The organism is Clostridium sp. ZS2-4, assembly GCF_026719745.1.
In the GTDB taxonomy this organism is placed as follows: domain Bacteria; phylum Bacillota; class Clostridia; order Clostridiales; family Clostridiaceae; genus Clostridium_H.
In genome coordinates this window covers 1-53,812 of record NZ_JAPPRQ010000033.1, presented here as the reverse complement: position 1 = coordinate 53,812, position 53,812 = coordinate 1, and the positions used below count along the sequence as shown (strand labels likewise).

48 protein-coding genes, 1 pseudogene and 1 CRISPR repeat array are annotated in these 53,812 nt (G+C 28.9%); of the genes and pseudogenes, 36 read left to right on the top strand and 13 right to left on the bottom strand.

Annotated elements, in window-relative coordinates; genetic code table 11:
* Positions 1–281: 281 nt before the first annotated feature.
* Positions 282–1,199 carry a S66 peptidase family protein gene (locus tag OIO11_RS06120; protein ID WP_268070570.1) on the bottom strand — a complete coding sequence of 306 codons (918 nt, stop codon included), beginning with the start codon at positions 1,197–1,199 and terminating at the stop codon, positions 282–284.
* 145 nt (positions 1,200–1,344) lie between these two features.
* Positions 1,345–2,298, bottom strand: coding sequence for a magnesium transporter CorA family protein (locus tag OIO11_RS06115; RefSeq protein ID WP_268070569.1), 954 nt, complete (start codon positions 2,296–2,298; stop codon positions 1,345–1,347).
* Positions 2,299–2,791: 493 nt separating this feature from the next.
* Here OIO11_RS06115 and OIO11_RS06110 point away from each other — a divergent pair, with 493 nt between their 5' ends.
* Positions 2,792–3,283 (top strand): hypothetical protein, encoded by a 492-nt coding sequence (locus tag OIO11_RS06110; RefSeq protein ID WP_268070568.1) that lies wholly within the window; start codon positions 2,792–2,794, stop codon positions 3,281–3,283.
* A gap of 19 nt (positions 3,284–3,302) precedes the next feature.
* Here the strand turns inward: OIO11_RS06110 and OIO11_RS06105 are convergent, their stop codons facing one another.
* The gene (locus OIO11_RS06105; RefSeq protein WP_268070567.1) at positions 3,303–4,478 is read right to left on the bottom strand and encodes a M20 family peptidase; all 1,176 of its coding nucleotides are present in this window, start codon (positions 4,476–4,478) and stop codon (positions 3,303–3,305) included.
* 230 nt (positions 4,479–4,708) lie between these two features.
* Here OIO11_RS06105 and OIO11_RS06100 point away from each other — a divergent pair, with 230 nt between their 5' ends.
* Positions 4,709–6,313 (top strand): L,D-transpeptidase, encoded by a 1,605-nt coding sequence (locus OIO11_RS06100; RefSeq protein ID WP_268070566.1) that lies wholly within the window; start codon positions 4,709–4,711, stop codon positions 6,311–6,313.
* An 81-nt stretch (positions 6,314–6,394) separates the two neighbouring features.
* Here the strand turns inward: OIO11_RS06100 and OIO11_RS06095 are convergent, their stop codons facing one another.
* From OIO11_RS06095 to OIO11_RS06085, 3 genes are all read right to left on the bottom strand, one after another.
* A complete protein-coding gene (locus tag OIO11_RS06095; protein WP_268070565.1) occupies positions 6,395–8,095 on the bottom strand; it encodes a bifunctional diguanylate cyclase/phosphohydrolase in 1,701 nt (566 codons plus the stop codon).
* 67 nt (positions 8,096–8,162) lie between these two features.
* A complete protein-coding gene (locus OIO11_RS06090) occupies positions 8,163–8,285 on the bottom strand; it encodes an AgrD family cyclic lactone autoinducer peptide (protein ID WP_268070564.1) in 123 nt (40 codons plus the stop codon).
* Positions 8,285–8,953, bottom strand: coding sequence for an accessory gene regulator ArgB-like protein (locus OIO11_RS06085; protein ID WP_268070563.1), 669 nt, complete (start codon positions 8,951–8,953; stop codon positions 8,285–8,287). The genes OIO11_RS06090 and OIO11_RS06085 overlap by 1 nt, the downstream gene beginning before the upstream one ends.
* 330 nt (positions 8,954–9,283) lie before the next feature.
* On the opposite strand from OIO11_RS06085, the gene OIO11_RS06080 reads away from it, so the two are divergent.
* The 7 genes from OIO11_RS06080 to OIO11_RS06050 all read left to right on the top strand — a co-directional run bounded on the left by OIO11_RS06080 (position 9,284) and on the right by OIO11_RS06050 (position 14,200).
* A complete protein-coding gene (locus OIO11_RS06080; RefSeq protein ID WP_268070562.1) occupies positions 9,284–9,496 on the top strand; it encodes a sigma factor G inhibitor Gin in 213 nt (70 codons plus the stop codon).
* Positions 9,475–10,980: an aminotransferase class I/II-fold pyridoxal phosphate-dependent enzyme gene (locus OIO11_RS06075; RefSeq protein ID WP_268070561.1), complete on the top strand. Its 1,506-nt coding sequence runs from the start codon at positions 9,475–9,477 to the stop codon at positions 10,978–10,980. Before OIO11_RS06080 ends, OIO11_RS06075 begins: the two co-directional genes overlap by 22 nt.
* Positions 10,981–10,994: 14 nt before the next feature.
* Positions 10,995–11,627 carry a dTMP kinase gene (gene tmk / locus OIO11_RS06070; protein WP_268070560.1) on the top strand — a complete coding sequence of 211 codons (633 nt, stop codon included), beginning with the start codon at positions 10,995–10,997 and terminating at the stop codon, positions 11,625–11,627.
* Positions 11,628–11,772: 145 nt separating this feature from the next.
* Positions 11,773–12,102 carry a cyclic-di-AMP receptor gene (locus tag OIO11_RS06065; RefSeq protein ID WP_268070559.1) on the top strand — a complete coding sequence of 110 codons (330 nt, stop codon included), beginning with the start codon at positions 11,773–11,775 and terminating at the stop codon, positions 12,100–12,102.
* Positions 12,103–12,126: 24 nt separating this feature from the next.
* Positions 12,127–13,071, top strand: a complete 945-nt coding sequence (locus OIO11_RS06060; RefSeq protein WP_268070558.1) for a DNA polymerase III subunit delta' — start codon at positions 12,127–12,129, stop codon at positions 13,069–13,071.
* A 1-nt stretch (position 13,072) separates the two neighbouring features.
* Positions 13,073–13,984, top strand: a complete 912-nt coding sequence (locus OIO11_RS06055; protein WP_268070557.1) for a PSP1 domain-containing protein — start codon at positions 13,073–13,075, stop codon at positions 13,982–13,984.
* Between the two features lie 12 nt (positions 13,985–13,996).
* Positions 13,997–14,200 carry a heavy-metal-associated domain-containing protein gene (locus tag OIO11_RS06050; RefSeq protein WP_268070556.1) on the top strand — a complete coding sequence of 68 codons (204 nt, stop codon included), beginning with the start codon at positions 13,997–13,999 and terminating at the stop codon, positions 14,198–14,200.
* Between the two features lie 120 nt (positions 14,201–14,320).
* Here OIO11_RS06050 and feoB read toward each other — a convergent pair.
* A pseudogene (gene feoB, locus OIO11_RS17155) lies at positions 14,321–16,508 on the bottom strand (ferrous iron transport protein B).
* A 15-nt stretch (positions 16,509–16,523) separates the two neighbouring features.
* Positions 16,524–16,766: a FeoA family protein gene (locus OIO11_RS06035; protein ID WP_268070553.1), complete on the bottom strand. Its 243-nt coding sequence runs from the start codon at positions 16,764–16,766 to the stop codon at positions 16,524–16,526.
* 157 nt (positions 16,767–16,923) lie between these two features.
* On the opposite strand from OIO11_RS06035, the gene OIO11_RS06030 reads away from it, so the two are divergent.
* The 10 genes from OIO11_RS06030 to OIO11_RS05990 all read left to right on the top strand — a co-directional run bounded on the left by OIO11_RS06030 (position 16,924) and on the right by OIO11_RS05990 (position 24,785).
* Entirely contained in the window at positions 16,924–17,133 is a 210-nt protein-coding gene (locus OIO11_RS06030) for a hypothetical protein (RefSeq protein WP_268070552.1), read from the top strand.
* 254 nt (positions 17,134–17,387) lie between these two features.
* Positions 17,388–17,636 carry a DUF4367 domain-containing protein gene (locus OIO11_RS17225; protein ID WP_442781243.1) on the top strand — a complete coding sequence of 83 codons (249 nt, stop codon included), beginning with the start codon at positions 17,388–17,390 and terminating at the stop codon, positions 17,634–17,636.
* 659 nt (positions 17,637–18,295) lie between these two features.
* Positions 18,296–19,288 (top strand): TolB family protein, encoded by a 993-nt coding sequence (locus tag OIO11_RS06025; protein ID WP_268070551.1) that lies wholly within the window; start codon positions 18,296–18,298, stop codon positions 19,286–19,288.
* Positions 19,289–19,479: 191 nt separating this feature from the next.
* A complete protein-coding gene (locus tag OIO11_RS06020) occupies positions 19,480–20,016 on the top strand; it encodes a DUF881 domain-containing protein (protein WP_268070550.1) in 537 nt (178 codons plus the stop codon).
* Between the two features lie 90 nt (positions 20,017–20,106).
* The gene (locus tag OIO11_RS06015) at positions 20,107–20,460 is read left to right on the top strand and encodes a histidine phosphatase family protein (RefSeq protein ID WP_268070549.1); all 354 of its coding nucleotides are present in this window, start codon (positions 20,107–20,109) and stop codon (positions 20,458–20,460) included.
* A 77-nt stretch (positions 20,461–20,537) separates the two neighbouring features.
* Complete coding sequence (locus tag OIO11_RS06010) at positions 20,538–20,975, top strand: hypothetical protein (protein ID WP_268070548.1); 438 nt, start codon at positions 20,538–20,540, stop codon at positions 20,973–20,975.
* A gap of 395 nt (positions 20,976–21,370) precedes the next feature.
* A complete protein-coding gene (locus OIO11_RS06005) occupies positions 21,371–21,658 on the top strand; it encodes a hypothetical protein (protein WP_268070547.1) in 288 nt (95 codons plus the stop codon).
* Positions 21,659–21,781: 123 nt separating this feature from the next.
* Positions 21,782–22,525 (top strand): tRNA1(Val) (adenine(37)-N6)-methyltransferase, encoded by a 744-nt coding sequence (locus OIO11_RS06000; protein WP_268070546.1) that lies wholly within the window; start codon positions 21,782–21,784, stop codon positions 22,523–22,525.
* Positions 22,526–22,610: 85 nt separating this feature from the next.
* On the top strand, positions 22,611–23,453 hold the full coding sequence (gene rsmI, locus OIO11_RS05995; RefSeq protein ID WP_268070545.1) for a 16S rRNA (cytidine(1402)-2'-O)-methyltransferase: 843 nt from the start codon (positions 22,611–22,613) through the stop codon (positions 23,451–23,453).
* Between the two features lie 189 nt (positions 23,454–23,642).
* Entirely contained in the window at positions 23,643–24,785 is a 1,143-nt protein-coding gene (locus OIO11_RS05990; protein ID WP_268070544.1) for a C40 family peptidase, read from the top strand.
* 305 nt (positions 24,786–25,090) lie between these two features.
* Here OIO11_RS05990 and OIO11_RS05985 read toward each other — a convergent pair whose 3' ends face one another.
* On the bottom strand, positions 25,091–25,339 hold the full coding sequence (locus OIO11_RS05985; RefSeq protein ID WP_268070543.1) for an AbrB/MazE/SpoVT family DNA-binding domain-containing protein: 249 nt from the start codon (positions 25,337–25,339) through the stop codon (positions 25,091–25,093).
* A 638-nt stretch (positions 25,340–25,977) separates the two neighbouring features.
* Here OIO11_RS05985 and OIO11_RS05980 point away from each other — a divergent pair.
* From OIO11_RS05980 to OIO11_RS05950, 7 genes are all read left to right on the top strand, one after another.
* Positions 25,978–27,357 (top strand): HD domain-containing protein, encoded by a 1,380-nt coding sequence (locus tag OIO11_RS05980; protein WP_268070542.1) that lies wholly within the window; start codon positions 25,978–25,980, stop codon positions 27,355–27,357.
* 562 nt (positions 27,358–27,919) lie between these two features.
* The gene (locus OIO11_RS05975; protein WP_268070541.1) at positions 27,920–28,516 is read left to right on the top strand and encodes a DUF1836 domain-containing protein; all 597 of its coding nucleotides are present in this window, start codon (positions 27,920–27,922) and stop codon (positions 28,514–28,516) included.
* A 242-nt stretch (positions 28,517–28,758) separates the two neighbouring features.
* The gene (gene arcA / locus OIO11_RS05970; RefSeq protein ID WP_268070540.1) at positions 28,759–29,964 is read left to right on the top strand and encodes an arginine deiminase; all 1,206 of its coding nucleotides are present in this window, start codon (positions 28,759–28,761) and stop codon (positions 29,962–29,964) included.
* A gap of 169 nt (positions 29,965–30,133) precedes the next feature.
* Positions 30,134–31,126 carry an ornithine carbamoyltransferase gene (argF, locus tag OIO11_RS05965; RefSeq protein ID WP_268070539.1) on the top strand — a complete coding sequence of 331 codons (993 nt, stop codon included), beginning with the start codon at positions 30,134–30,136 and terminating at the stop codon, positions 31,124–31,126.
* A gap of 233 nt (positions 31,127–31,359) precedes the next feature.
* On the top strand, positions 31,360–33,396 hold the full coding sequence (locus OIO11_RS05960; protein WP_268070538.1) for a methyl-accepting chemotaxis protein: 2,037 nt from the start codon (positions 31,360–31,362) through the stop codon (positions 33,394–33,396).
* Positions 33,397–33,569: 173 nt separating this feature from the next.
* Positions 33,570–35,582 (top strand): methyl-accepting chemotaxis protein, encoded by a 2,013-nt coding sequence (locus OIO11_RS05955; RefSeq protein WP_268070537.1) that lies wholly within the window; start codon positions 33,570–33,572, stop codon positions 35,580–35,582.
* A gap of 293 nt (positions 35,583–35,875) precedes the next feature.
* Entirely contained in the window at positions 35,876–37,894 is a 2,019-nt protein-coding gene (locus OIO11_RS05950) for a methyl-accepting chemotaxis protein (RefSeq protein WP_268070536.1), read from the top strand.
* Positions 37,895–37,923: 29 nt separating this feature from the next.
* On the opposite strand, the gene OIO11_RS05945 is transcribed toward OIO11_RS05950, so the two are convergent.
* From OIO11_RS05945 to OIO11_RS05930, 4 genes are all read right to left on the bottom strand, one after another.
* Positions 37,924–39,135 carry a cation:proton antiporter gene (locus OIO11_RS05945; protein WP_268070535.1) on the bottom strand — a complete coding sequence of 404 codons (1,212 nt, stop codon included), beginning with the start codon at positions 39,133–39,135 and terminating at the stop codon, positions 37,924–37,926.
* Between the two features lie 78 nt (positions 39,136–39,213).
* The gene (locus OIO11_RS05940; RefSeq protein WP_268070534.1) at positions 39,214–39,552 is read right to left on the bottom strand and encodes a hypothetical protein; all 339 of its coding nucleotides are present in this window, start codon (positions 39,550–39,552) and stop codon (positions 39,214–39,216) included.
* 99 nt (positions 39,553–39,651) lie between these two features.
* Positions 39,652–39,810 carry a CPC_1213 family protein gene (locus OIO11_RS05935; protein ID WP_268070533.1) on the bottom strand — a complete coding sequence of 53 codons (159 nt, stop codon included), beginning with the start codon at positions 39,808–39,810 and terminating at the stop codon, positions 39,652–39,654.
* Position 39,811: 1 nt separating this feature from the next.
* Positions 39,812–39,937 (bottom strand): hypothetical protein, encoded by a 126-nt coding sequence (locus tag OIO11_RS05930; RefSeq protein ID WP_268070532.1) that lies wholly within the window; start codon positions 39,935–39,937, stop codon positions 39,812–39,814.
* A 332-nt stretch (positions 39,938–40,269) separates the two neighbouring features.
* Here OIO11_RS05930 and OIO11_RS05925 point away from each other — a divergent pair, with 332 nt between their 5' ends.
* The 10 genes from OIO11_RS05925 (at position 40,270) to cas2 (ending at position 50,223) form a co-directional block, all read left to right on the top strand.
* A complete protein-coding gene (locus tag OIO11_RS05925; protein WP_268070531.1) occupies positions 40,270–40,515 on the top strand; it encodes a DUF4351 domain-containing protein in 246 nt (81 codons plus the stop codon).
* A 430-nt stretch (positions 40,516–40,945) separates the two neighbouring features.
* Entirely contained in the window at positions 40,946–41,893 is a 948-nt protein-coding gene (locus tag OIO11_RS05920; RefSeq protein WP_268070530.1) for a helix-turn-helix transcriptional regulator, read from the top strand.
* 102 nt (positions 41,894–41,995) lie between these two features.
* Positions 41,996–42,733, top strand: a complete 738-nt coding sequence (gene cas6 / locus OIO11_RS05915; RefSeq protein WP_268070529.1) for a CRISPR-associated endoribonuclease Cas6 — start codon at positions 41,996–41,998, stop codon at positions 42,731–42,733.
* 12 nt (positions 42,734–42,745) lie between these two features.
* Positions 42,746–44,437: a type I-B CRISPR-associated protein Cas8b1/Cst1 gene (gene cas8a1, locus OIO11_RS05910; RefSeq protein WP_268070528.1), complete on the top strand. Its 1,692-nt coding sequence runs from the start codon at positions 42,746–42,748 to the stop codon at positions 44,435–44,437.
* Entirely contained in the window at positions 44,430–45,314 is an 885-nt protein-coding gene (gene cas7i, locus OIO11_RS05905; protein WP_268070527.1) for a type I-B CRISPR-associated protein Cas7/Cst2/DevR, read from the top strand. The genes cas8a1 and cas7i overlap by 8 nt, the downstream gene beginning before the upstream one ends.
* Before the next feature lie 8 nt (positions 45,315–45,322).
* Positions 45,323–46,081 (top strand): type I-B CRISPR-associated protein Cas5b, encoded by a 759-nt coding sequence (gene cas5b / locus OIO11_RS05900; protein ID WP_268070526.1) that lies wholly within the window; start codon positions 45,323–45,325, stop codon positions 46,079–46,081.
* 52 nt (positions 46,082–46,133) lie between these two features.
* Complete coding sequence (cas3, locus tag OIO11_RS05895) at positions 46,134–48,431, top strand: CRISPR-associated helicase Cas3' (protein ID WP_268070525.1); 2,298 nt, start codon at positions 46,134–46,136, stop codon at positions 48,429–48,431.
* 19 nt (positions 48,432–48,450) lie between these two features.
* On the top strand, positions 48,451–48,972 hold the full coding sequence (cas4, locus tag OIO11_RS05890; protein ID WP_268070524.1) for a CRISPR-associated protein Cas4: 522 nt from the start codon (positions 48,451–48,453) through the stop codon (positions 48,970–48,972).
* Positions 48,972–49,955, top strand: a complete 984-nt coding sequence (cas1b, locus tag OIO11_RS05885) for a type I-B CRISPR-associated endonuclease Cas1b (protein WP_268070523.1) — start codon at positions 48,972–48,974, stop codon at positions 49,953–49,955. Before cas4 ends, cas1b begins: the two co-directional genes overlap by 1 nt.
* 4 nt (positions 49,956–49,959) lie before the next feature.
* Positions 49,960–50,223 carry a CRISPR-associated endonuclease Cas2 gene (gene cas2, locus OIO11_RS05880; protein WP_268070522.1) on the top strand — a complete coding sequence of 88 codons (264 nt, stop codon included), beginning with the start codon at positions 49,960–49,962 and terminating at the stop codon, positions 50,221–50,223.
* A 194-nt stretch (positions 50,224–50,417) separates the two neighbouring features.
* Positions 50,418–53,663: direct repeats of the CRISPR family, unit length 29 nt; unit sequence GTTTTATATTAACTATGTGAGATGTAAAT.
* Between the last annotated feature and the right edge of the window lie 149 nt (positions 53,664–53,812).

Genomic DNA, 53,812 nt, shown 5'->3' with positions numbered 1-53,812 from the left:
TCCTTTCTTGGTCGTTGTTTGTCGTGATTCAATTATACCAAATGGAGGAATGTTCTTCTATTTTTTATGCTAGAAATACTGAAAACACAGGCTAACGCCTTAAAATACAAGTGCGAAAGTTGAGTTAGAATTTAACAGAGGAATGAAATTTTAATGTCCTTGGGACTAAATAAAGAGTGGAGAAGTTTTTTTGTTACAGAATTTGCCTAAGCCAATTCTTGTATTTCCTAGAACCTAGAACCTGGCACCCTAGCACCTAAGAATAATGTTGTGTTACAACATTATTCTACTACCTTTTCTAGTATTTCAATCTTCCCATTATGACTATCAATTCTAGCTCTTGACCCTATTGGCAGAGTTAATTTGGGGTAGCTGTGACCGGACATAAAATTAGATAAGGTAGGTTTATTTAAGGACAAAATTCTGTCTTGAATTATTTCTTCAAGAGTAAGGCTGCTTTCATAATTAGGAAGATTACAGTTGGTAAATTGACCTAAGATAAATCCGCTGCATTGCTGAAGCTTTCTACTTAAATAAAGCTGAGTGAGCATTCTATCAATGGCATAAGGTTTTTCATCAACTTCTTCAATAAAAAGGATATTGCCTTTTGTGTTGATTTCATAGGGGGTGCCTAAAGTAGATGCTAATAAAGATAAATTTCCACCAATAATTCTGCCTTGTGCATATCCTTTATTTCTGCAAGTAAGAGTTATGTTAGAAGCATTTGAGAGTATATATGGTTTATCGCATTTTGTAATGGTATTTAAAAAGCTTTTCAGAGTTTCTGTATCTTCAAAATTTGAACTGCCCATTGGTCCATGAAAGGTTATTAATTCACATTTAGAAGCAAGTGTATTTAAAAAAGTAGTAATATCACTATAGCCCATAAAGAGTTTAGGATGTTTTTTTATAAGTTTGTAGTCCAGTAAAGGGAGTATTCTCATAGATCCGTAGCCGCCCCTAATACATAAAATCATATCAACATCTTTATCCAAGAACATATTCATAAGGTCTTCTGCTCTATCCTTATCTTTACCAGCTAAATATCCCCACTTATCATATAGATGTTTGCCTTCTTTAACTTTAAAACCTTGTGATTTTAAAAAATCTATACTTTTTTCTATTTTATATTTTTCTTCTGGACTTGCAGGAGATACAAGACCAATAGTATCTCCTATTTTTAATTTTTTAGATATCATTATTTACATCACACCTTAACATTTCTCACTTCAATTATATATAATATGATTGAAGTTTTTATATGCTAAAAGATAGAGTGAAAACTCCATCTCAATTAAGGTTTGTGTTATTCGATATTTCTCTATAAATAAGTCTTTTTATTATTTAAAACATATTTCTTTTATTTAGAAATACTATGCTAATTAAAGTTGTAATTACCATTAATGTCATCACAATTGAAAATCCATATCCAGGATGTGCAGATGAAGACCAAGGTAGACCATCTACGTTCATACCAAATATACCAGAGTATATGTTTGGTATAGAAATAACTATAGTTACTGATGCTAATATTTTCATCACAAGGTTTAGATTATTAGATATAACATTGGCAGAAGCGTCCATAGTAGCACTTAAAATATTTGTATACATACTGGTCATTTCTATTGCTTGTTTGTTTTCAATTATTACATCTTCAAGAAGGTCTTTATCCTCTTCGTATTTTTGCATTATATCAAGCTTTATCATTTTTTCCAAGGTTATCTCATTTGACTTCAATGAAGTAGAAAAATAAACCAAAGAGTTTTGAAGAGAAAGTAATTGCATAAGAACTTTATTATTCATTGATTTATGAAGCTTTTTTTGTATCATCCAGCTCTTTTTATCTATCTGGCGAAGGCATGTTAAGAAATAGCTGGAAACCCTATAAAGAATTTGCAATATAAATCTAGAACGTTTAAAAGTATAAAAAGAACGCACATTTCCTTCTATAAAGTCAGTTAACATCTTATTATTTTTTAAGCAGATTGTTATTATTGCTTTTTCAGTATGAATTATTCCAAGAGGATATGTATCATATGTTAGAGAATTCTCTTCCATTTCAGTAAAAGGAATATCCAGAATGACAAGTATGTTATTATCTTCTATGTCTATACGAGAAGTTTCTTCCTCATCTAATGCAGCATTGAGAAATTCAATAGGTACTCCAATTTTTTTAGAAATCAATAGAATTTCTTGTTCAGAAGGAGCTATCATATTAATCCAACATCCAGATTCAATATTGTCTAATTGTTGTAAAGTTGGATTAATTCCGCTTGTGCTTTTATATATAGAAATCATATAATTCAATCCTTTCTAACTGTTGCTTATATTAATAATATAACTTTATTAAGAAATTTTCTAGCTTATAATAGTATTTTGTTTATATTTATATATAAGCTGCAATAAATACTATTCATTATATTAAAACTTCCTTGATGGTTTTCTATAAAGTGTCATTGAGTAATGAGTATTGAGAATTGAGAATTGAGAATTGAGAATTGCAATATATATTATAGTTATGAGATGAAAATAATTGATATAGTATAGTTGTATAGCAGTAAACATCTGTTATTGCTCATTTTTAACTGGATAAAATTTCAACTAAAAGTTGAGCTAAATAGTAAAATGATAGAGTTAGTTAATAATAAGGAGTATTCTAATGTATACTAAATATATTTACAGCAAATGAACTATAATCGACGGACAACGACAGTATAGGATTTGTATTCATATTAATAAAATTAGTATAATTTTTTTGTAAAATTTTTATGAACTATGGGGGAGACATGATATGTACAAGGAAATAGTAATGAGAAAAAAGATTTCCAGCATATTTATGATAGTAATAATGTTAACTATTTCTATAGTTATATCGGATATAAGCTCAAAGCTTACATTCGGTGAGTACAGAGTAGGGGAGTATTCAACTACCGTTATAGATATTGTTGTATTGATATTTATAATAATACAGATTGAAAAGTGTAAGATAAAGTATAAGTATGCCATAATTGCTGATGAATTTATAATTTATAAGTTAAAAGGGAATAAGCAAAAAATTATGGAAACGATTAAGATTAAAGATATTAAATCTGTAGATAAAATCGGAAAAACTAAAGCGTGTTTAGACACACCAACTAGAAAGATGTATGGTAACTTAAAACTTGATAAAGACGTGTATTTTTGCAAATATAATAATCATAAAGGTACTAATGGCTTTTACTTTGAGCCAAGTCACAGATTGATCAATAAACTGGATGTATTAATAAATAAAGCAGAAATATAAAAATGCTAGGATGTATTACCTAGCATTTTTTATTTAAAGATTTATGAAGCTCCATTTTAGCTTCAGCTAACAAAGAGTCTTTTTCTATTAAATCAAGACCAGTTATGGCAAGAGCTTGCACAGTCTTTAAAACTCTATCTTCTGCATAAGAGGAAAGAGTTGCATCTGCAAAGCCTTCAGTACCATACTGTATGTTTTCATCTTCTACGATAGAAATATAAGGACGTATACAAGGAATTATATGGCTTATATTTCCAAAACTTAATCCGTAAGGAATATCTATTATTTTCGCATCATCAATAATTCCACTTTCTTTTAAATTATGAGCAAATATTCTGGTTAAAATTTTATTAGATATAAAGTTTTCATAAGGCACTTCATGTAGAGTAACAGTAGAGTCAATATTCATTAAATCCTTAGAGGAAGCAGCAATTCTTTTTATCTTTTCTGCAATCTCTTCAGCAATTTTCAAGCAAGAAGCTTTAATATAAAAGCTGGTTTTTACAGTATTAGATGGAATACAAGGCATGGAGTCACCTTTAATAGATACCATGTCAATTGAACAATTATTAGAAAAACCTTTAACAAGAGTATTTATAGAATTCAAAGTAAAAATACAAGCATCAAAAGCGTCATATGTACTTTTTTTAGTACATCCAGAGTCTTTATTGCATGAATATGTAATTTCAAGGGGAAGAGTTGCTGGTGATGAGCACACTTCACCGGTAACAGTATGAGGCTGAGCCATAAGTACAGCATCGATATCTTCAAATATTCCTTGCTTTACCATGGCTACTTTAGAACCATTTATATATTCTCCAGGACATCCTAATACTATTACAGTTCCACCTAATTTTTCCACTACATTTGAGAGACTAAGAGCAGCACCAATAGATATAGAAGATATCAAGTTTGAACCTAGTATATGACTTTTATGGCCTTTTTTATAAGGGGAATCATACTCACAAATATAACAAATTTTTGGATGACCATTCCCATATTCAGCCATAAAAGAAGTGGGTATTTCCAGAAAATTTTCTGTCACTTTAAAACCTTTGTTGTTTAGTAAGCTTATTATGTAATTATATGATTTATGTTCACAAAAGCTTTCCTCAGGGTGTTCGTATAAATATTTTGTAATATTATTAATATCTTCTTTTATTGTAGATAGATATGTTATAATTTCCTGCTTCATAGAGAATCTCTCCCTTTTGTTGATTTAGTGTATTGATATTTAATGGTTTAAAATGGATAATGAACTGGTCACTAATCACTGGTCACTAATATTATGCCCATATATATAAAATATATTTTCTATATAATTTACATAAATTTAATGTTTCTATTGAAATACATACCGATAATAACTATAATAAAGAGGAGTAAATTAAAATGGAATTATATGTAACATAAGGAGCTGATTGTGTGAGAAAGACAAGATTTCAATTTGTTGTAGCAAATGTAATTATGATTTTATTTCTAGTTGTTACAGTAGGAAATGGCACAGCTTATGCGGCAGAGAATATGCCCAAAGTAGAAAAGATAGTTTATGAATATAAAGATATTTACCAGGGTGATACCCAAACTATAGATATACTATCTAAATCTGTAACTAATGTGCAGTATAGAGTATGGATTTCCAATAAGAGAACAGGTAACTGGCAGGATATAACTAATGGATTTACCAATGCTATGGGAGAAAATCAGATATTTAGGGTAACAACACCTGCATTATCTGAAGGGGATTATGATGTATCAGTTTGGATAAAAAGAGCAGGAGCAAAACCTTTAAATCCAAGAGGATATGATACTTATGTTACTTCAACAATGAAGTGCTTAAAATCAAATGGACAAGCATCTAACATTAAATTAACTGGTGTAAAGAACAATTACCCTAAAGGTGAGGCAATTGAAATAAAAAAACAAGAGAATAAAGAGTATCTGTATAAATTCAGTGTGTATGACCTTATAAAAAATAAAACAATAGTTTCTTATGCTAAAGATTATAAAGATAGCGTTTCATGGAAGACAAGCAATGCTGGTATATATTTATTTAAGGTTAATTTAAAGAGTATAGAAAAAGTTGAAGTTCCTAAAAAAGAAGATGAAACAAGTGCAGATAATATAAACAAAGAAAAGACAAGCCAAGACGCTTCAAAAGAAGAGGAAAAAAGTGAAAAGAAGTTAGAAGAAGATAATAAAATTGAAGATAAGAAAAAAGAAGCACAAGAAAAAGAAGTACAAGAGAAATATGTAGAAGAGAAATATGTAGAAGAGAAAAAAGAAGTTATAGAAGAAAAGCAAGAAAAAGTTGAGTATAAAGAGATTGTTACAGAAGAAGAGATAACTAAGTTAATAATTGTAGGCAATCCAGATAGAGGACATAAAAAGCTGCAACCTCCAAAAGGACCTGTGGCTCCAAAAATAGATTCTCTTGTAGTTGGAAAAGCAAGTGAAACTAGTAGAATATATATAAAAGCAGAGCCTAAGTCTAATTCAAGAAATGTAGGATATATATATGGAAGTCTTTATGGAATAAAAGTATTAAAAAAAGCAGGATCTTATTATTATGTAGAAGTGACAGCGTATAGCTCTTCAAAGAAAGTAAGAGGATATATACCAACTAGTAATGTAAAAATAGTAAAGCCTAATAAAGCTTATTCTGTATTAGTAGACTTAAGTGATCAGCATGTTTATGTATTTAAAAATGGAAAGCTTATAAGAAATATAATCTGCTCTACAGGGCAGGATTGGACTCCAACACCAACAGGAACTTATTTAATAGGAGACAGGGGCCCGGCATTCTTAACAGGATATAATGATTCTGTTATCTGCTACAATTGGGTAAGGTTTAACAATAATTATCTTTTCCACAGTGTTTTGTGCACTAGAAATGGACATGTTATTCAGTCAGAAGCTGCAAAACTAGGGCATAAAGCATCTCATGGATGTATAAGAGTGCCTATAAATGATATTAAGTGGTTTTACAGTAATGTACCAAGAGGGTCTGTAGTAGTTATTCAACAATAAATATATGGCGATACATGAATTTAAAATTTTATAGTAAAGTTGAAAGCCCAATAGAAAATTTCTATTGGGCTTTCTTTATTTTTAAGAGATAAAAGCTAAATTGTCAAAATTATCCTTGTTTTCTTTTACAACTTCTATAAAAGCTTCTACAATGTCAGGATCAAATTGAGTAGAGCTGCATTTCTGTAATTCCAAAATAGCTTCATCATAGCTTTTCCCAATATTATAAGGCCTATTAGAAGTCATAGCATCAAAGCTATCCGTAACAGTAAGCATTCTGGTAAGATAAGGAATATCCTTGCCTTTTAATTTATCAGGGTATCCTTCTCCATCATAGCGCTCATGATGGTGCAAAATTAAAGGAATAATATTTTTAAGGGAATCAACAGATTTTATCATATCTATGCCGTTAACAGGGTGCTGTTTTAGCAGTTCCCATTCTTCATTGGTTAAAGGCATTTTTTTATTTAGAACTTCTTTAGAAATATTTATTTTACCAATATCATGCATATAGGCACCATATTTTAATACTTTTTTGTCTTCTTCACATAAGTTAAGTTTTTCACCTAATAATTTAGAGAACATAACAACTCTTTCGCTATGAGCATATGTATATCTATCCTTTGCATTGATAACACTAATTAATGTTTTTATAGAGGTAATCAGGTCAATATGTTCTTCTTCTAAGTCTTTTTCTAATTCCTCTAAAACAGAATAGTATGTTTCTACTCTGTTTTTATTAAAAAATTTAGCTCTATACAGGGCATCATCAGCACTCTTAACTAAGTCAATATCATTTTTGGCTTTGTTAGGAAATGTAGATACTCCTACAGAAACAGTAAGTTTACCGTTTGGCTGATTTTCTTCACCTTCAAATTTTTGCTGCTCTACCGCCAGTCTTATTTGTTCTGCAATAGAAATTGCCTCCTTCTCTGATGTGTCAGGTAGGATTACTGTGAATTCTTCACCACCGTATCTGGCAGGTATACATTTACTTCGAGCAGTACTTTTTAATATAAATCCTATTTTCCTTAAAACTTCGTCGCCTTTTTGATGTCCATAAAGATCATTATAATGTTTAAAATAATCAATATCTAACAAGATTAAAGAAATAGGACATTTTGTTTTTTCAGATAATACAATTTCTTTTTTTAACGCTTGATGAAAATATCTATGATTAAAAACTCTTGTTAATCCATCTATATTAACGAGTTCAGCTAATTTTTTTCTATATTCATTTTCAATATTAACATAATGTCCTAATGGCAAAGCAGTCAGAATAAATATTCCGGATAAAATTAAATCATTCTCAAAATATTGATTAACTTGAACACTAGGCATACAAACTAAATCCATACCTAATAACATAACTGAAGAGATACAGGATATAATAATTCCATGTTTTATTCCCATCTGTATAGTTGAAGATATAATTATAAATAAAAATAAAAACTTGTACTGGCTGGTATGAGCACCAGATAAAAGAATTAAAATAAAAAATACTATTATAAAAATAAAGTTTTCAATGAATACTATAAACTTAGTATACTTTAATTTTTTTCGTGAAGAAATTGACCAAATAGTATAGATTAAAGCCAAAATACATATAGATATTTCTGCTGAAACTACACTGAAATAATTATTTTTTATATGAAAATTAATATAATTATTATTAAAAGAATACGTGAAAATTATAATTCCACAAAAAAGTAAAGAAGCTAATTTCACAATGGATATAATTTCAAGTATTTTTCTTTGTCTAATGTTTTCAATCCCATTCATGTTTTTCACATCCATATAAATTAGTAATTTATAAATAATAATGTAAAGGCTAATTAAGACCTTTACATTATTGTTCTCTTAAGCAGTTTGGTTCTTCAGGTTGGTAAGCACTCCAAGCACATGCTGATGCTGAAATTGAAAAAGCAAAAAATGTGAAGAAAGCAGCTAGTAAACTTACTATTTTTTTCATTAATTTTCACCTCCGAAGAAAGTAGCTATATTTTTAAAAAAAGTGTCTATACTTGTCATCAATGAGTGTCCAAAGGATGTAAGAGTTAAGGACTGCCAAGCAGCTCCAACACATATACATTGAGCACTTATTAACAAAATTTTATCTTCCAGTTTATAATATAATCCAAACAAAGCTATTACGATTATTATTAAATCATGAAGTACAAGCAGAGAACTCTTTTTTAGACGTTGTTTTGTTTTTTCTTTTACAATAGGTTTAGAAGGACTATCTACAGGAGCTAATTTAGAAACAATGTAGTAAGAGAATATAAAGCAAACTAATCCTGTTAAAGCAGCCAATTTAATGGTTAGTAAAGGGCTAGTTTGGTTTATGATTATGCCTAAAACACAAAAAGCAATAGCTCCAATGAGAGCACATATGTTTGGAGAACTGGCATGAGCACCCCCAGAGTATTTTCTTAAAAAACTAGCAGTAAAGGAAAGAATCAAAGCCTCTATTAATACACCGAAAATAAGTCCAAATATTATTACGAATAGAATAGCCCATAGAGTTTGAAAAAAAGAAAAAGCACCGTAGGCAATAATTTCTTTATTATCCTTGTCCAATTTTAAAAGTGAAGCAATTTTAAATGCTAAATTATTTGATATTTTTTCAATTGAAAACATTTTATTTTCATCCCTTACTTATATAATAAAGATATATGAAAAATGTAATAATTTGATTAAATATGATATTAATTTCCTTAATAATCATAATTATATCATGAAATATATAATTATGAAATATTTGTAATGGAATTTTTAAGCATTTATAAAATTATTTTATAAAAAATTTGAAAGTTTTGGTTATTATAAGTGATAAACTTAAAAATAATTAAAATTAAAAAATTTAAATTATTTTTGTGGACAAAATAAGATTAGAGGATATGATGAATAAAATATATTATAAGGGGCAATAATTAAGATGAATTTATCAAGTTTTTCAAGGGGGTCAATATGAGAAAACAGAAATGTATTATATGTGGAAAGCCTCTAAATGATGGTATAATGATATATGGAAGAGGAATATGTAAATGTTGTGAAGAAAGGATAACAAATGCAGAAATCGGAACAGATTTTTATGAGTATTATATACAATGTATAAAAAAGGCTATTGCACATTATATGATAAGAGGAGTGGATTACAGGTGTCAAAACTACCCCTTGTAGAAGGAGTATTAAAATATATTAAAGAGAATAACACTTTACTTTGTATGCCAGGGCACAAAGGTGGAAAAGGATTTAGGAATACTGCTATGGGCAGAGAACTATATGAAAATTTTATAAAGGGCGACATTACAGAAGTAGATGGCTTGGATAATCTTCACAATGCTGAAGGAATAATAAGGGAAGCTCAAGAATATCTGGCACAGTTTTATCAAAGTAAAAAATCTTATTTTTTAGTAAATGGAAGTACCAGTGGCAATCTTGCAATGATATTCACTTCCTTCAATGAAGGAGATAAAATTATTGTAGAGAGAAATTGTCATAAGTCCATTTTTAATGGAATAATGTTGAGAAAACTAAAACCAGTATATATAAAAAATAAGATTAATAAAAAATATGATGCTCCTCTTTCAATAGAAGAGGAGTATTTTTTGTGTGTACTAGAAGAGAATAGTGATGCTAAGGGAATAATAATAACTTATCCTAACTACTATGGAGTTTGTCCAGATTTAGATTTTATAATAAGAGAAGCTAAAAAGAGAAATATGAAGGTTTTAGTAGATTCTGCTCATGGAGCACATTTTGGAATCTGCAAAGGACTTCCAGAAAGTGCAGTTAAGCTTGGAGCAGATATGGTGGTTATGAGTTCGCACAAAACATTGCCAAGCTTTACTCAAAGCGCTTATCTTCATGTAGGCGAAGGCATAGATTCAGATAAAGTAGAGTTTTATTTAAGCATATTCTTAAGTACTAGTCCATCATATATGCTTATGAGTTCTATGGATTATGCTAGATTTTATTTAGAGGAATATGGGAAAGAAGATTATAAAAGACTTTTAGAAATTGCTGAAGTCTATAGAGATAAAATAAATAAAGTAAAAGGATTTCATGTGTTGGGTAGAGAAGATATGTGGAAAGAAGATATTGATTTATCTAGATATGTAATTAATTTAGAAAAAGGATATAGTGCAAGTAAATTTTCAAAATATTTAAGAGAAAAAAATATTCAAGCAGAGATGAATGATAATCAAAATGTAATACTTATCTTTTCACCTTTTAATAGGAAAGAGGATTTTGAAAAACTTTATAATGTTATAAAAGAATGTCCATTAGATAGTTTAAAACAAGAATATTATAATATATTAAATTATAATATTACTGAAAGTAAATTAGCTCCTTTTGAGATTTTAAATAGGAAAACAAAGGAGATTAATCTACAGGATGCAGCAGGAAAAATATGTGCTAAATCTATAGTACCGTATCCACCAGGAGTTCCTTTAGTGATGATGGGTGAAACAATAGATGAAGATATTATAGGCATGATAAAATATTATTTGGCAAATGGAACAGATGTAATAGGAGTAACAAAAGATAGTGGAGAATTTAGAGTTGAAAGTGGAAAATTAAAAATGAGTGTTAGAGAGTTAAAAAGAGATAAGGAAGATAGAGAAAATATAGAATGGAAAGTTAAAGTTGTAGATGAATAGAGGAGGAACATAGGATGAAAGAAGGAGTTTTTATTACACTTGAAGGGCCAGATGGGTCAGGGAAGTCAACTATTATCAAATTGTTAGAAGGATACTTAAAGGAAAAGGGGATAGATTACATATCTACTAGAGAGCCAGGTGGAATTAATATAGCTGAACAAATTAGAAATGTAATTTTAGACAAGAAGAATACAGCAATGGATGGCAGAACAGAAGCATTATTGTATGCTGCTTCCAGAAGACAGCATATAGCTGAAAGAGTAATACCTGCATTAAAAGAGGGTAAAGTTGTTATCTGTGACAGGTTTTTAGATTCATCCTTGGCATATCAAGGACATGCAAGAGGACTCGGAATAGATGAAGTTATGAAAATAAATGAATTTGCAATAGAAGGATATATGCCTGACTTTACACTATATCTTGATGTAAAACCTGAAGTAGGACTTGAAAGAATTGCAAAAAACAAGGACAGAGAAGTTAACAGACTCGATTTAGAGAAAATTGATTTTCATAGAAAGGTAAGAGAAGGATACTTTATATTATTAGAGAAATATCCAGATAGAATCAAAAAGGTAGATGCAAATAAGCCTATTGAAGGGGTGTTTGAAGATATTAAAAAAGTTTTCAGTGAGGAAACAGGAATATAAGGTATAGTAGCAAAAAAAGTTTTAAGTCTACCTAAAAAGTGTTGAGTATATGTGGTAAAATAAAGATATGGATATATTGAAAATTTAGACATTTAAAAGTATTGGATTAAGGGGAATATGTAAGGTTGAGTTAGGAGGAAATGATATGAAACTTGTTATTGCTATTATTCAAGATGATTACTCAAGAGAATTAATAGATGTAGTTACAGAGTCAGGATATATGGTTACTAAGCTTGCTACAACAGGTGGATTTTTGAAGACTGGAAATACTACTCTTCTAATTGGTGTAAAAAAAGAAGAGGTTGATACTGTAGTATCACTTATTAAAGATGTATGCCAAAAGAGAAGTCAAGTTGTTACGGCACCATCTCCAGTAGTAGGCTCAACAGGGGTGTATGTACCATATCCAATTGAAGTTGAAGTAGGAGGAGCTACTGTATTTGTAGTAGATGTAGACAGATTCGAAAAGATGTAACTTAGTAGGTACTTGGAGGTAAAGATGAGCTTTGAAAGCATAATTGGGCATGATTTTATAAAAAAGCAAATAGAAAGTTCCATAGATCAGGAAAAATTTTCTCATGCTCATCTCATAACAGGTGAAGAGGGTATTGGAAAAAGCCTTATTGCAAAAGAAATTGCACTAAGGCTTTTAGATAAGCATGAAAATAGAAATTATGTTGATATTATAGAGTGGAGGGCACTTGAAAATAAGCAATCTATAGGGGTAAATGAAATTCGTGATATTATAAAGGAAATAAATAAAAAACCCTATGAAGGAGATAAAAAAGTAATAATAGTATATGGGGCTCATAAAATGACAACAGAAGCTCAAAATGCCTTTTTAAAGACTATAGAAGAGCCGCCAAAAGGAGTCACTATAATACTGTTAAGTGAAAATTTAGGGCTTATATTGGAAACAATAAGGTCAAGATGTCAAATTCATAAATTAAAAAGATTGAATTTAAAAGAAATACAAGAATATATACTAAAGGAATATCCTGAACTGGAGGAAGAAAAAGCAAAGGCTGTTATTGCTTTCAGTGAAGGAATACCTGGAAGATGTAAGCTTTTTTTAGAAGATAGTACTTTTAAAGAAATAAGAGATACAACAATGGAAATACTTATTGAGATATATAAAAAAGACAAAAGTATAGTTAAGAAATATGAAAAATTCTTTTTCAAATATGGTAAGCAGTGGGATGACATATTAACTTGTTTAATTTCATATATAAGAGATATTGCTATCTATAAAGAAACGGGAAAGCAGGACCTCGTAATAAACACTGATAAGTTTCATAATATACAAGAACTTTCTAATATGTATTCATTTAACAAACTTGATAGTATTTTCGAAGTTATAAATAATATTCGAGAAAAGTTAGAAAGAAGAGTGAATTCAGCATTAGCCTTTGATATAATGCTGCTTAAAATGCAGGAGGTTTAACATGATAACAGTTGTAGGAATAAGATTTAAAAAGTCAGGAAAAATATATTATTTTGATCCTAATGAGTTAGAGATAAAGAGTGGAGACAGCGTAATAGTTGAAACTGTAAGGGGAATAGAATTTGGGGATTGTGTTACAGGACCTAAGGAGATTTCGGAAGAAGAGATAGTAACTCCACTTAAAAATGTTATAAGAAAAGCTACTGAGGAAGATACACAAAAGCACTTACAAAATAAGGAAAGACAAAAAGAAGCTTTTAATACATGTATAGAAAAAATTGAAAAACATGATCTTCCTATGAAGCTTATAGATGTGGAATATACTTTTGATAATAATAAAATCATATTTTACTTTACGGCAGATGGAAGAGTTGATTTTAGAGAATTAGTAAAGGATTTAGCATCTATATTCAGAACAAGAATAGAATTGAGACAAATTGGAGTTAGGGATGAAGCAAAAATGATAGGTGGGCTTGGTCCATGCGGCAGACCTATGTGCTGCTCAAGTTTCTTAGGTGACTTTGCACCAGTATCTATAAAGATGGCAAAGGAACAGAATCTATCATTAAATCCTTCAAAGATATCAGGAATTTGCGGAAGACTTATGTGCTGTTTAAATTATGAACAAAGCACCTATGAAGAAATAAGAAAAGAGCTTCCAATGGTAGATTCTATTGTTGACACTCCTTTCGGGCAAGGACAGGTTATAAACAACTCAGTAGTTAAAGAAAGTGTAAAAGTTAAAATTAAAGTTAAGGATGGAGAAGATATGATACAGAATGTTTCTATAAATGAGATTACCATGATTTCAGGAAAATATGAACATTCTGAAGATAGTAGAGATGAAGATATAAGATTAGAAACTGAGGATGTAGATGAAGAAGTAATAAATGAACTATTGAAAGAGGATTAAGGGGGAACATATATGAAATCCATTATAAAAGTTTCTAATATGCGTTCTGCTAAAGATGTGGGAAGTATAAGAATGGCATTAGGAAATTTGGAAGGGGTAATGGCTTGTCAAATAAAGAGGGATAAAGGAGAAATAGATATTGTATATGATAAATATTTCATAAATATTAATGAAATATACGAATTATTAGAAGATATGGGATACACAATAGTGTAAAAATTGTCTTTTGAAATTTATAAGAAGGGAATTGTACAAATATATGCCCAGTTGGAGCTATCTTTGTTGAATAATAAGATTGAAAAAAGATCGTCAAGAAAAAGACGGTCTTTTTTCATTTTACATTACTAGAGATATTACTCTCCAAATTTGGGTAGTTAAAAAGCAAATACAAATTGCTATTGCAGTAGGTATAAAAAATGATAATAGAGTCCATTTTACACTTCCAGTTTCTTTTCTTATTGTCCATACAGTAGTTGCACAAGGAAAGTGAAGTAATGAAAAAAGCATTACATTTAAGGTAGTTAAATAAGTCCAACCATTATCTACAAGTATAGTGTGAAGCTGTGATATATTTTGAAAATCCATCATGATTCCCTTAGATAAATAAGCCATAATTAAAATTGGCAAGACAATCTCATTAGCGGGAAAACCTAAGATAAATGCCATTAATATAAATCCATCAAGTCCAATTAAGTGTGCAAAAGGATTTAAAAATCCTGCTATATGTCCAACTATACTCATATCTCCTATATATATATTGCTTAATACATATGTTATAACTCCAGCAGGGGCTGCAACAGTTACAGCACGGCCTAAGACAAATATAGTTCTGTCTATTAAAGAAGAGTATAAAACTCTAAGTATTTGAGGCTTTCTGTAAGGTGGCAGTTCTAAGGTGAAAGAAGAGGGTATACCTTTAAGTAATGTTTTTGATAGTATATAGGATGTTAAAAGTGTTATGCCTATGCCTAACATAATCATAAGAACTACTAATAAAGAGGCTAAAATATTTCCAGTTCCTGAGCTTGTTTCAACTCCAATAAAAATTGTTGCAAGAACGATTAAGGTTGGAAAACGTCCATTACAAGGTACAAAATTGTTTGTCAAAATAGCAATCAATCTTTCTCTAGGGGAATCTATTATTCGGCAGGCAATTATTCCTGCTGCATTGCAGCCAAAACCCATGCACATAGTAAGAGCTTGCTTCCCATGAGCACAAGCTTTTTCAAATACATGATCAAGGTTAAAAGATACACGAGGTAAATATCCTAAATCTTCTAGCAAAGTAAATATTGGAAAGAATATTGCCATGGGTGGAAGCATAACTGAAACAACCCAAGCTACTGTTTTATAAAGTCCAAAAACTAATATATTGTGAAGCCAAACAGGAGTATTAAGTGAGTAAAGAAATATGGACAGATTATCTTCAAATGAAAACAATAAGTCTGCAAGTAATGCCGAAGGATAGTTAGCACCTTGAATTGTAATCCATAGAATTAATGTTAGAAGTACAATCATTAGCGGTATTCCAAAGATTTTAGAGGTTACAATATCATCGATTTCTTTAGTTGAAGGATTTATTAAGTTTTGTTTTTTTACACACTGGTCTGTATAGCTTTTGGCATTTTTGTATATATCCGAAACTATTTTGTCTCTCATTTCATAGGTATGGCTTTGCTTGAATTCCTTTATCTTATCTTGAATTGATATAAGTTCATTTTTATCTATATTTTTCATTTATTTCACCCTCTTTCCCTAAATCTAAATTTCCCAGGAAATCATATCCTAAATATTTGCTAATAGATTCTAAAATAGACTTATCTCCATCTAAAAGTCTTAGAGCAAGCCATTTGGAATTGATTTCTTTGTTAAAAATACTATCAAGCTTAGGGGAAATCAAATTTACAAAAGAAGATATTTCTTCATCATAGTGTATTTCAGCAGGAGTAGGGTTAATTTTATTTAAGCATAAATCATAAATTGTATCTTTAAGCTGACAAATTCCTTTTCCACTCCTGGCGGATGTAGGGATAACAGGGATTCCTAGCTTTTTCGAAAGTAGAGGTATGTTTATATTGATATCGTTCTTTTTAGCTTCGTCCATTAAGTTAAGGCACAGGATTATTTTGCTGGTTATTTCTGAAATCTGAAGTGCCAAATTAAGATTTCTTTCTAAACAAGTGGAATCTACTACAACTACGCAAGCATCAGGCTTACCAAAACACAAAAAGTCTCTAGCTACAATTTCTTCAATGGAGCTTGCAAGCAAAGAATAGGTACCAGGCAAATCTACAAGGACGAACCCATGGTTTTTATAAGTGAATCTCCCTTGAGCATTGGTTACGGTTTTACCTGGCCAATTTCCAGTATGCTGGTGAAGACCTGTAAGGCAATTAAAAACTGTACTTTTACCAGTATTGGGATTACCAGCAAGAGCAACAACAAAATCATCATCAGAATCTTTTGTTATATTGAATAAATCCTTTAAATGCTGCTTGTTAGTTGATGAGTAGGTAAGACCCATATGTGAACCTCCATTTTAATTGATAGAACATACAAATATTTTATCTGCTTCTTCTTTTCTTAAAGCTATACATGTATCTTTTATAATGTAAGCGGTAGGGTCATTCCAGGGACTTTTTCGAAGTACAAATACAATAGAACCAGGAAATATACCAAGGTCCAGCATTCTTTGTCTTAGAAGTCCAGTAGATTTTAAGGAATGAACTTCAACCATACTGCCTATCTTAGCTTTGGAAAGTTGAAAAATATCTTTGCTCATATGTTTATCACCGTCCTTAAAACTGTAAATATTGCTTCATAACTATAATATGTAATTAAAAGAGTGGGTGTTACTTAAAAAATCACAGTTTAAATATGGAATAAATAAATATCTTTTGGCATATGTTTTTAGTAAAACAAGGGGGGGGAGGATAAGAATGAGTATTTGGGATAAACAGAGGAAAGTATGCGGTACCTGTATACACTGGAGAGGTAAAAGAACAGTTGATTTTGGACATATTGAAGTGCAGTGTGAAGAAGGAAATTGCAGAAATTCACAGGGAATTTATAATAAGAAAACTATGCAGGGGTTTACTTGCTCAAAATGGAGAGGATTTTCTCCTGGGGATATAAAGGTACAATCTTAGAAAGTTAAAAAGTAATTTTATTAAGAAAATAACTTGGCATAAATGGAACATAAAAACCATATGAAAAATAAATTAAATTACATAAGTAGTGATAAAATGGAGTGAGCAGATAAGAATAATGTTATGAGAAAGCAGTATTCTTAGGTTCTGGAATGCGGGTATTATGAAAGAGGCTGTGTTGAAAATGATTTTTAAATCATTTTCAACACAGCCTCTTTTTACTTTTTAACAGACAGCAAGTTAGACAAGTCTATATAAAAGATGATAAACAAATTATCATTGAGCAGACACATTATAATGAAAGTAAAAAGACAACAGTAGTAACAAATGAAAAAAACAAGTGTGAAAAAATTTCTATAAATGATCAAGAAGTAACTTTAATTTATGATGATGTTAGTTTTTCCAAAGCTATATGGTTTTCCAAAAGATTTGAATTTGATATTACGGTATTTGATTCAGTTCCTAAAGAAAATTTCATAAAAATTATAGATTCATTAAAATAATCCCTAGATAGGGCTTATAATTGCTAACCCACCTTTTCTATCATCTATCTTAAATATATGTATAATAATAACATTTTTAGTTGAATTTAGATATGTATATGTATAAATATATTTTAGCAAATTAAATAGCGCAAACTATTTTTAGTTACAATTGATTCATAATATAACATATGATACTATAAAACCATAAATATACCTAATTTGAGAATGTAAATAACTTAGCTATGTACAGAAAACATTAGAAAAGGATGACAAGTTGAAGAATGAAATTTTAAAATGGTAATTTTATAAGATGTAGGAGGTAGTTTAAAAAATGGAATTAGAAGAAATATATTTGATAAATAACTATAGTACAATAAAAATATTCATAGGATGTGGAGTAATTGTTTTAATTAGTGCTATTTTACAAAAAATATTTAATTTTTCTATATCTTTTCATACTTTTAAAAGTTCTTTTTATCCAAAGGCTAAATTCATATCTAAAATAATAACTGCATTTTCATTTTTTACATATGCAACATATATGTTAGTTTTTGATGACTTAAGACAAAGAATAGACTCAGCTTCGGTTTCAGGAATATTTATAATTTTATATCACGTATATATTTGGGGGTTTATAAAAATCTTTGAAAATAAAAAAAATAAGGAGAGTATTTTATATGAAAAAAAGTATTGCTTTTATTTCGTTTTTCATAATTTGTATAATGTGTATATTCACATTACCTACTATGTTTGCTTCTAATGATTTTGTAGGATTAGATAATAATATAGATATTTCTCCAAATGATGATAGAATAGTTTTTTCTTATTATCAAAAAGGAGTCGCTTCTATTTATACTTCAAAAATTAATGGTACAGATGTTATTCAATTAACTTCAGATAATAAAAAAAATTCCTATTTATATCCTACTTATTCTCCAGATGGATCTAAGATTATGTTTATTTCGACCCCAAAAAATCAGACTACTTTAAAATCTTCTATATGGATAATGAATAAAGATGGAAGTAGTAAAAAAGAACTTATAAAAACTGATGGTTTTATAAATAAAGCTATTTTTTCACCAAATCAAGACTGTATATATTTTTCAAAATCAGGAAGCTATAAAAACTATTCTCCTATAGCTAGTAAAAGGCATCATGATTTTGATTTATACTCTATAGGTATTAATGGAAAAAACTTAAAGCAACTTACATTAGAAAAATCATATAATATTTCAGATTTAGGTATAACATCTAATGGTAATGCTTTAATTTTTGAAAAGGACCAAACTATACATTTATTTTATTTAGATGGTTCTAAAAAAGTTAATATTATTAAACCATTAGAAAACTGTAGTAATATTGAACAGAAAGAAGTATATCATCCAGCTTTATCTCCAGATAATAAATTCATAGCATTTTCTGCAGTTGCGAATCAAACTGGAACTTTCCAATATGAACTTTTTACTAAGAATATGGAAACAAAAGAATGTAAACAGATCACAAATCTAAAATCATATACTAGCAAACCTGTGTATTTCCATAAAAATAATAAAATTTTATTTTCACAAGATATGAATTGGCCCAACAAACCTTCAAAGTATAAGATTTGTATCATTGATATTAATAGCAATAACATAGAAAACGTAAATATTACTATTCATTCTAAGTAAATAATGCACTGTTCGAAAAATAAATCGGTGGTTTGTTTTTGTTAGGGCAATTTGATGGCATACCGATATATAACAAAAAATAAAATTTTTGAAAAAAGTGAAATGTTTTTGATATTGGATACTCTTATTTAAGTGGGAGATAAGAGTAGATTTATGAAAAATATTAGAATTAATTAGAGGGGAGAATTATTATGTATAAGAAATTTTTAACACCCATATTTGTTGGTATTGCTTTAGTTTTTTCAATAACAGGGTGTACAAGTACTAAGGACACGGCGTCATCAGATACGAATAAAAAAAATATTGAAATATTTACAGGAAAGGTAGATGTAGAAGGTAAAGGTGTTAGCATAACACTTACAGATAATCCAGCAGATAAACAACATATATACGGTATAGTTCGTGATGTTGATATTATAGAAATCGTAAATATATTAAAAAAGGTTGGGGCAGAAGTTATTTCTGTAAATGATGAACGAGTACTTTCAATAAGCAAAATAAAAGCAAATAAAATGATGATTAGAGTTAATAATAATGATTTTAAACCTCCTTTTATTATTAAAGCTATAGGAGACCCTGAAGTATTGAATGATGAATTAACAATGAAATTAGACTATTTTATGTTACGTAAAAATCACATAGGAATTAAAATAGAAAAAAAAGATAAATTATTAATACCTAAATATAAAGGAAATATAGATTTTCAATATGCTAAACCAATAGAATAAGGAAGATTTAACATATGATCAAATAAGCATGAAAAAGTATATTATTCAAAATTTTTATGGGAAATAAGAAAAATTTATCATAACAACGGGATGATAATAAATGTAGAACTGATAATTAATGAACTATTTATCGAGAGATGCTTTGGTTTAGCGGAAGGGTTGTTACATGATGAGATTATATTGAAGTTTCCTAATTTAGATATCCCTAAAATGGAACCCGAAACGGATGTTTTCTCAAGAGCAATGGAAGGCTTAAATCACTACAATAACATATATTCTGATGTAAACATATTGATTGTAACACATGGTGGTGTGTTGAAGACATTAGTAGATAATCAAACAACTTACGGCGAAGAAGATATGAACTTAGTACATGCTGCTCCAGGCGGGTTATATAAAATAGACTTACAAAATGGAGAGTATCAAATTAAAGAAATTAAGTGATGGACAATAAAGTAAATAAGTGAAAGATTTATAAGTTTTCACTTATAAGTCTTAGGGCATAAAGGAAGGAAATTAAAATGAAGCAATATCTAAAAAAAGGAGTTAACTTATTTTTTTATTCTACAATTTTTATAATAACATCATTAGTATATTTTGATTTATTATATGACTATAAAATTGCTATGAATTTAGGCATATCGTTAAGTTTAGGATTTTTAGGTTTATGGTTCTATTGGGGTTATAAGAATAAATTAGGATTCAAAAATGGATTATTGGTAGGGATTATAGGAGCAAGTGGTGGAATATTATTGGTCATAGTATCTCTATTATTATTAATAGATGCTCCAGATGCATATGGATTATGGCTTATATATCCATGGAGTGCTCCATTTACTTCATTATTTGAATCAATCCCTCATTTTGGTATGATTAATAATTTTTTCCCACATATATCAGTAATATTAGTTATCTTAATAACTGCTATTGGTGGTTATTTAGGAAAAAAGAATGAATAGTGATGTTTTATTTTAAGGCTAATATGGTGTGATTATATATAATGTTATTGAATAACATAAGAATGTTGCGAAGCAACATTCTTATATTCCCCAGTCGCCAATCACCAATCCCCAGCGTAAAGAAAAAAAATAAAAACAATTAAGAACAATTAGATAAAAATAAATTAAAATAGACTTAAAGATAGATTATATCCACTTTAAGTCTATTTTGCTTTATTTTAATTTTAGTTTTGCATTAGCAAAACGTCATTGTCTGGGGACTGGAGATTGGCGACTGGTGAGTAGAATAAAATTGCTTCACAATTTTCTTAAATAGCGGTGTAAAAATCACTTAGTCAAGGAAGTAGTTAAGACATAATAGCAAAAAGATTGTACAACATAGGAAGTGGAGATGGTTGAATTTTAAAGATGAAGGTAAGTTTGTTTTTATACAAATTTACCTTCAGTTTTATTTGAATTTTTATATTTGTAAACAAGAATGTATATATAATAAAATTATAGGTAATAGTGGTACATATTTAATGATGATATTTTTAAAGTCACTTTTATTTTGGAAAGGTTTATATACAGACATATCATTAGTGTTACTTTTAGGAAGTAACTTTAAAAATATAAAGCATAATATTGCAGCTGGTAAAGCTAATATAGAGGCAAATATTGAGTTGGTTTTGAATACTAGATAAGCAAATTTTAATAAGTTTGATTTGAAAAATACCTTTGATGTATAATGAAATGAAGTTTATAACATAATTAAATAGATAATATTAAAATGTCATAAAATCAAATTTATTAGAGTGGTGATAGATATGAATAGAGAATTAGTAAGAGAAGATGAAACTTTAGATGATTTACAATTAAAGGGGTTACATGTTATACAGAAAAAAGAAGGGTTTAGATTCGGTGTAGATGCAGTTTTACTAGCTAACTTTGCAGAGGTTAAAAAAGGGGCTAGGGTTATAGATTTATGCAGTGGAACTGGAATAATTCCTTTTATCATAGCAGGCAAAACAGCAGCTTTAAAAATAACTGGAGTTGAGATCCAAGAAGAAATGTCAGAGATGGCAAAAAGATCTGTAGAATTCAATGGATTAGAAGATAGAGTAGATTTTATAAATGGAGATTTAACAAATCTGGAACTTTTAAAAAGTCTTCCAAAGGCTGATGTAGTTACAGTTAATCCTCCATATAAGTTAAGTAATTCAGGACTTATAAATCCTAATGATAAGCTGGCAATAGCAAGGCATGAGATATGCTGTACCTTGGAGGATGTTATAATTGCCTGCAGAACTCTTTTGAAGGATAATAAAAGAATGTATATGATTCACAGACCGGACAGATTGGCAGACATTATAACTTTGATGAGAAAGCACAAGATTGAACCAAAGAGGATTCAAATGATTCACCCAAATACAAAGAAAGCCCCTAATATAGTTTTAATTGAAGGACAGAGAGATGGTGGAGCTTTCTTGAAGTGGGAACCTCCTATTTATGTTTACAATGATGATGGTGGATATTCAAAGCAAATAGAAGAGATTTATGGAAGAGAGTAAAAAGCAGTGGAGAGTTGAGAATTGAGAGTTGATAGTGGGTTTTAAAGTTAGCTATGGAATTAAAATTAGAAGGGAAAGATGAAAGATGAGCGGTAAGTTGTATGTTGTTCCTACGCCTATTGGAAATTTGAAAGATATTACTTTGAGAGCACTTGAGGTTTTAAAAAGTGTTGATATAGTTGCTGCTGAGGATACAAGACAGAGTTTAAAGCTTTTGAATCATTTTGATATAAAGAAGCCTCTTATGAGTTATCATAAACATAATGAAAATGTTAAGAGTGAAGACATAATAAGTAAACTAAGAGAAGGAAAAAATATTGCCCTAGTGTCAGATGCGGGAACTCCTGGGATTTCAGATCCAGGAAGTGTTATTATACAAAAATGTATAGAAGAAAACATAGATTTTGAAGTATTAACTGGTGCGACAGCGGTTACTACTGCTCTCGTTTATTCAGGTCTGGATACTACTAAATTTTTATTTAGAGGATTTATACCAAGAGAAAATAAAGAAAGAAATCCAATCATTCAAGATTTAAAAGAAAGACAGGAAACATTAATTTTTTATGAAGCACCTCACAGACTTATTAAGACTTTAGAGTTTTTGTACGATAATTTAGGCAATAGAAGAATTGCAATTTGTAGAGAACTTACAAAGCTTTATGAAGAAATAATAAGATTGCCTTTAGAAGATGCAATTAAATACTACAATGAAAATCAACCAAGAGGAGAATATGTTCTTGTAGTAGAAGGAAAGAGTGAAGAAGAAATAAAAAGAGAAGAAGAGAAGGAGTGGGAAAATCTTACTATAGAAGAGCATATAAAGAAATACATGAATGAGGGGCTTGTTAAAAAAGAGGCAATTAAAAAGACTGCTAAAGATAGGGGAATGGCTAAATCAGAGGTATACAAATATTCCATGGATTTGTAGTGGGATTTATATAATTTTAAAAGAATAAAAATGGAAAAAATTAATGCATATTTTTACTACAAAAGTTTAATATTAAATGTTATAATGTAATAGAAACGTAAAAAAGGTAACAAAGTTGTTACAAAAATGATAAATAAATTGGATAATTTGAAATTGATATATAATAATTAACAGTAGGGAGATGAGGGAATGAATAAGAAACTGACTACATTGGTTACTACAGTTGTTTTAGTAGCTTCAATGAGTACAACTGCCGTTTTGGCGGAACCATTATCGAACAAGCTTAACAACCAAAAACAACAGCTTCAACAGCATAAAAATGAATACAACAGTGCTCAAAAGAAGGTAGAAAAAATCGAACAAGCTATTGAACACTTGGATAGTGAAATAGAAAAAAAAATGCAAGAAATAGAAAGTACAAAGAAAAAAATAAAAAGTATTAAAAATAAAATAGAATTAGCTGAAGAAGGTATAAAAAAAGCTGAAGAAGACATAAAAGCTGAGAAAGATTTATATAATCAGAGAATGAGAGTCATGTACATGAAAAGTGCAGGTGGCGGATACATAGATGTAATACTTGGTGCTAAGGATTTAAATGATTTGTTTTCAAGAGTGGAAGCTGTGAAAAAGATTACAGAGCTTGATAAGCAAATTGTTGAAGAATTAAGACAAAAGCAAGATGCAATTGAAAAACAAAAAGATGAATTAACTAAAGAACAAAAGGAATTAGCGGAACTAAATGCTCAGCAAGAAGAGAAGATGGACAAGCTTCACAAGGATAAAGCTAAACAGGATAAACTTGTGAATGATGCTAGAAAACAAAGTAATTTATATGAAAGTAAAGTAAAAGCTGATCAAAAGCAAATAAATGAAACTAAAAAACTTATAGAAGAAGCAAAGGATAAAACTCCTTCATACAGTTCTCCTTCAAGGGGTTCTTCAAATAGTTCTTCAAATAGTTCTTCAAGCGGCTCAGCAGATTATTCTTCTTATGCTGTAGTTGCCTATGCTTCTAATTATTTAGGAAGTCCTTATGTTTGGGGAGCAACTGGTCCAAACTCCTTTGACTGTTCAGGATTTGTTAAATACGTTTATGCACATTTTGGAGTTAGATTGCCAAGAGTATCAGGAGACCAAGCAACTGTTGGAAGCTATGTATCTAGAGGTAACTTACAACCAGGAGATTTGGTGTTCTTTGGAAGTCCTATACACCATGTAGGAATGTATGTAGGAAACGGATGTTACATACATGCACCAAGAACTGGTGATGTTGTTAAGATAAGCTCATTAGGTTCAAGATCAGACTATACGACAGCGAGAAGAGTTAGATAATAATGTTGCTATGCAACATTATTTTAGTCACCAGTCGCCAGTAACCAGTCCCCAGCGTAAAGAAAAAAGATAAAATCAATTAAGAACAATTAGATAAAAATAAATTAAAATAGACTTAAATATAGATTATATCTACTTTAAGTCTATTTTGTTTTATTTTAATCTTAGTTTTGCATTAGCAAAACATCCTTTGCTGGGGATTGGCGATTGGTCACTGGGGATTAGAATAAAATTGCGTCGCAACATTTTTTTATAACAAAAAACCTCCAAGATAACACTTGGAGGTTTCATTTCTAATAATGATACTATTTAACTTCTTCTTTAAGAGTTTCTAGGCAGCTTTTGCAGATGTTTTTACCTTTGTAGTTTATAACATTTCTAGCATCTCCGCAGAAAATACAAGCTGGCTCATATTTCTTTAGTATGATTTGTTCTCCGTCCACATAAATTTCTAAAGCATCCTTTTCAGCTATATCCAAAGTTCTTCTTAATTCTATAGGGATAACAATTCTTCCTAATTCGTCTACTCTTCTTACTACTCCTGTTGATTTCATCTATTTATTCCTCCTTAAAATTATTATCATTCTACATCTTTCGACATCGTCCTACTTAAATAATAGCAAGTTTGACAAAAGAAGTCAATATATAAATTGATTTTTTTTTGATTAAGTTACAAATTTCTTATTAACTTCCATCTAAAGTTAATATACTACCAAATTATTCAAATGTCAATATTTTTTAAAAACAAAATACAAATTTTTACTATAGGCTTCAAAACAGATATATCAAGGAATCTGGTTGATACAAGCTTCAAAGGTAATATTACATAGTAAAATATAGGGAATGACAAGGGGCGGAGCATTGGATAATAAAATAGTAATTTAATGGATAATAGACAAGTTGTTGTCGAAAGTATTTTTGAAATTAGTTATTTAACTTTCAAAATATGTTAACAACCCAAATGTTTTCAATTTATGTTATGTTATAATTTTCTAAAGATTTAAAAAGAAAGCAAAGAAGGTTAAAATAATTCTGAAAATGTAAAAAATAAGAAAAAGTTCATTTTGATTATATTACCAATAGAGTTTTTATTATATTTAATTTTAAACTTAAGTTTGCTGGTAATGGTAAATAGTTATTAAGTTAATGTGATATAATTAAGGCTAAAATATTACAAAGAGCAGGTGAAATTATGAATTTTATAATAGATGACATAAAGGAAATTTTAAAGAGACATAAAGTAGCGGCTTATATAGTAGGTGGATATGTTAGAGATAAGCTTATGAAAGCTGGAAACAATCCAAAAGATATAGATATTGTTTATGATGGAGATATAGAAACATTTGTTGAGGAGTTAAGACAAAGGGGATATGGTGTCTTTCAACTGAAACAAGAAATGGGAATATATAGAGCTGTAATAGAAGATAAAATTTTAGACATAGCTAAACTTAAAGGGAACAGTATAGAAGAAGATTTAAGCTATAGGGATTTTACAATTAATGCAATAGCTCTAAAGCTTATAGAGAATAAGATAATAGATCCTTACAAAGGAAGAAATCACCTTCAAAGCAGGACTATTCATGAAGTAAGTGAAGACAGCATAAAAAATGACAGAATAAGAATACTTAGAGCTGAAAGATTAGCTATAAAATATGGTTTTCATTTTAGTAAAGCTTGCGAAGAACATATTATAGAAGAAAGTAAATATATAAAGAATTGCCCTAAAGAAAGAATTTTTAATGAGTTTATAAGAATTTTAGAAGAGGACAAAGATAGTAAAGCTTTTGAGGAGTTAGAGAAGTATGGTGTGTTGAAGCATTTGATGCCTTATATTGAGGAATTAAAAACTATTGGAAAATGTAGATACCATATAGAAGATGCTTTTACTCATATGAATTTAGTGTATAAGAATTTTACTGAAATTCTTGAGGGAAGGTTGCATATAGATGGATTGGATTTGAACATATTTGATGAAAAGCTGGGAGAGCTTCCTATTAAAATTTATATGGCTTTTGCAGCTTTTTCTCATGATATTGGAAAGGTCAAATGTTATGTTAAAAATGGAGATAAGGTGAGTTTCATTGGACATGATAAAGTAGGGGCCAGGATTATAGGAGAAGTTTGCAGAAAACTGGGATTTCCAAAGAGGGCACAGAAATTTGTTGAAAAGCTAACAGAAGCTCATATGTATCCATTAGGACTTTGTAAGAATAAAATAAAAAAATATAAAAAGAGCTTTTACAAATTGTTTTGCAGATATGATGAGTATATACCATATATACTGACTCTTTCATATTGTGATATACATGCGACAAAGATGTTATATGACCCTGATAATGAAGAAGCTGAGTTTATAGCCTATTTAGAAAGGTTATTCAAAGAATATGGTTTATTTAGAAAAGTAAAGGATAATAAATTTTTGAATGGTAAAGAAATAATAGAACTTACAGGAGCACAGGGCGAGGAGATTAAATACATTTTAGAAGAGTTAGACAGATTTACTTATTATGAGGAAATTAACAGTAAAGAAGATGCTGTTAAAATGATTAAGGGGATAAGGAGTTGTTTATAACATTAAGAAAAATATAAAAATTTAATGTTTTATTAAACATTATGAAAATACTTACATAAAATGTAAAAGCAATATTTGATTAAAAGACATAAAACTAAAGAATTATATAAAAAATGAAGTTTTACATAAAAAATAACTCGATTTATTCCACAAAATTTTAACAAGTTATCAACAAGGGCATGTGGATAATGTGGAAAAAGTTATTTGATTAAGTTTTGTATTCGAATAAAATCAATAGTATAGTGGATAACTTGAGTTATCCACAGAAAATGTGAATAACTTGTACCCAAATGTGAATAACTTTTAAAAATATTAATAAAGATTAATTTTGAAAGTTTTATTTCAAATGATTAAAACTTTCAAAAAATAAGAATAATTGTCGTATTAAAACAAGTGGTATAAGAAATAATTATAAGGGCATAATTCAACTTGTAATAAGGTTATAAATACCTTATAATATATTATGAAGATGAATGGATAAATAATGCTGTAAAAAAACAGAGTAGATGAATTTTATTTATAAATGAATTAGTGTTATTATGGAAACTTGGAGGTGATATAAGTGGAGAAAAGAGGCTTTATTTTACAAGACATAAATAAGTTAGCAAAAGAAATTTCTCAAAATAATTTAGTTGCTTATGATGATTTACCTCAATATGATTTATTTCTATCTCAAGTTATTGATTATTTAAATGATAGATTTGAAGAAGAAAAATATACAAATAATATTGTTCAAAACTATATTAAGAATGATGTTATATCTAAGCCAGAAGATGGTAAAAAGAGAGGATATACCAAGCTGCATTTAGCACAATTGGTGCTTTTAAGCTACATGAGACCTATTCTTACTACAGAAGAAATTAAGAAGGTTTTTGGTCTTGCTTTCAATGAAATAAATGATAGAAGTGACGATATAATTTCTTGGGAAAAGGCATATAAAATATTTGATAAAATTCAGAATGAAAGTTTTGATGATTTTATAAACATTGAGGCATTTAATGAAGAAAAGCTTAAGAAATTTATAGCCGAGAGTAATCTTAATCAAGAGGACGAAGAGAGAATATTAGTTTTCTTAGTTGTAATGAGTTTAATAGCCCAAGCAAGCGCTACAAAGAAATTAGCTAAGAAAATTGTAGATGAATACGGAGAGAAGAAATAATACAATTAACTAAAAATAGTCAGAGTGAATAGAAGGAGCACCCATGCATATTTAATCTGTGAAGGGCAGGTGATATGAGCGGATGCTTATTTTTTTGTGTGAAATTCTGAAAATTTAAAAATCAATGTGATTTTAAATGCTAATTGGGGAAAATATGTAGATATAAATGAGATGATAAGTTTCATAAATTTATAATGAAGATATATAAATTTACAAAGTAAGTTATAAGTTGAGGTGTTGTAATGAGTAAAAATATTATAAATGTCTATTCAGAAATAGGTGAGCTTAAGAAGGTGCTTTTACATAGACCAGGAGAAGAAGTGGAGAATTTAACTCCTGAATATTTGAAAATACTATTGTTTGATGACATACCCTATTTGAAGATAGCAAGAGAGGAGCATGATAAATTTGCTGAAGTATTTAAGGAAAATGGGGTAGAAGTTTTATATCTTGAGGATTTAAGTGCTGAAAGCATAAAGAATGAGGAGGTTAAGGACAGATTTTTAAGAGAAGTAATAAATGAAAGTAGTGTTAAAGAAGAAGTGGTTAAAAATAGAATAAAAGATTATTTCAAGGATATGCCTGAAAAGGATATAATCCTCAAAGTAATGGCTGGGCTTAGATTTAAAGAATTAGGCATAAGTGAAGATGATAGGGAATATCCATTTGTTATGAATCCTATGCCTAATTTGTATTTTACAAGAGACCCATTTGCTTCTGTTGGAAGAGGAATAACTATAAACTCAATGAAAACAATAACGAGAAGACGAGAAACTATTTTTGCAAAGTATATTTTTCAATATCATTCTTTGTTTAAGGATAAAGATATTCCTAAATGGTATGATAGAGATGATGAATATTGTATAGAGGGCGGAGATGAGTTAGTTTTGTCGAAAGAAGTTCTTGCAATAGGACATAGTGAGAGAAGTGATAATAGAGCTATTTTGCGAATTGCCAAGAATATATTTGAAAAAGGGGAAAGCTTTAAAATAGTATTAATGTTTGAAATACCTAAACGAAGAGCTTTTATGCATTTAGATACAGTATTTACTATGGTAGACTATGATAAATTTATACTTCATCCTAACATTGAAGAGAGTATAAAGGTAAATGCTATAAGGTATGATCATAAAAATAAAGAAATTGTAATACATGAAGAGGTAGATAGTCTTCAAAGAATATTGTCTAAATATGTAAAGAAAGATGTAAAACTTATAAGATGCGGTGGTGGAGATAAAATAGTGGCTTCTAGAGAACAGTGGAATGATGGTTCAAATACTTTAGCTATTGCACCAGGAAAAGTGATAACTTATGAGCGAAATTATGTAAGCAATGAGATATTGGATAAGAATAATGTATCAGTAATATCCATAGCATCTTCAGAGTTGTCAAGAGGAAGAGGAGGTCCAAGATGTATGTCAATGCCAATCTACAGGAAAGATGTTTAGGGAGAATAGGTGTGGCATTGAGTTTAGGAAAAAGAAGAAAAGTTATTGTGAATATTTATAATTTAAAACAGTATAAATATAAAAAAATATAGACAAAACGTTAATAAAGATGTATAATTTCTGTATAAATATACATGAATTTGGCTACTGTTTATAAGGGGGTATTCTTATGTTTAATTTAAAAAATAGAAGTTTTTTAACTTTGATGGATTTTACATCAAAAGAAATAAATTTTTTAGTAGATTTAGCAGCAGAGCTTAAAAAAGCTAAATATGCTGGAACAGAAACTAAAAATCTTCAGGGAAAAAATATAGCGTTGATTTTTGAAAAGGATTCTACAAGAACGAGATGTGCTTTTGAAGTTGCTGCTTATGATCAGGGAGCTCATGTAACTTATCTCGGACCTTCAGGAAGCCAGATGGGGAAAAAGGAATCAATTAAGGATACAGCGAGAGTTCTTGGAAGAATGTATGACGGAATAGAATATAGAGGCTTTGGACAGGAAGTTGTTGAAACTTTAGCAGAATATTCAGGAGTTCCAGTATGGAATGGTCTTACTAATGAAGATCATCCAACTCAGATATTGGCGGATTTTTTAACTATAAAAGAACATTTTGATAAGCCTTTAAATAAAATATCCTTTGCTTATCTTGGTGATGGAAGAAACAATATGGCAAATGCTCTTATGATTGGTGCAGCAAAGATGGGTATGGACTTTAGAATTGTAGCTCCAAAAGAGTTATTTCCAGAAGAAGATTTGGTAGCTAAGTGTAAGTTGGTAGCTGAGGAAACGGGAGCTAAAATTACACTTACAGAAGATGTTGACAGTGGGGTTAAAAATGCAGATGTGCTGTATACAGATGTATGGGTATCAATGGGAGAACCAGAGGAAGAATGGCAAAAGAGATTAGATATATTAACTCCTTATCAGATTAATATGGATGTTATAAAGAAAACTGAGAATAAAGATGTTAAGTTTATGCATTGTTTACCAGCTTTCCACAATTTAGAAACAAAAGTGGGCAGAGAAGTATATGAAAAATATGGTCTGGATGGATTGGAAGTAACTGATGAAGTATTTGAAAGTAAATATTCCATAGTTTTTGACGAAGCTGAAAACAGAATGCATACTATAAAAGCTGTTATGGTGGCAACTTTATAAAAGAGTGAATAAAAAGGAGTGATTTTTAATGAAATCACTCAGGCTATTGACAAAGTGTCAACAGCCTATAATAAAAAAGCCAAGATTTTCTTGGCTTTTTTATTATTTTATATTAAAATTTAAAAAAATCATTATATGTTATAAATTTGTCAAAAGTATTAATAGTTTGGCGATTTGTGTCGATAATATAGTGAGGAATGTTTTACACTAAAAATGAGAGGGGTATAAAATTTATGAAATTGAAGGACTTAACAAAACAAATAAAGAAACCTAAGTCGTCCAAATCGGTTAAAACTCAGATTATAGCTTGGTTTGGCATATCAATTACAGTACTATTACTTGTATTGGCAGCTATGATTTATGTAAAGGTAAACAATACTATCGTACCTTTAACCGAGACTATGAGCAGTAAAATTGTTGAAGCCAGCAGTGCACAAATAGGTGAGTGGTTAAAAGGAAATATTAAAGAATTAGAATTGTTATCAGAAGAGAATAGTATAAAATCTATGAATTCAGCCTTGTATAAGTCAGAGTTAATTCATGCTAAAGAACAAATGGATGAAATTGAAATGTATTTTGTATCTGATAAAAACGGTAAAATGTGGACCACCATGGGTACTGAGGAGGATATTTCAGACAGAGAATATTTTAAAGACATAATCAGTAGAAAAAAAGATGCGGTAGTCACTAATGCTTTAATTTCCAAAGCTACAGGTAAAAACATATTTGTAGTTGCACATAAAATAGAAAAAGATGGACAAATAGTAGGAGTTCTAGGAGCCACTATTCTATTAGATACTTTAACTGAAATGTCGGGAAAAATAAAAGTGGGAACAGCATTTGGTTCAGTAATAGATGGAGAGGGACTTTTTATAGCTCATCCAGATGACAATCTTAGAATGAAGTTGAATGTTTTAAAATCATCTGAAGCAGGTTTTGAAAAATTTGAACTTTTAGGTAAGGAAATGGTTTCAGGTAAGAGCGGAAGAGGGCATTATATTAGACCTGATGGTGCAGAAGCAGTAGGATTATATGCAAATATACCTAACACTCCTAACTGGACTTTGCTTATAACCATTCCAACAGCAGATATGAAGAAAGATGCTAATAGTATGATGATAACTATAGGAATTATGCTGTTCATAATACTAATAATAGTAATAGGACTATCTACTTATATTTCAAAAATAGTTACAGACCCAATACTTTCTTCAGTGGAACATATGGAAATTATTGCAACAGGAGATTTTACAAAAGAAGTATCAGAAAAGATTATTAATAGAAAAGATGAATTTGGACAACTTGGAAAAGCTATTTCTAAGATGCAGGATGATATGAAAGCTTTAATAAGCAGTATAAAAAAATCAGCTGATACTGTTAATGAGTCTTCATATGAATTATTGGAAGTTGCAAATAATTCATCTAAAGTAGCTGGTGAAGTAGCAGAAGCTATCAATGAAATTGCTATTAGTGCTTCAAATCAAGCTAGGGATACTGAAGTAATGGCTAATAAGAGCGACGATTTAGGTGTAAGAATAGAAAATACTAATGAATTAATTGGAGAATTACACAATATTTCTAATGATACAAATGAACTAAGTGAAGAAGGATTAAATATAATTAAGGTGTTAGATGAAAAAACACTAGAGAGTATGACCAAATCATCAGAGATAAACGATATTATATTAGATGTAAGTCAGTATGCAAATAATGCAGAATCTATAACAGGTTTAATTGACAATATATCAAGTCAAACTAATTTATTAGCATTAAATGCAAGCATAGAAGCAGCAAGAGCTGGAGAGGCTGGAAAAGGCTTTGCGGTTGTAGCTGCTGAAATAAGAAAATTATCAGAAGAAACAGCAGCAGCAACTAATGAGATAAAAGAACTAATCAGAAATATACAAGAAAAATCTAATAATGCTGTTAGTACAATGGAAGAGGTAAAAAATATATCTGGAGAACAAAATAAATCAATCCAAAATACAAGTGATATATTTAAGGAAACTTCAAAATCTCTTGAAATTTTAGTTGACAGGATGAATCAGGTTAAAAATTACGCTGAAGATATGGAAGAGAGCAAAGATGAAATAATGAATGCCATATCTAATATATCAGCAGTAACAGAAGAAACATCAGCAAGTACAGAAGAAATATCTGCATCTACAGAAGAACAATTAGCTTCAATAGAAAAAATTGCAGAATATGCGCAAGTTTCAAAAGAACTTGCAGATAATCTTAAGAGTGAAATAGATAAATTTAGAATATAGTGGTAAAAAATCCATTAAGGCTTAAAGCCTTAATGGATTTTTTTGTATTAAATATATAAATTTTACCAAAATAGCTTGAAAAATTAATAAAAGTAATGTAAATTATAGTAATAAAGAATAAAAAAGTAATGAATGTAAAATAAATAAAGAAATAAAAATCAAGGGGGAATATTATGAATAAGAAAAAAATAAACAAAAAAAGCTTAAACGTTCAGATTTTAAGATTGTTAGTTGTAGCCATATTAGTACCCCTGGTGGTTGTTTCTTATAGTAGTTATTATTTTATAAGCAGTAATATGGAGTCCAACTTTAAAGAGATTACTGAAAATAGTGTAAATAGAGTAATAGAGGTTATAAAAAATTTAGATAAAACAAATAAGGAATCGGTAAAAATGCTGTCTCATGATCCAAATGTATTAGGAATAATGACAGGTCCTGATTGTCCTACTTGGCTTAGAGGAACCCTTGATACATTTGTTAAAGCTCATAAGGACGTATCTAGCGCCTATTTGGCAACTAAAGATAAGAAGTTTATCGTGCTTCCTAAGAAAGATAGTTCCGAAAATTTTGACCCAACGCAAAGAGAGTGGTATAAACAGGCTGTGGCTAGTAATGGAGAAATAATTTTAACTAGTCCTTATAAAGACAAGATAAATGAAGATCAGTATGAGGTAACTTTTGCAAAGGCGGTTAAGGATTCAGCTGGCAATTTAATTGGTGTAATTGGAATTGATATAAAACTGGATGATTTAAGTAAAATGATTTCTGAAATAAATATTGGAGAAAATAGATATTCAATACTTGTAGACAAAGAAGGGTCTATTATTGCACATAACAATATTGATAAAATAGAAGATGTTTGTAAGGATGATAAAGTTATTCAAGAGTTAATAGATGCCAAAGAGAAAGTGTTTGAAAAAACAATGAACGGTGGTAAATGTTTAATTTTTAAACAAACAGAAAAAGCTACTGGATATACTGTTTTAGGGATTGTACCTAAGACGGAAATTTCTCAGAGTATTTATGGAACAATAAGATTAAGCATTATTATAGCAATTGTTGCTTTGGTTTTAGCAGTATTAGTTGTAAATAGATTTACTAAGAAAAATATAGTAAATCCTGTTAGAAATATTTTATATACTTTTAAAGAGTTAGGTAAAGGAAACTTTAAAGCTAGAACTGAAAAGACTAAGGGGCTTACTGCTGAGATAGAAAAAATTATTGATAGTCTCAATAATACTATAGAAGAAGTGGCTGGAATATTGGGAAATATGACAGAAACTTCATGTAATCTTAAAGAAAATTCACAAGGACTTTTATCAGTAGCAGAAGAGTCCAGTGCAGTAGGAGATGAAGTTGCAAGGGCTGTACAGCAGATAGCTGATGGTTCAATGCATCAGTCTGAAAAATTGAATCAAAGTTCTGAAATTGCAGAAAATCTTGGTACAAAGGTTGAAGAGTGTATAAATGATTCCATAAGTATGATGAAATCAGCTATTAAAGCCAAGGATGTAAGTGATGAAGGTGCTGAACTTGTACTTAATTTAACACAGGTATTTGAAGAAAATTATATGGCTAATATAGAAGCAGCAGATGAAGTGGCAATTCTTGCAGACAAATCAAATAGAATAGGTGCAATTACAGATGCAATTAAAGATATAACAGAACAAACCAATCTTTTAGCATTAAATGCATCTATTGAGGCAGCAAGAGCTGGAGAAGCAGGAAAAGGATTTGCAGTAGTTGCTGATGAGGTTAGAAAGCTGGCAGAAGAATCAGCAAATTCAGCTTCAGAGATAGAAAAGGTAATTGGAGAAGTGAAGTCAAGCGTTAATGCTGTATTTGAAAAATTAAAGAATTCTACAGAGTTAAATGATAGGACAGCGGAAAATGTACAAGCTACAAAAGAAAGCTTCGATAAAATAAAAGAAGCTATAGGAGTACTTGAAGGCAGTATCGACAGAGTAAGCCTTTCCTTGAATGATATTAAAGAAGGAAAAGATTCATTGCTTATAAATATTTCACAGATTTCAGTAGTGGCCGAAGAAGCAGCAGCTACTTCAGAAGAAGTAAGTGCATCTACTGAAGAACAAGCATCAGGACTTCAAGAAATAGTTTCAGCTTCAGAACAATTAAGCAATTTGGCAGAAGATCTTAAAGGATTAGTTAGTAAATTTGAAATATAAAGATAACTTAATTAAGATGTAGTTTTTAATCCATTAAAAAAATTAAATGGTATAGGATAAAATGGAAAAATCTCCAAGTGGTTTCTTTGGAGATTTTTGTTGTTTTAAAAATTAGTTTTTCATATAGCTTACAAAACTTGAATTTATATTTATTTATTTATTTATTGACTATATATGGACTAATATGTATAATGTTCTAAAAACTTGAATTAATATTCAAAAAAATTCCTGAGTTTAGGGATATTTAGTATGACTATGAAATTGTATGTGTTGGTAGAAAGGTGTGAATGATGATGAAAAACAGCAAGAAAAGAGTACGGAAAAATAGTTTATATACTCGTATTATAGGACTTATGATTGCTTCCATATTAGTACCTGTAATATTGGTTTCTGCAATAAGCTATTATAATTTAAGAAGTACTGCCAAAAATGATTTTACGGAGATAACTGGCAAAAGTGTAGAAAAAATTATAGAATTTATAAAGAATACAGACAAAGTTAATAAAGAATCTGTGGACATGCTTTCAACAGATTCTAATGCTAAATCCATTAAAGAAAATGCAGCATGTGAGGTTTGGCTTAGAAAAAGTTTTGGTTCCTTTACAAAGTCACACAAAGATGTATTAAATGTGTATATGGGAACTTCTGATAAAAAAATGATTATATATCCAGAACAGAAAATGCCAGATGGGTATGACCCAACAGCAAGAGGTTGGTATAAAGAAGCAATAGAAAATAAGGGTAAAATAATTAGAACCAATCCATATACAGATATAAATAATGAAAAGTTATATGTTGTTACATTTGCAAAGACTGTTGAAGATGCAGCTGGAAATGTAATTGGAGTAGTAGGGGTTGATGTAACACTGGAGAATTTAAGTAAAAGTGTGGAAGAAACAACTCTTGGAGAAAATGGATTTTCAGTAGTTTTAGACAATGAAGGAACCATAATAGCACATAAAAATACTGAAAAAATAGGTGCTTCAGTTAACGAAGATGCAGGGATGAAGGGCATATTTGATTCAAAAGAAGAAGTTTTTGAATCAAATATAGATAGTGTAAATTATATGGTATTTAAACAAAAAGAAGAGAGTACAGGATATACTATTGCAGGACTTATGTCTAAATCAGAGTTAACAAATAAGATAGTTACTGCAGCTAAGTTAAATATTTTAGTGGCAGTAGGTACATTAATATTAGCAATTTTCTTTGGAAATCTATTTGTTAAAAATACTATAATTACACCTGTTCAGAAAATTGTACAAGTATTAGGAGAATTAACAAAGGGTAATTTCACAGCAAGGATTAAAAAAGAAAAAGGACTTGCAAATGAAATAGAAATTATTATTGATGCTATGAATAATACAACTGATCAGGTTGCGGAAATTCTAAAGAACATACTTAAGGTATCAGATGAATTAAAGGAAAGTTCAGAATCTCTTGTATCTGTAACAGAAGAATCCACTTCTGTAGGAGATGAGGTTGCAAGGGCTGTACAGCAGATAGCTGATGGTGCAGCTCATCAATCGGAGAAATTAAATGAAAGTTCGGATATAGTAGAGAGACTTGGAAGCAAAGTTGATGAGTCCATGGTAAATTCTGATGATATGATTAGAGCGGCAGTGCAAGTAGAAAAAGCTGGGGAAGAAGGAGCAAATTTAATACTTGACTTGACGGAAGTATTTAAACAAAATCATGCCGCCAATCTTCAAGTGGTAGAAAAAGTGGAAATTTTGGCGGAAAAATCAAATGAGATAGGTACTATTACAGATGCTATAAAGAGTATCACAGAGCAGACTAATCTGTTAGCTTTAAATGCTTCAATAGAAGCGGCAAGAGCAGGAGAGGCAGGTCGTGGATTTTCGGTAGTTGCTGATGAGGTTAGAAAACTTGCAGAGGAGTCAGCAAACTCAGCATCACAAATAGAAAAGGTAATAGGAGAAGTAAAGACAAGTGTTAATGAAGTATTTGAAAAGCTAAAATTATCTACAGAGCTTAATGAAAAGACTGGAGAAAACATAAAAATAACAAATGAAAGCTTTACAAATATAAAAGATGGTCTTAGAATACTTGAAGATAATATTGAAAAGGTTAGTTTTTCATTAATACAAATTAAAGATGATAAGGATTTGGTTATCGTAAATATTTCAGAGGTTTCAGCGGTTTCTCAGGAAGCGGCAGCTACGGCAGAAGAGGTAAGTGCATCTTCGGAAGAGCAAGCGGCTGGACTTCAGGAAATAACTTCATCATCAGAGAAGTTGAATGAGCTGGCAGAAGGACTTAGAAACGTAGTTGATAAATTCCAAATATAATAAAGATAAAAAATCTCTAAGAAAATTTCTTAGAGATTTTTATTTAGGTTTGGAGAAGTAAGATTATTTGGTACGCTTATTTCTCCAGCTCTTATAAGAGCGGTTTTGGTTAAAAGCGGGCCTGTGAGTTCGTATATAACTGTTGCGGATAAGATTATAGTTCTAACTGATGAGCCAAATTCAGGCATTGTGGTTTCTGCTACCATTGCAAGTCCAATAGCAACTCCTGCCTGAGGAACCAAGGTTAAGCCCAGATATTTTTGTATTGTTTTAGAACAATGTGACAACTTGGAGCCTATGCCTGCACCAATAATTTTTCCTACTAAGCGAGCTGTTATATAGCCTATTCCGATAAATCCAACCTTTGTAAGTAAGGCTAAATTAAGCTCTATACCAGCAATAGTGAAAAAAGCTATAAAAATTGGTGGAGTAAATCTGTCAATAATTGATAGAGCTCGAGAATTTGATGGAGTAATATTTGTTATTGTAGCTCCTACCATCATACAAGACAAAAGTGGAGATATGTTTAAGCTGGTTGAAATTCCTATGGTAAAAAATAGGGCTGCAATAGTTATACTCAAAAGTTGGTCTTCTCCTTCGGTTTTTTTAGAGATAACTGAAAGTATGAATCCAACAATAAATCCAAGGAAAAGTGCATAGAATATTTCCAATAAAGGAATAAATATGGCTTTAGCTAATGAAAAGTTAGAGTTACTGTTCAAGAGAGAAGAAGCAATTGTAGTTGAAATACCAAAAATTATAATTCCCACTGCATCATCCATAGCAACTACGGGAAGGAGTGTGTTTACAACAGGGCCTTTAGCTTTATACTGCTTAATTACCATTAAAGTAGCTGCTGGAGCTGTAGCGGCAGCAATAGAACCCAGTGTTAAGCTAAAAGGTAGAGACATTTTAAATATAAAAATCATAACAAGATCAACCATTAGAACAGCACCTAGGGCTTCAAATATTGTAATGGTAAAAATTTTTTTTCCTAAAGCTTTCAGATTTGCAAAATTAAATTCACTTCCAATACTGTAAGCTATGAAACCCAGGGCAGCATCTGCAATAATAGTAAGCTTTGCAGCAGCTTGGCTAGGTACAAGATTTAAAATAGAAGGACCCATCAAAACACCTGCAACGAGATAGCCAGTTACTTTAGGCAGTTTAAAAAAGGATACTATCTTTCCCACGATTATTCCACAAAATAGGATTATTCCTAAATAATAAAGTGAATGCATTAAATCATCTTCCTTCTATAAGAGTTGTTTAATTTGAAGATAGAGTAAAGTACTAATTCAGTTTAAGTAAGAGATGGTTTACTTTCTCATGCCTTCAACATAGTTCACTGGCACTGTGAAAACGATTCCAACACCAGGTTGGGATAAATCACCTACAACTTGTCTTATACATGTAAGAGCAGTTCCGATTTGGTCGTCGCTTAGAACAGCAAAGATAGTTTTATTGAAGGGTTTTTTTTCCTGAAGAAGCATTCGCAAGGAGCCGAAGATAGGTACATCCTGATCGTGATCAATTAAAACCTCTGCCATTCCATGACTGTCCAAAACAGTAGCACCTTTTATTCCTGCTTTGGCGAAAGATAAGAGTAAATCATCCAGTTTATTTACTTTGTTAAGAACAAATACCAGAAGTTGCATAAAATCACTTCCTTAAGTTTATGGTTACTTTAATTATAGAACTTATACAATTAAATGTAAATAACAGGAGTGAAAATCTAAGATTTTCACTCCTGTTATTTAATCGTCTATGTCAAATAAATCATCAATATCTTTTTCACCAGGAGAACCAAATACGCTTCGAGCGCTTTCTGGATGCCCGTGTTTTATGTTCCTTTTCTTAAACCTGCCATCTTCCTTTTTATTATTTTGTGTGTGGTTCATTTTGTTCTTTGACATACTAAATCTCCTTATCTCTTATTACACCTTTTGATTTGTGCTTTTGCATTTCATCTTCATGGATAATTTCAGGTTTTGAAGTCCTCTTATCCATTTTCTTGCTATTTTTAGCTTTTGTATTGCCCACTTATAATCACTCCTTAATAAATTTTAATTAAGTTGTAATATTTTACTGTAATAGGTTAACCAGTTTTTTTGAGAAATATACGTTTTGGGGAAAGTGAAAAGAAGAAAAGATTGAGGTAATAAAACAAGTGATAAAATTATAATTAAATATTAGCTATGTGAATTTATTAAATTTTATTGGGTAAAAGTTAATAAGATTTTCTTAAAAATAAAAAACCATGATTAATATGAATAAAAAATTTCCTAAAATCAAAAAAAAATGTATAGAATAATTAAATTTTACGCACAATTAAAATGAATGTTACATATTCGCAATAGAGGAAGGTGCCTATTATGATAAAAATCGAGAAATTATTAAAAGAAGAATATATTAAAAAGGATATTGAACAGGCAATAAAGAAAGGAAAAAAACAGGAATTAGTAAGGAGTTCAATTAGGTTACTAACAAAGAAATTTGGTATATTACCTAAAGATATAAAGAAAAAACTGAATAAGGCAGATGCAATAACGTTAGAAATAATTGTTGACAGCGTACTGGAGTTTAATAAGTTGGAAGAAGTAAGTAAATACTTAAAATAGTAAGTTTGTGATGGATTTTAAAATTAAAACTTCTTAAGAGTTTTATAATAAAAGTTTTTAAGAAGTTTTAGTATATTTATGTAAACAATAGTGCAAAATTATAAAAAAATTATATTAGCTGTGTGAGATGTAAATTGATTTATATGAATAAGAAGGTAATGTAAATTAATTATATTTTATATTAACTATGTGTGTATGTTAAAGCTTATTGGTTAAAAGCTAGTAAGCTTTTCCTATTGAAATGACATCATAACTAATAAATATACCATGATTAATATGTATAAAATAACTAAATTCTATACATAATTAAAATTGAAAGTAAGTAGTTAAAGAAATGGATGTTACAAATTTTAACAAAGGTATTTTATTACTTTAATAGAATTATTAAGTATTATAATAATAAAAAGATAAACAAGGGTGATTAAGGTTTATGAGTAAAGTTTCAAATGCATTAAATATGTTAGCTTTATTAAAGAGCAGAGGTCAAATGACTAGAAGTGAAATTGCAGAAATACTTGAATGTGATAAAAGAGAAGTTAGTAGATATAAAGATGATTTATATATGGCTGGAGTTAGGATAAAAGAAATACGTGGACGAAATGGAGGCTATGTACTTGAAGGAAAAGATTATTTATTAAGCTTAGATTTAACAGATGGGGAATATGCAGCTTTAAATATGGCACAGGAGCAATTAAAAAGAGAAGAGTTTCTAGTATATAAAGATTTTAAAAAAGCTCTTTTGAAAATTAACGCATTAAGAGATAAACATACAGATATTTCAACTTCTAAATATTACATAAAAAATATAAAGTCAAATTTTGATTATGAAGAAGAACGAAAAATATGGCTTGATATAAATGCAGCAATAATAGCATCAAATAAAGTACATTTAAAATACGAAGGAGCACATAGAAAAATTACAGAAAGAACAGTAAGACCATATGCATTATTTCAATATAAAGGAGATATGTATTTTGTAGGATATTGTGAATTGAGAAATGAAAGCAGACAATTTAAGCTTTCAAGAATAAAAAATTATGAAGTAACAAAAGAAAAATTTGATAAAGATAAAAATTTTAGTTTAGAAGAGTATTTACAGAACAATTTTGGAATCTATAAGGATGGACAAGTAGAATTAAAGCTAAAAATTTACTATCCAATGGCTCAAATAATAAAAGAAAAACAACGGGTTAAAAATGAAAAAATAGAAGATTATAAAGAAGATAATTACATAATTTATAAAGCAAAAATATATGGAGAAACAGAAATTAAAACATGGATATTAGGAATGGGAAGTAATGCAGAAGTTTTAGAACCAGAAAGTTTTAAAGAAAAAATAAGAGAAGAAATAAAAAAAACTTTAGAAATTTATAAATAAAATTTTAATACTGCTGATATATGTCAACATTAATAGTTAAAATTAATATTAACATAAAGTGAATTAATTAAAATCAAGAAACATTTGAAGGAGGTGAAAATTATGAGAATGAGCGTAGAGTATAAAACAGATAAATTTCCTTTAGCATATCAGATGATGGGAGTTAGTTTAATAAAGGAAGCTATAAAAGAAGTGGATGAAGATTATTATAAAAATTTGTACACATATCAAGAAAATAAATCAAATAAACAAACTAAAAATTTCTGTTTCTCATTTTTTATGAAGGATTTTGAAAAACAAGGTGATGTTTTCATTATAAAAGATAGAGTTATATTTAATATATCTTCTCCAGATTATACTTTTATGGTTAATTTGTATAATGGTTTAATAAAGCTTGATACATTTAAGTACAAAGACTTTAATCTTAACAAAGTGAGAATAAATTTAGTTAAAGAAAAAAGTATATCCAATAATGTAATAACTTTTAATACTTTATCACCAATATTTATTCAAGACAAAAATCATAAAGCTTTAGAGATTAATAATGAAAGGTATGAAAAGGAGCTTAATTATATAGTTAATGAAACACTTAAAAATTATAGAGGATATGGTTTAAAGGAAGAGTTAAAATTTATTCCATCTAGAAATATGAAGAAAAGAGTTGTAAAAGAAGACATAAGAGCATTTAGACAAAAAGCTGATAAACCTTATTATTATGTAAATAGTTATGTTGGTATGTTTCAGCTGCAAGGCGATGTAAATGACCTTAACGATATATACAAGTTGGGTGTAGGATTTAAACGTGGGCAAGGGTTTGGAATGTTGGAGATTGTTGGGTAGGAGGTGAGTAAGATGAGTACTATTAGACTTGAGTTATCAGATTGGTTATATAATGCTGGGGTTGTGGGAGTTGCAAATATCTTAGATGCTAGTGATATACCATATGATAAAGGAATTAATTATATAGAATTTGATAATTCAGTATTAGAAAATTTCGAAGAAAAGTATTTTAATTATTTTATAAAGAAATATGAAAAATTTACTTCTTGGTATAAAATAGTTAGTTTTGAAGAATATATTGAAAATTTTCATATAGAAAAAGTGGAAGAAAAAGATTTAACAGTTATAAATGATCAAATCGAAGATATAAAGAAGAAATTAACTAGCAACAGTTACAAAAGTGGATATTTGGTAATTGAAGATAAAAAGTTAGACTTATTAAAAGAAGAGAAGAAACTAAAGAAAATAAAAAAGACTAAAAAACAAGAGATTAAAGATGTTGTAGATAGTATACAACAACAATTTGAAATAGTTAAAGTTATAATAAATTATCTAAAAAAAGAGGAAGTTAAGAAAATTATATTAGCAAAAAATGTTATATATGATGTAATTCAAAAATTTTGGGCAGATGTTAGTTTTTTAAATAAAAATAACAGTAAGAAAAATATGTATGAAGAATATAATAAATATTTTGTTGCAGGAACTTTAAATTATATTGAAGCTGACAAAAGCAAATATAAATATTTATGTTTTACTTGCGAAAACAAGATGTCAAAGCTTTCAAAACCTGCTGCATATGATTTAACATGGATTAGTAAAATGGGAGTAGATATGTCGAGAAAATCATCACATTTTTGGAATTTAAATGGTGATTCATATATTTGTCCTATTTGTAATTTGATATATTCATGTATTCCAGCTGGCTTTACCGTTATTAAGAGCAAAGGATTATTCATAAATCAAAATTCAAGTATGGATTCTTTGATTAAGATTAATAAACATACTTTGGAACATAACACTTCATTTGAAGAATTGGAACAGGAAAGCTATTTTAATATAGTTGAAAGTATAAATCAAAGTTCAGTAGAGTATTTTGAAAAAGAAATTGAAAATATTCAAATTGTAAAACTTGATTCTGATAATCAAAGACGACCTTATTCTTTTAATGTTCTTTCAAAAGATAAGTTAAAAGTTATAAGTGATAACAAAAATATGTTAAAGTCAATGATTAAGATTCATGCAAAAATAAATAGTAAAGAATATTTGAATTTATACAGGGAAGTAATTTCTAGACTATATGATGGTAAAAATCAATTTGATTTAATTAATAAGTTATTTTACCTTAAGTTAGATTCTAAATTTAATAAGATACAATTTATTGAAATGATTATTAGAATCAATAACAATTTCTTAGGAGGGAGAGTGAAAGCAAAAATGGTTCATTATAAAGTTGTTAATAATTGTAAGGACTACGGATTAACCTTAAGAAAAGCTTACATAGATAAGAAAGCTGAAAATAAATTGGGAGGAATAACCTACAGGCTTTTAAATGCTTTAAAAACAAAGAATACATCAAGATTTATGGATACTATATTAAATGCTTATATGTATTTAAACAAACAAGTACCAACAACTTTTGTTGAAGGGTTGCAAGATATTGATAAATTTCAAACTATTGGATATGCATTTTTATTAGGATTACAGGGGGAAGAAGTTAAAAAAGATGATAATGAAGATAAAAAGGAGGATGTTGTAAGTGAATAAGAAAGGGTTAACAGCAAGTTTTATATTTGAAGCTGAAAGTGGTAACTATGGAGAAGGTATAGGAAATGTAACTTCACTAAAAAAAGTTTCAAGAGGAACTGGGGAAAGTTACACATATATTTCAAGACAAGCGATGAGGTATAACATTATAGAACAAATGGGTAGAAACGATACTCCACTTGAGCTAGATGGAACGGTTATTCAGTTTGCAGCAGATACAACTATAAAAGATTATGCTGAAATTGATTTATTTGGATACATGAAAACTAAAAAGCCAACTAAAACTCGTTCAGCGGTAGTTAGATTATCAAATGCAGTTTCATTAGAAAGTTTTAATGCGGATTTAGATTTCTTAACAAATAAAGGGCTATTAGATAGATACAATGAGCAAGGTGGAGAAGTTAAAGATGGTGGTAATATAGCTCAAAGCGAAATTCATAAATCTTATTATGCTTATACTATAACAATAGATTTGGATAAAGTTGGAATAGATAAAAATGATAATATAGAAATTTCAAGTGAAGAAAAGACAAAAAGAGTAGTTGATTTATTAGATACAATCAAATTTTTATATAGAGATATAAAAGGTAGAAGAGAAAATTTATCCCCTTTGTTTGCAATTGGTGGAGTTTATGATATTAAAAATCCTTTCTTTGAAAATAAATTAAAAGTTAAAAATAATAAAGTTGTAGTAGAAGCAATAAAAAGTGTGTATAAACTAGATAAGTCAATTGAAGAAATAACTAATGTTGGATTGATAAAAGGTATATTTAATAATGATAATGAAATTAGCGAAAAACTTAATGCTAAAGAAATGGGTCAATTTTTCGAAATTTTAAAATCAGAAGTTGAGAAATACTATACAGAAAATAAGTAGGTGAGTAAATGAAAGTAATAAGATTAAAATTATATCAGAATTTAGTTAACTATAAAAAGCCTACTAGTTTTCAATTAAAAGAAACGTATCCTTTGCCACCGTATTCAACGGTTAGTGGAATGATACATTATGCATGTGGATTTACGGAATATAAAGATATGGATATAAGTATTCAAGGGAAATATTATTCAAAGGTAAATGATTTATATACAAGATATGAGTTTGCAGGAGCAGGTTATGAAGAAGGAAGGCACAATATAAAGATTAAATCAAAAGAGATAAATAAAAAAACAGGAGAAGAAATAGACAAATACTATGGAATAATTAGAGGAGTTGCAACCTGTGAACTTCTTGTAGATGTAGAATTGTTAATTCATATAAAACCTAAAGATGAAAGCTTAATTGAAGTTATATATAAAAATTTAAAGAACCCACAAGAGTATCTTTCTTTAGGGAGAAGAGAGGATCTTGTAAGGATTGATGAAGTTAAGATTGTAGATGTATATGAAGAAGAAGTTGAGGAAGATAAGTCTTTGAAATATGATGCTTATATTCCTACACATATGTTTGGATTAGATGATTTTGTGTCTAATGCAACCATATATAACTTAAACAAAAAATATGATAAGGTTGAAATAAAAAAAGGAACGGAAATACGACAATGGAAAAAGATAAAGGTTATCCATGGTGTAATGAGCAAAAATGAAATTGCAGAAGGAGCAGTAACACATAAGGATGAAGATGATTATCTAGTTTTCTTTGCTTAAAGGTAGGGATTGTCCCCTATCTTTAATTTTACAATCAATTGGGGGTGTTAAATTGAAAAATCCATTTTTAGCAAAGACAAAAGATAAAGAAACGATTATTCAACATACAGAAAATTTATATAAAAACTTTAAAATATTAAAGAAAATGTATCCTGAAATGAAGAATCTAGATTGGAATATTTTAGAGTTGGCTTGTTTATATCACGATTTAGGAAAAATGAATACTAAATTTCAAAATAAACTAATAAAAAAATTAAAGGAAAAAGAAGAAAATTTTAATTTAAAAGAATTAAAAGAATTAAAAGATGATTTACCTAATATAGAAGAAATTCCACATGGATACTTAAGTCCAGCATTTTTGCCAAAAGATGAACTAAAAAATAAGTATAGTGATGATGAGATGAGAATTTTATATCAAAGCATATATTTTCATCATTCAAGAGAAAAACTTAATAATCATGATAATTTAAAACGAATAGTTAAAGAAGATTTAATAAACTATATTGATGATTTTATATTCGATAAAATTGATAAAATAGGGAAATTAAATTCGTCATTTATTAGGTACATAAAAAGAAGAATACCTGATCCAGATAATGATACTAAAGAAATAATTCATCAATACATAATGACAAAAGGGTTACTAAATAAAATTGATTATGCAGCTAGTGGTGGAGTAGATGTTGAGGTAGAGAATAAAGATCTGTTTGATAAAACTTTTAATTTTTTAAAACAAGGTGGATATAAACCTAATAAATTACAGGAATATATGATAGAGCATCAAAACGAAAATAATGTAATTATAGCTTCTACAGGCATTGGGAAAACAGAAGCTTCACTATTTTGGATAGGAAATAATAAAGGTTTTTTTACACTTCCTTTAAGAGTATCTATAAATGCTATATATGATAGAGTTATTAAAAAAATAAAATTTGAGAAAAAAAGAACAGGGTTACTTCATTCAGAAACTTCGGCAGAGTATCTAAAAAGAAATAATAATGAGCTTGATATAGAGTATTATGATAAAACAAAGCAGTTATCCTTACCGTTAACAGTTTGCACATTGGATCAGTTAGTCGATTTTATATTTAAATATGAAGGATACGAATTAAAATTAGCAACACTTTCATACTCAAAATTGATTATAGATGAAATTCAAATGTACTCTCCAGAATTAGTAGCATTTCTAATTGCAGCTTTAAAATATATAACTGAAATGGGCGGGACGTTTAGCATAGTTACAGCAACATTGCCTCCGATATTTTTAGAGCTTATGAGAAATGAAGGTATAGAATTTAATCAACCAGATCCTTTCTATAAGGAGGTTAATGGAAAAGTTCAGTTAAGACATAAGTTAAAAGTATTGGAAGAAGATATAAATATTAATCACATAAAAGAAAATTATAAAGACAAAAAAGTGTTAGTTATTGTAAATACAGTAAAAACAGCACAACAGCTTTATAAAAAATTAAAAGAAGAATTAAATAAAGAAGTTAACATAAATCTTTTTCATAGTAGATTTATAAAAAAAGATAGAACTGAAAAAGAAAGTATGATTTTAAAAATGGGAGAACTTGAAAATAAAGAAAAAGGTATATGGATAACAACTCAAGTAGTTGAAGCGAGTTTAGATATAGATTTTGATGTTTTATATACGGAACTTTCAGATATATCCGGATTATTTCAAAGAATGGGAAGAGTTTATAGAAATAGAGATTTAAAAGAAGATTATACAAATATATATGTGTATATAGGAAAAGAAAAGTTACCTTCAGGAATAGGCAGTGGTGATAAATCAATAATAGATAAAGATATTTTCGATTTATCAAAAGAAGCTCTAGTAAATTATGTTGGAGAAAAATTTGAAGAAAAAGAAATTGATGAAAAAAAGAAAATGGAATTAGTAGAGACAGTTTATTCAAAGGAAAACCTTGAAGGTAAAAATTATTACAACAAAATAAAAGATACTATAAAAAATGTGGTTGATATAAAAGAATATGAATTTAAAAAGAAAGAGATTAATTTAAGAAATATAGAAAATGAAACGGTAATGCCAAAGAGTGTTTATAAAGAAAATGAAGAGCTAATCTACAAAAATTTAAACATTATTCAAGAAACATCAGACTATAATGAAAAATTGCTAGCAAAGAACGAAATTAAAGAACTTACAATGAGTATTCCTAAATATCAATATGACCAAGCATATAGAAATGGATATATAGAGGGAGAGTTCATAGAAGTAGATAAATACAATAAAATACCAATCATAGCATATCCTTATGATTTTGAAAGAGGTTTAGCCAGGCCAGAAAAAGTAGAAGAATTTAATGAAGATTTGCAGTTTATGTAAAAGTAAAGAAGGTGATCTCATGGAATTTGAATTAGAAAAATTTAAAACCCAAGGAGTAAAAGTAAATTACTACTATATATGCAAAAGAAAACTTTGGTTGTTTTCGAAGGGAATAACTATGGAAGACACAAGTGATAGAGTTCTCAGCGGCAAGCTTGTACATGAAGATTCTTATTCAAGAAAGAAAAATAAAGAAATGCTGATAGATGATATTTTAAAATTGGATATTATGGACAAAGATTATGTACGGGAAGTTAAGATAACAAGTAAGATGCCACTTCCAGATAAAATGCAGCTTTATTATTATCTTTTTTATCTGAAGCAAATAGGAATTGAGAAAAAAGGTTCAATAAATTACGTAAAAGAAAAAAGGATAGAAGAAATAGAACTGACACCAGAAGTGGAAGAAAAAATAAAAGATACATTAATTGATATAAAAAGAATTGAAAGTAGCAGTAATCCACCTAAATTAGTTAAATTGCCATATTGCACAAAATGTGCTTATTACCAATTCTGTTATGTAAAAGAGGATGATGAATAATGGGAAGAGATTATTATATTTTTAGTAACGGAAGATTAAAGAGAAAAGATAATACCATATATTTTATAGATAGTGAAGAAGAAAAAAGGCCATTACCCGTAGAGCAGGTAGATAAAATTCATATATATGGAGAAGTAGATTTAAATACAAAACTTTTAAATTATCTTACTAAATATGGTTTGATGCTTAATTTTTATAACTATTATGGATATTATTCAGGAACATATTATCCAAGAAAGAAAAATGTTTCAGGTTTTTTACTTGTAAATCAAGCAATGCATTATCATTTTGATGATAAGCGATTATATATTGCAAAATGTTTTATTGATAGTGCAGCACATCACATATTAAGAAATTTAAGAAAGTATAAGGATAATACTCAAGAATTTATGAAAAGAATTGAATCTGAAAGAGGCAAGATATTAAATTCTAATGCCATTGATGAACTTATGGGTGCAGAAGGTAGAATGAGAAAAATTTATTATGAAGCATTTAATGTAATTCTAAAAAATGGTTTTGAATTTAAAAAGAGAGAAAAAAGACCACCAACAGATCCCATAAATGCATTAATGTCTTTTGGAAATAGTTTAATGTACACAACAGTATTAGGAGAAATCTATAAAACACAGCTTGATCCAACGGTTAGCTATCTGCATGAACCATCAACAAAAAGGTTTTCGTTAAGTCTTGATTTAGCAGAAATATTTAAACCTTTAGTTATTGATCCGCTTATATTTAGTGTGATAAATAACAGAATAATAACAACAGATGATTTTTCAATAGAAGAGGGAGTATGTTTTCTAAATGAAAAAGGCAAAAAGAAGTTTGCAGCAGAATATGAAAAGAAAATGGGTACAACAATAAAACATAGAAAATTAAATAGAAAGGTTTCTTACAGAATGTTCATAAGGCTTGAATGTTATAAATTAATCAAGCATCTTATAGATGATGAAAGATATAAACCATTAAAGGCATGGTGGTGATAAAATGTTTGTTATACTAACTTATGATATCGAAGAAAAAAGAATAAATAGAGTTAGAAAATTATTAAAGAAATATTTAACATGGACTCAGAACTCAGTTTTTGAAGGGGAAATAACGGATGGAAAACTGCATAAGTGCCTTTCAGAAGTAAACAAGGTCATAGACAAAAAAACGGATTCGATATATATTTATAGAGTAAAGATGTCTAAAAATATTACTAAAGATGTTATAGGAATAGAAAAAAGTTTTGATGAATTATTTTTGTGATTTTCAATTTTGCAGTAATGCAAACAAATGTTTTATATCGTCTTAGACATTGATATAACTAGGTTACAAGGTGTTTTGTAAAAATTTATAAAAACATTACTATAGGTTTACTGCAAAAAGCTTAATTTTAGGTAATGTCTTAATCCCTATAAACCTAGTAATATCAATGTGTTAGAGTGTTTTAGATTTTGGGGGTTTTATATTAACTATGTGAGATGTAAATCCATAGTCTTCTCATAAATATCCTTAAACCTTCCGAGCGTTTTATATTAACTATGTGAGATGTAAATTGATAATATTCTACGATTACTTTTTCTTCATATGATAGTTTTATATTAACTATGTGAGATGTAAATTGGTGAGGCTAACGCATTTAAATGAAATCCTCTTTTGTTTTATATTAACTATGTGAGATGTAAATTAGAAGAAAAAATAGATAAAAGAATTGAAGAGTATTTGTTTTATATTAACTATGTGAGATGTAAATCAATATAGATGCTTATTGTATTGCAAACAATTTAAATGTTTTATATTAACTATGTGAGATGTAAATAAGAGAAAGTTGTTTATTGTTACTGGAAGTATTTCTGTTTTATATTAACTATGTGAGATGTAAATAAACTTACAGCAATAGATAAAAGACAGGTATTATATGGTTTTATATTAACTATGTGAGATGTAAATTTAATTGATTAATAGTCTTTTCACTTACTCCTTTTAGTTTTATATTAACTATGTGAGATGTAAATGAGCAGGACCTGGTTAAACTTTAGTTATAAGAAATGAGTTTTATATTAACTATGTGAGATGTAAATTTGTAGATGGAATATGCGGAACACTTTCTATACCTCGTTTTATATTAACTATGTGAGATGTAAATTAGTTTTAAAAAGAAAGCTTTATATCCTTGTCTTAGTTTTATATTAACTATGTGAGATGTAAATTTTTTTATTTAAGTCACAATCTACGGATTAGATCCATGGTTTTATATTAACTATGTGAGATGTAAATTCTGCTCTATACTCTATTTCAGTACGAGTAGTATAAGGTTTTATATTAACTATGTGAGATGTAAATAAAGTAAGCAGAAATCTATTCTTATATAACTCTTTTGTTTTATATTAACTATGTGAGATGTAAATACGTTATATAAATATGTTAATGCAAGAAAGGAAGAAAGTTTTATATTAACTATGTGAGATGTAAATTTATTATTTAAACAATCATTATTAATGTTTGAAGAGTTTTATATTAACTATGTGAGATGTAAATTTTATTAAATTTGATAATAAATATTATTTTGGCTATGTTTTATATTAACTATGTGAGATGTAAATGGTGATGTTACGAAACCTGGTGATACGGGTGGACTTGTTTTATATTAACTATGTGAGATGTAAATAAATTGCTACATATATAAATATCATTACCATGTTTTTGTTTTATATTAACTATGTGAGATGTAAATACAAGAGGGTAACTTCTAAGAGAAATTTGTCTACTAGGTTTTATATTAACTATGTGAGATGTAAATGTTATTGATATTGCTGGACCACTTACGAGTGCACTTGTTTTATATTAACTATGTGAGATGTAAATTAGGCTTTAAGCAGCTAAACAAAAGATATTCGCTCGTGTTTTATATTAACTATGTGAGATGTAAATATGAACCTTTAACCCCATAGCATTTTCATAAATATCGTTTTATATTAACTATGTGAGATGTAAATGTGCCAGTCGCACCACACACATAAGTGACTTCCAAAGTTTTATATTAACTATGTGAGATGTAAATATGTATAGAAGGTGTAGTCATTGTGGTAGGAAAGTTATGTTTTATATTAACTATGTGAGATGTAAATATAGAATATATTGAAGGACTATCTAAAGCTACTTTGTTTTATATTAACTATGTGAGATGTAAATTTAGTTTGGTTTTCTTACCTACAAATATATTATACCGTTTTATATTAACTATGTGAGATGTAAATACAAAACATAGTTTGGTTGGGGGTGGAATAGTTGCGAGTTTTATATTAACTATGTGAGATGTAAATGAGGAATAGGATTTTCTAATACTTCTATCTTTTCAAGTTTTATATTAACTATGTGAGATGTAAATTCTACTAGTGGAAACATACATCATTACAGAGAGTGGGTTTTATATTAACTATGTGAGATGTAAATTTGCACAGATGGGAGGTGTTAATTAATGACATTTAATGTTTTATATTAACTATGTGAGATGTAAATTGATAATTTGTTGATGCAGGAGCAACAAAGAAATCTGGTTTTATATTAACTATGTGAGATGTAAATTCCGTAACATCAATTGTATGATATAGCACTCCGACAGGGTTTTATATTAACTATGTGAGATGTAAATGAAATTAAAAGTGATTATGCAAGCCCTATAATGGCTGGTTTTATATTAACTATGTGAGATGTAAATATAAACAAACAAAGAGCAGGGTTCAACTTTACCTTGCGTTTTATATTAACTATGTGAGATGTAAATCGTAAAAATGCTAAATCATTTATAGCTGCATTAATAGTTTTATATTAACTATGTGAGATGTAAATAAATAAAAAAGTTTGGAAAGAAGGAGAGTCTACAACGGTTTTATATTAACTATGTGAGATGTAAATATATCTTATAACAAAATAGGGAGTATTATTTTTAATTCGTTTTATATTAACTATGTGAGATGTAAATGGTGCAATATTGGTATGGGGTTTCAGAAAAGTGTGGGTTTTATATTAACTATGTGAGATGTAAATATGTTGAGATTATAACACATCTAAATATCGTTATTGTGTTTTATATTAACTATGTGAGATGTAAATTTCATTAACTCATTAGTATGTAAATTATTTTCAAATGTTTTATATTAACTATGTGAGATGTAAATATGCTTATAAAAAAGGATTTTGTCCAAAAAATCTGTGAGTTTTATATTAACTATGTGAGATGTAAATATTAATTTTTATGCTAAAAATAGCAAAGGATATAAAGGTTTTATATTAACTATGTGAGATGTAAATTACATTCCAGTTATACACCTAATACCATACAAATGTACGTTTTATATTAACTATGTGAGATGTAAATTTAGGCAGGTGAGGTAGTTGGAGAATTGGTTTGATGGTTTTATATTAACTATGTGAGATGTAAATATATTACCATTTGATGATACTCTGATGTATAAATCTGTTTTATATTAACTATGTGAGATGTAAATCAGTGCGAGAAGTTCTAACATTGATTACGCATTTTAAGTTTTATATTAACTATGTGAGATGTAAATCTGGAGCTACCTTGTCGTTATTCTAATAAAATAGCTTGTTTTATATTAACTATGTGAGATGTAAATGAAATAAAAAATGAAAATGTAGAAATAATTAAGGAAGGTTTTATATTAACTATGTGAGATGTAAATTATATCGCGATACCCAGGTGTTTTGTTCTGGTCAAGTAAAATTGTAACACTTTTGCCTAATATTTTTATGAGCTGTACCGAGCTTCAAAAGGAGTTAATCCTTTATTGAAGGAATGAGGTCTAAGATGGTTATACCAGCTATAGGCATA

Coding starts and splice junctions, on each gene's coding strand:
- OIO11_RS05940 (WP_268070534.1), bottom strand. CDS start 39,552: ATGCAACTTCTGGTATTTGTTCTTAACAAAGTAAATAAACTGGATGAT.
- OIO11_RS06095 (WP_268070565.1), bottom strand. CDS start 8,095: ATGAATGGGATTGAAAACATTAGACAAAGAAAAATACTTGAAATTATA.
- OIO11_RS06080 (WP_268070562.1), top strand. CDS start 9,284: ATGAGAAAACAGAAATGTATTATATGTGGAAAGCCTCTAAATGATGGT.
- OIO11_RS05990 (WP_268070544.1), top strand. CDS start 23,643: ATGAATAAGAAACTGACTACATTGGTTACTACAGTTGTTTTAGTAGCT.
- tmk (WP_268070560.1), top strand. CDS start 10,995: ATGAAAGAAGGAGTTTTTATTACACTTGAAGGGCCAGATGGGTCAGGG.
- OIO11_RS06050 (WP_268070556.1), top strand. CDS start 13,997: ATGAAATCCATTATAAAAGTTTCTAATATGCGTTCTGCTAAAGATGTG.
- cas8a1 (WP_268070528.1), top strand. CDS start 42,746: ATGAGTACTATTAGACTTGAGTTATCAGATTGGTTATATAATGCTGGG.
- cas6 (WP_268070529.1), top strand. CDS start 41,996: ATGAGAATGAGCGTAGAGTATAAAACAGATAAATTTCCTTTAGCATAT.
- OIO11_RS06010 (WP_268070548.1), top strand. CDS start 20,538: ATGAAGCAATATCTAAAAAAAGGAGTTAACTTATTTTTTTATTCTACA.
- OIO11_RS06105 (WP_268070567.1), bottom strand. CDS start 4,478: ATGAAGCAGGAAATTATAACATATCTATCTACAATAAAAGAAGATATT.
- OIO11_RS05955 (WP_268070537.1), top strand. CDS start 33,570: ATGAATAAGAAAAAAATAAACAAAAAAAGCTTAAACGTTCAGATTTTA.
- rsmI (WP_268070545.1), top strand. CDS start 22,611: ATGAGCGGTAAGTTGTATGTTGTTCCTACGCCTATTGGAAATTTGAAA.
- OIO11_RS06090 (WP_268070564.1), bottom strand. CDS start 8,285: ATGAAAAAAATAGTAAGTTTACTAGCTGCTTTCTTCACATTTTTTGCT.
- OIO11_RS06035 (WP_268070553.1), bottom strand. CDS start 16,766: ATGAGCAAAGATATTTTTCAACTTTCCAAAGCTAAGATAGGCAGTATG.
- OIO11_RS06060 (WP_268070558.1), top strand. CDS start 12,127: ATGAGCTTTGAAAGCATAATTGGGCATGATTTTATAAAAAAGCAAATA.
- OIO11_RS06110 (WP_268070568.1), top strand. CDS start 2,792: ATGTACAAGGAAATAGTAATGAGAAAAAAGATTTCCAGCATATTTATG.
- OIO11_RS06120 (WP_268070570.1), bottom strand. CDS start 1,199: ATGATATCTAAAAAATTAAAAATAGGAGATACTATTGGTCTTGTATCT.
- OIO11_RS05920 (WP_268070530.1), top strand. CDS start 40,946: ATGAGTAAAGTTTCAAATGCATTAAATATGTTAGCTTTATTAAAGAGC.
- OIO11_RS06030 (WP_268070552.1), top strand. CDS start 16,924: ATGAGTATTTGGGATAAACAGAGGAAAGTATGCGGTACCTGTATACAC.
- OIO11_RS06065 (WP_268070559.1), top strand. CDS start 11,773: ATGAAACTTGTTATTGCTATTATTCAAGATGATTACTCAAGAGAATTA.
- arcA (WP_268070540.1), top strand. CDS start 28,759: ATGAGTAAAAATATTATAAATGTCTATTCAGAAATAGGTGAGCTTAAG.
- cas2 (WP_268070522.1), top strand. CDS start 49,960: ATGTTTGTTATACTAACTTATGATATCGAAGAAAAAAGAATAAATAGA.
- cas1b (WP_268070523.1), top strand. CDS start 48,972: ATGGGAAGAGATTATTATATTTTTAGTAACGGAAGATTAAAGAGAAAA.
- OIO11_RS05935 (WP_268070533.1), bottom strand. CDS start 39,810: ATGTCAAAGAACAAAATGAACCACACACAAAATAATAAAAAGGAAGAT.
- OIO11_RS05925 (WP_268070531.1), top strand. CDS start 40,270: ATGATAAAAATCGAGAAATTATTAAAAGAAGAATATATTAAAAAGGAT.
- OIO11_RS05945 (WP_268070535.1), bottom strand. CDS start 39,135: ATGCATTCACTTTATTATTTAGGAATAATCCTATTTTGTGGAATAATC.
- OIO11_RS06115 (WP_268070569.1), bottom strand. CDS start 2,298: ATGATTTCTATATATAAAAGCACAAGCGGAATTAATCCAACTTTACAA.
- OIO11_RS06055 (WP_268070557.1), top strand. CDS start 13,073: ATGATAACAGTTGTAGGAATAAGATTTAAAAAGTCAGGAAAAATATAT.
- OIO11_RS06015 (WP_268070549.1), top strand. CDS start 20,107: ATGATAATAAATGTAGAACTGATAATTAATGAACTATTTATCGAGAGA.
- argF (WP_268070539.1), top strand. CDS start 30,134: ATGTTTAATTTAAAAAATAGAAGTTTTTTAACTTTGATGGATTTTACA.
- OIO11_RS05950 (WP_268070536.1), top strand. CDS start 35,876: ATGAAAAACAGCAAGAAAAGAGTACGGAAAAATAGTTTATATACTCGT.
- OIO11_RS05980 (WP_268070542.1), top strand. CDS start 25,978: ATGAATTTTATAATAGATGACATAAAGGAAATTTTAAAGAGACATAAA.
- OIO11_RS06085 (WP_268070563.1), bottom strand. CDS start 8,953: ATGTTTTCAATTGAAAAAATATCAAATAATTTAGCATTTAAAATTGCT.
- OIO11_RS06025 (WP_268070551.1), top strand. CDS start 18,296: ATGAAAAAAAGTATTGCTTTTATTTCGTTTTTCATAATTTGTATAATG.
- cas4 (WP_268070524.1), top strand. CDS start 48,451: ATGGAATTTGAATTAGAAAAATTTAAAACCCAAGGAGTAAAAGTAAAT.
- OIO11_RS06020 (WP_268070550.1), top strand. CDS start 19,480: ATGTATAAGAAATTTTTAACACCCATATTTGTTGGTATTGCTTTAGTT.
- OIO11_RS06000 (WP_268070546.1), top strand. CDS start 21,782: ATGAATAGAGAATTAGTAAGAGAAGATGAAACTTTAGATGATTTACAA.
- OIO11_RS05985 (WP_268070543.1), bottom strand. CDS start 25,339: ATGAAATCAACAGGAGTAGTAAGAAGAGTAGACGAATTAGGAAGAATT.
- cas5b (WP_268070526.1), top strand. CDS start 45,323: ATGAAAGTAATAAGATTAAAATTATATCAGAATTTAGTTAACTATAAA.
- OIO11_RS05960 (WP_268070538.1), top strand. CDS start 31,360: ATGAAATTGAAGGACTTAACAAAACAAATAAAGAAACCTAAGTCGTCC.